This is a genomic window from Chromobacterium indicum (assembly GCF_039708975.1).
Lineage (GTDB): Bacteria > Pseudomonadota > Gammaproteobacteria > Burkholderiales > Chromobacteriaceae > Chromobacterium > Chromobacterium piscinae.
The window spans coordinates 1-55340 of the sequence record NZ_JAYFSJ010000001.1 but is presented as its reverse complement, the minus strand read 5'-3'; the positions used below and the strand labels follow the sequence as shown (position 1 = coordinate 55340).

The 55340-nt window shown below is 61.4% G+C and carries 59 protein-coding genes and 1 other RNA gene (1 of these 60 running past the window's edge); 21 read left to right on the top strand and 39 right to left on the bottom strand.

Going from position 1 to position 55340, the window contains the following annotated elements; translation table 11 throughout:
* The 19 genes from VA599_RS00300 to VA599_RS00210 form a co-directional block, all read left to right on the top strand.
* On the top strand, positions 1–251 hold the 3' portion of the coding sequence (locus tag VA599_RS00300; protein WP_346787279.1) for an HK97 gp10 family phage protein. It extends 205 nt beyond the left edge of the window; 251 of the gene's 456 nt are visible here — the last part of the coding sequence; its start codon lies off the left edge, out of view; it ends in the stop codon at positions 249–251.
* A gap of 2 nt (positions 252–253) precedes the next feature.
* Positions 254–601: a DUF3168 domain-containing protein gene (locus tag VA599_RS00295; RefSeq protein ID WP_346787278.1), complete on the top strand. Its 348-nt coding sequence runs from the start codon at positions 254–256 to the stop codon at positions 599–601.
* Entirely contained in the window at positions 601–1038 is a 438-nt protein-coding gene (locus tag VA599_RS00290) for a hypothetical protein (RefSeq protein ID WP_346787277.1), read from the top strand. Before VA599_RS00295 ends, VA599_RS00290 begins: the two co-directional genes overlap by 1 nt.
* Positions 1039–1085: 47 nt before the next feature.
* The gene (locus VA599_RS00285) at positions 1086–1730 is read left to right on the top strand and encodes a phage tail protein (RefSeq protein ID WP_346787276.1); all 645 of its coding nucleotides are present in this window, start codon (positions 1086–1088) and stop codon (positions 1728–1730) included.
* Between the two features lie 26 nt (positions 1731–1756).
* Positions 1757–2068 (top strand): phage tail assembly chaperone, encoded by a 312-nt coding sequence (locus tag VA599_RS00280; RefSeq protein WP_346787275.1) that lies wholly within the window; start codon positions 1757–1759, stop codon positions 2066–2068.
* A 17-nt stretch (positions 2069–2085) separates the two neighbouring features.
* On the top strand, positions 2086–2385 hold the full coding sequence (locus tag VA599_RS00275) for a DUF1799 domain-containing protein (protein ID WP_346787274.1): 300 nt from the start codon (positions 2086–2088) through the stop codon (positions 2383–2385).
* A gap of 32 nt (positions 2386–2417) precedes the next feature.
* On the top strand, positions 2418–2888 hold the full coding sequence (locus tag VA599_RS00270; RefSeq protein ID WP_346787273.1) for a hypothetical protein: 471 nt from the start codon (positions 2418–2420) through the stop codon (positions 2886–2888).
* 50 nt (positions 2889–2938) lie between these two features.
* Positions 2939–5866 (top strand): phage tail tape measure protein, encoded by a 2928-nt coding sequence (locus tag VA599_RS00265; RefSeq protein WP_346787272.1) that lies wholly within the window; start codon positions 2939–2941, stop codon positions 5864–5866.
* 9 nt (positions 5867–5875) lie between these two features.
* Positions 5876–6223, top strand: coding sequence for a hypothetical protein (locus VA599_RS00260; protein WP_346787271.1), 348 nt, complete (start codon positions 5876–5878; stop codon positions 6221–6223).
* 248 nt (positions 6224–6471) lie between these two features.
* Positions 6472–6948, top strand: coding sequence for a DUF1833 family protein (locus tag VA599_RS00255; RefSeq protein ID WP_346787270.1), 477 nt, complete (start codon positions 6472–6474; stop codon positions 6946–6948).
* Positions 6949–6963: 15 nt separating this feature from the next.
* Positions 6964–7347 (top strand): hypothetical protein, encoded by a 384-nt coding sequence (locus tag VA599_RS00250; RefSeq protein WP_346787269.1) that lies wholly within the window; start codon positions 6964–6966, stop codon positions 7345–7347.
* On the top strand, positions 7338–11402 hold the full coding sequence (locus VA599_RS00245; RefSeq protein ID WP_346787268.1) for a TipJ family phage tail tip protein: 4065 nt from the start codon (positions 7338–7340) through the stop codon (positions 11400–11402). The genes VA599_RS00250 and VA599_RS00245 overlap by 10 nt, the downstream gene beginning before the upstream one ends.
* A gap of 5 nt (positions 11403–11407) precedes the next feature.
* Positions 11408–11770, top strand: a complete 363-nt coding sequence (locus VA599_RS00240; protein ID WP_346787267.1) for a hypothetical protein — start codon at positions 11408–11410, stop codon at positions 11768–11770.
* On the top strand, positions 11767–12003 hold the full coding sequence (locus VA599_RS00235) for a hypothetical protein (RefSeq protein ID WP_346787266.1): 237 nt from the start codon (positions 11767–11769) through the stop codon (positions 12001–12003). Before VA599_RS00240 ends, VA599_RS00235 begins: the two co-directional genes overlap by 4 nt.
* Complete coding sequence (locus tag VA599_RS00230) at positions 11996–12706, top strand: hypothetical protein (RefSeq protein WP_346787265.1); 711 nt, start codon at positions 11996–11998, stop codon at positions 12704–12706. Before VA599_RS00235 ends, VA599_RS00230 begins: the two co-directional genes overlap by 8 nt.
* A gap of 7 nt (positions 12707–12713) precedes the next feature.
* Entirely contained in the window at positions 12714–13013 is a 300-nt protein-coding gene (locus VA599_RS00225; protein ID WP_346787264.1) for a hypothetical protein, read from the top strand.
* Positions 13014–13105: 92 nt separating this feature from the next.
* A complete protein-coding gene (locus VA599_RS00220; RefSeq protein WP_346787263.1) occupies positions 13106–13384 on the top strand; it encodes a phage holin family protein in 279 nt (92 codons plus the stop codon).
* Positions 13385–13666: 282 nt separating this feature from the next.
* Entirely contained in the window at positions 13667–14104 is a 438-nt protein-coding gene (locus VA599_RS00215) for a M15 family metallopeptidase (RefSeq protein WP_204086701.1), read from the top strand.
* Entirely contained in the window at positions 14101–14634 is a 534-nt protein-coding gene (locus VA599_RS00210; RefSeq protein WP_346787262.1) for a hypothetical protein, read from the top strand. The genes VA599_RS00215 and VA599_RS00210 overlap by 4 nt, the downstream gene beginning before the upstream one ends.
* Before the next feature lie 113 nt (positions 14635–14747).
* Here the strand turns inward: VA599_RS00210 and VA599_RS00205 are convergent, their stop codons facing one another.
* A complete protein-coding gene (locus tag VA599_RS00205; RefSeq protein ID WP_346787261.1) occupies positions 14748–15155 on the bottom strand; it encodes a hypothetical protein in 408 nt (135 codons plus the stop codon).
* 114 nt (positions 15156–15269) lie between these two features.
* Here VA599_RS00205 and VA599_RS00200 point away from each other — a divergent pair, with 114 nt between their 5' ends.
* Positions 15270–15923 carry an SOS response-associated peptidase gene (locus VA599_RS00200; protein WP_346787260.1) on the top strand — a complete coding sequence of 218 codons (654 nt, stop codon included), beginning with the start codon at positions 15270–15272 and terminating at the stop codon, positions 15921–15923.
* On the opposite strand, the gene VA599_RS00195 is transcribed toward VA599_RS00200, so the two are convergent.
* The 5 genes from VA599_RS00195 to VA599_RS00175 all read right to left on the bottom strand — a co-directional run bounded on the left by VA599_RS00195 (position 15897) and on the right by VA599_RS00175 (position 19646).
* Positions 15897–17171: a Y-family DNA polymerase gene (locus tag VA599_RS00195; RefSeq protein WP_346787259.1), complete on the bottom strand. Its 1275-nt coding sequence runs from the start codon at positions 17169–17171 to the stop codon at positions 15897–15899. The two genes, VA599_RS00200 and VA599_RS00195, sit on opposite strands and share 27 nt — an antisense overlap.
* Positions 17168–17596, bottom strand: a complete 429-nt coding sequence (locus VA599_RS00190) for a LexA family protein (RefSeq protein ID WP_346787258.1) — start codon at positions 17594–17596, stop codon at positions 17168–17170. The genes VA599_RS00195 and VA599_RS00190 overlap by 4 nt, the downstream gene beginning before the upstream one ends.
* Positions 17597–17811: 215 nt before the next feature.
* Positions 17812–18176, bottom strand: a transfer-messenger RNA (tmRNA) gene (ssrA, locus tag VA599_RS00185).
* A gap of 69 nt (positions 18177–18245) precedes the next feature.
* Positions 18246–18863 (bottom strand): GTP cyclohydrolase II, encoded by a 618-nt coding sequence (gene ribA, locus VA599_RS00180; protein ID WP_021478088.1) that lies wholly within the window; start codon positions 18861–18863, stop codon positions 18246–18248.
* 60 nt (positions 18864–18923) lie between these two features.
* Entirely contained in the window at positions 18924–19646 is a 723-nt protein-coding gene (locus tag VA599_RS00175) for a GAF domain-containing protein (protein WP_021478089.1), read from the bottom strand.
* Between the two features lie 103 nt (positions 19647–19749).
* Here VA599_RS00175 and VA599_RS00170 point away from each other — a divergent pair, with 103 nt between their 5' ends.
* The gene (locus VA599_RS00170; RefSeq protein WP_346787257.1) at positions 19750–20823 is read left to right on the top strand and encodes a hypothetical protein; all 1074 of its coding nucleotides are present in this window, start codon (positions 19750–19752) and stop codon (positions 20821–20823) included.
* A 70-nt stretch (positions 20824–20893) separates the two neighbouring features.
* On the opposite strand, the gene VA599_RS00165 is transcribed toward VA599_RS00170, so the two are convergent.
* The 33 genes from VA599_RS00165 to VA599_RS00005 form a co-directional block, all read right to left on the bottom strand.
* The gene (locus VA599_RS00165) at positions 20894–23515 is read right to left on the bottom strand and encodes a M9 family metallopeptidase N-terminal domain-containing protein (protein WP_346787557.1); all 2622 of its coding nucleotides are present in this window, start codon (positions 23513–23515) and stop codon (positions 20894–20896) included.
* Between the two features lie 263 nt (positions 23516–23778).
* On the bottom strand, positions 23779–24663 hold the full coding sequence (hslO, locus tag VA599_RS00160; protein WP_346787256.1) for an Hsp33 family molecular chaperone HslO: 885 nt from the start codon (positions 24661–24663) through the stop codon (positions 23779–23781).
* Positions 24660–25250 (bottom strand): Ntn hydrolase family protein, encoded by a 591-nt coding sequence (locus VA599_RS00155; RefSeq protein ID WP_104946916.1) that lies wholly within the window; start codon positions 25248–25250, stop codon positions 24660–24662. The genes hslO and VA599_RS00155 overlap by 4 nt, the downstream gene beginning before the upstream one ends.
* Before the next feature lie 228 nt (positions 25251–25478).
* Entirely contained in the window at positions 25479–26639 is a 1161-nt protein-coding gene (locus tag VA599_RS00150; protein WP_346787255.1) for a tetratricopeptide repeat protein, read from the bottom strand.
* Between the two features lie 5 nt (positions 26640–26644).
* On the bottom strand, positions 26645–27013 hold the full coding sequence (locus VA599_RS00145) for a hypothetical protein (protein WP_346787254.1): 369 nt from the start codon (positions 27011–27013) through the stop codon (positions 26645–26647).
* A gap of 28 nt (positions 27014–27041) precedes the next feature.
* Positions 27042–27617 (bottom strand): tetratricopeptide repeat protein, encoded by a 576-nt coding sequence (locus VA599_RS00140; RefSeq protein ID WP_346787253.1) that lies wholly within the window; start codon positions 27615–27617, stop codon positions 27042–27044.
* A 40-nt stretch (positions 27618–27657) separates the two neighbouring features.
* On the bottom strand, positions 27658–28338 hold the full coding sequence (locus VA599_RS00135; protein WP_231153695.1) for a flagellar basal body L-ring protein FlgH: 681 nt from the start codon (positions 28336–28338) through the stop codon (positions 27658–27660).
* Between the two features lie 150 nt (positions 28339–28488).
* Positions 28489–29214: a sigma-70 family RNA polymerase sigma factor gene (locus VA599_RS00130; RefSeq protein ID WP_346787252.1), complete on the bottom strand. Its 726-nt coding sequence runs from the start codon at positions 29212–29214 to the stop codon at positions 28489–28491.
* Positions 29215–29220: 6 nt separating this feature from the next.
* On the bottom strand, positions 29221–29943 hold the full coding sequence (gene fliP, locus VA599_RS00125) for a flagellar type III secretion system pore protein FliP (RefSeq protein WP_346787251.1): 723 nt from the start codon (positions 29941–29943) through the stop codon (positions 29221–29223).
* Entirely contained in the window at positions 29940–30347 is a 408-nt protein-coding gene (locus VA599_RS00120) for a hypothetical protein (RefSeq protein ID WP_346787250.1), read from the bottom strand. The genes fliP and VA599_RS00120 overlap by 4 nt, the downstream gene beginning before the upstream one ends.
* Before the next feature lie 25 nt (positions 30348–30372).
* Positions 30373–30690 (bottom strand): FliM/FliN family flagellar motor switch protein, encoded by a 318-nt coding sequence (locus VA599_RS00115; protein WP_052717673.1) that lies wholly within the window; start codon positions 30688–30690, stop codon positions 30373–30375.
* Complete coding sequence (locus VA599_RS00110) at positions 30687–31463, bottom strand: FliM/FliN family flagellar motor switch protein (protein WP_346787249.1); 777 nt, start codon at positions 31461–31463, stop codon at positions 30687–30689. Before VA599_RS00110 ends, VA599_RS00115 begins: the two co-directional genes overlap by 4 nt.
* Complete coding sequence (locus VA599_RS00105; RefSeq protein ID WP_346787248.1) at positions 31460–32659, bottom strand: flagellar hook protein FlgE; 1200 nt, start codon at positions 32657–32659, stop codon at positions 31460–31462. The genes VA599_RS00110 and VA599_RS00105 overlap by 4 nt, the downstream gene beginning before the upstream one ends.
* Positions 32656–33072, bottom strand: a complete 417-nt coding sequence (locus tag VA599_RS00100) for a flagellar hook assembly protein FlgD (RefSeq protein WP_046156435.1) — start codon at positions 33070–33072, stop codon at positions 32656–32658. Before VA599_RS00100 ends, VA599_RS00105 begins: the two co-directional genes overlap by 4 nt.
* Before the next feature lie 2 nt (positions 33073–33074).
* Positions 33075–33749 carry a hypothetical protein gene (locus tag VA599_RS00095; protein ID WP_346787247.1) on the bottom strand — a complete coding sequence of 225 codons (675 nt, stop codon included), beginning with the start codon at positions 33747–33749 and terminating at the stop codon, positions 33075–33077.
* Positions 33746–34186 carry a hypothetical protein gene (locus tag VA599_RS00090; protein WP_346787246.1) on the bottom strand — a complete coding sequence of 147 codons (441 nt, stop codon included), beginning with the start codon at positions 34184–34186 and terminating at the stop codon, positions 33746–33748. Before VA599_RS00090 ends, VA599_RS00095 begins: the two co-directional genes overlap by 4 nt.
* A complete protein-coding gene (locus VA599_RS00085; RefSeq protein ID WP_346787245.1) occupies positions 34186–35508 on the bottom strand; it encodes a FliI/YscN family ATPase in 1323 nt (440 codons plus the stop codon). The genes VA599_RS00090 and VA599_RS00085 overlap by 1 nt, the downstream gene beginning before the upstream one ends.
* Positions 35505–36194, bottom strand: coding sequence for a FliH/SctL family protein (locus tag VA599_RS00080; RefSeq protein ID WP_346787244.1), 690 nt, complete (start codon positions 36192–36194; stop codon positions 35505–35507). The genes VA599_RS00085 and VA599_RS00080 overlap by 4 nt, the downstream gene beginning before the upstream one ends.
* The gene (locus VA599_RS00075; RefSeq protein WP_346787243.1) at positions 36191–36742 is read right to left on the bottom strand and encodes a hypothetical protein; all 552 of its coding nucleotides are present in this window, start codon (positions 36740–36742) and stop codon (positions 36191–36193) included. Before VA599_RS00075 ends, VA599_RS00080 begins: the two co-directional genes overlap by 4 nt.
* On the bottom strand, positions 36739–38142 hold the full coding sequence (gene fliF / locus VA599_RS00070) for a flagellar basal-body MS-ring/collar protein FliF (protein ID WP_346787242.1): 1404 nt from the start codon (positions 38140–38142) through the stop codon (positions 36739–36741). The genes VA599_RS00075 and fliF overlap by 4 nt, the downstream gene beginning before the upstream one ends.
* Positions 38143–38177: 35 nt before the next feature.
* Positions 38178–38459: a flagellar hook-basal body complex protein FliE gene (gene fliE, locus VA599_RS00065; RefSeq protein WP_231153683.1), complete on the bottom strand. Its 282-nt coding sequence runs from the start codon at positions 38457–38459 to the stop codon at positions 38178–38180.
* On the bottom strand, positions 38456–38899 hold the full coding sequence (gene flgC, locus VA599_RS00060; RefSeq protein WP_346787241.1) for a flagellar basal body rod protein FlgC: 444 nt from the start codon (positions 38897–38899) through the stop codon (positions 38456–38458). Before flgC ends, fliE begins: the two co-directional genes overlap by 4 nt.
* Entirely contained in the window at positions 38900–39241 is a 342-nt protein-coding gene (locus VA599_RS00055) for a flagellar basal body rod protein FlgB (protein WP_346787240.1), read from the bottom strand.
* Between the two features lie 13 nt (positions 39242–39254).
* On the bottom strand, positions 39255–40379 hold the full coding sequence (locus tag VA599_RS00050; protein WP_346787239.1) for a flagellar basal body P-ring protein FlgI: 1125 nt from the start codon (positions 40377–40379) through the stop codon (positions 39255–39257).
* Positions 40380–40410: 31 nt separating this feature from the next.
* The gene (gene flgA / locus VA599_RS00045; RefSeq protein ID WP_346787238.1) at positions 40411–41337 is read right to left on the bottom strand and encodes a flagellar basal body P-ring formation chaperone FlgA; all 927 of its coding nucleotides are present in this window, start codon (positions 41335–41337) and stop codon (positions 40411–40413) included.
* Positions 41337–42116, bottom strand: a complete 780-nt coding sequence (flgG, locus tag VA599_RS00040; RefSeq protein ID WP_046156414.1) for a flagellar basal-body rod protein FlgG — start codon at positions 42114–42116, stop codon at positions 41337–41339. The genes flgA and flgG overlap by 1 nt, the downstream gene beginning before the upstream one ends.
* A gap of 24 nt (positions 42117–42140) precedes the next feature.
* Positions 42141–42821, bottom strand: a complete 681-nt coding sequence (locus VA599_RS00035; RefSeq protein WP_346787237.1) for a flagellar hook-basal body protein — start codon at positions 42819–42821, stop codon at positions 42141–42143.
* 12 nt (positions 42822–42833) lie between these two features.
* Positions 42834–44885 (bottom strand): flagellar biosynthesis protein FlhA, encoded by a 2052-nt coding sequence (flhA, locus tag VA599_RS00030; RefSeq protein WP_346787236.1) that lies wholly within the window; start codon positions 44883–44885, stop codon positions 42834–42836.
* Positions 44886–44922: 37 nt separating this feature from the next.
* On the bottom strand, positions 44923–45984 hold the full coding sequence (locus VA599_RS00025; protein ID WP_231163782.1) for an EscU/YscU/HrcU family type III secretion system export apparatus switch protein: 1062 nt from the start codon (positions 45982–45984) through the stop codon (positions 44923–44925).
* Positions 45985–45987: 3 nt separating this feature from the next.
* The gene (locus tag VA599_RS00020; protein WP_346787235.1) at positions 45988–46749 is read right to left on the bottom strand and encodes a flagellar biosynthetic protein FliR; all 762 of its coding nucleotides are present in this window, start codon (positions 46747–46749) and stop codon (positions 45988–45990) included.
* 10 nt (positions 46750–46759) lie between these two features.
* Positions 46760–47026, bottom strand: a complete 267-nt coding sequence (fliQ, locus tag VA599_RS00015; protein ID WP_346787234.1) for a flagellar biosynthesis protein FliQ — start codon at positions 47024–47026, stop codon at positions 46760–46762.
* 634 nt (positions 47027–47660) lie between these two features.
* Positions 47661–47951: a hypothetical protein gene (locus VA599_RS00010; RefSeq protein ID WP_346787233.1), complete on the bottom strand. Its 291-nt coding sequence runs from the start codon at positions 47949–47951 to the stop codon at positions 47661–47663.
* A 1-nt stretch (position 47952) separates the two neighbouring features.
* Positions 47953–55248 carry a LysM peptidoglycan-binding domain-containing protein gene (locus VA599_RS00005; RefSeq protein ID WP_346787232.1) on the bottom strand — a complete coding sequence of 2432 codons (7296 nt, stop codon included), beginning with the start codon at positions 55246–55248 and terminating at the stop codon, positions 47953–47955.
* Positions 55249–55340: the final 92 nt, after the last annotated feature.

Genomic DNA, 55340 nt, shown 5'->3' with positions numbered 1-55340 from the left:
GCCGGCAGGTCTACGTCATCAGCGTCCGCAAGCGCATCGCCAAGCACTGGCACCTGGTCGAGTTCGGCCACTGGCGCATCAACAAATTCGTGCAGCTGGAATCCGGAGAATGGGTGCCGACCAAGCAGCGGCTGGCCAAGCCGGTGTGGGTGCCGGCCAAGCCCTACTTGAGACCGGCCTACGACGCCAAAATCGGCGCCGCGCTGGACGCCGCACGCGACCGAATGCGCCAACGCCTGCAGGAGGACTGAGCATGCTGGAAGAGCAACTTTTCAGCCTCCTGTCGCCGCTGGTGGAAGGCAATGTGTTTCCGGATACCGCGCCGGCTGATTCGCCTCTCCCCTACATCCTGTATCAGCAGGTCGGCGGCATTCCGATGCAGTTTCTTGAGGGGGCCGGCAGCACGGTGTCGCCGCGGATGCAGATCACCATCTGGTCCGACTCTCGCCTGCAGGCCGCCCAGCTGCAGCGCGCCGCGCAGCAGATTCTGGTGGGCGCGCCGCTGTTTGGCACCATCGCCGGCGGCGCTGTCGCCCTCCACGAAGACGCGTTGGGACTGCGCGGAACCCAGCAGGACTTCTACTTCAGTGGAGACCCATGATGCCGGAGCCAGCACTCGCCGTCGGCAGCACGCTGGCCATCTCGCTTGCATTGCCGGCCACGCTGGACGCCGCCAGCTTCAGCGCACTTGCATTCACAGCAGTGCGCGGCGTGCGAACGGTGGGCGATATGGCCGAGCAGTGGCAGACCACCACCAACAACCTGGCCAACCGGGACTACCCGCTGGTCACCAAAACCTGGCGAAGCGCCATTCAGCAGGACATCGACCTGCTTCAGCTGACCGATGCTGGCCAGGCCCTGCTGATGCAGGCCTATAACCAGCCCGGCCCAGCGGCATTCCGGATGGCGCAGACCAACGGCACGTACTGGTTCACCGCGCTGGTCACCACCCGCGCCGCCGGCGGCCGGTCGCCGGACGCGTTGCTGGCGCGCCGATTCACGCTGACGCTAACCGCCCTGCCCATCACCGCAAACTGACCCACTCGCCCGCCGCGCGCGGGCTGTTTTAATTGAAAGGAAACGACATGTCCGTCTCCCTCCCCAGCGGCAGCACGCTGCAGATCGCCAGTGCCTACGGCCCGGCGAAAGCCATCTCCGCACTCAGCAACGCCAATCCGGCTGTAGCCAGCTCCGCGGCGCACGGCTTCGCCGCTAGCGACATCATCGAACTGACCAGCGGCTGGGCTCGTCTCAACAACCGCATCGTCCGCGTCGGCGCCGCTCCGGTGACGGACACTTTCAAACTCGATGGCATCGATACCAGCGACTCGAAACTGTTCGCCGCCGGCTTGGGCGTGGGCAGCGCCCGGGCGGTCACCAGCTGGTTGCAGATTCCCCAGGTGCTGGACTTCAGCACCAGCGGTGGCGACGCCAAGTTCGCCACATTCCAGTTTTTGGAATCCGACGAAGAGCAGCAGATTCCGAATGGTAGATCGGCCATGTCCATTGCCCTGAAGATCGCCGACGACCCGGCCCTGCCCTGCTACCCCGCGCTGCGCGCCGCCGATGCCAGCCGTAAACCCACTGCCATCATGCTCAGTCTGCCCAATGGCGGCAGCGTGCTCTACAACAGCTACGTCTCGTTCAACGAGACCCCAGAGCTGTCGCAGAACAATGTTATGGCGGTAAAAGTCACCCTCTCGTTGCTCGGCAAGGCCACACGCTACTAATCCGCCACCTCATATAGGAAAAAGTCATGGCAAAACTCACCCTGGGCGCCGCGCCCACTTTCTCCGCCTCCGTTTCTATCCCGCAGCCCGGCGGCGCTGGCGCCGAGGTGGTGCTCACCTTCAAACATCACACCAGAACCGAGCTGCGCGGATTGGCCGAGAAGCTGGGCTCCATGCCGGATATCGAGCTGGTCCAGCAAATCGCCACCGGCTGGGATCTGGTGGATGCGTGGACACCAGACAATGTGCGCCAGCTGTTGGAGAACCACCACGGCGCCGCGCTGGCCATCTGGAACACCTACGTTCAAGAGTTGACGGGTTTGCGCGAAAAAAACTGATAGCCGCCGCGCGCGCCATGTATGAGCGTCGGCCCGACGCCGCCCAATTGGACGCGTTCGGGCTGACCGCTGCTGATCTGGGTCAGCAGCAGGATATGGATGTCTGGCCAGACAACTGGCAGGCCGTCCAACTGCTCAATCGCATGAGCACGCAGTGGCGGGTAGGTTTTGGCGGCGCGATGGGCCTGGATTACAACGTGCTGTACCGGATGATGGACCGGCTTGGACTGGTACCTGAGGAGTTCGATCAGCTTGAGGCTGATATCCAGGTGATGGAAATGACTGTGCTGGAAATTCGACAAGAATCAGCATCATAATGGCACGATTTCATCTGCATAAAGGATGTTTCGTGATAAGAAAATTTTCATCAGTAGTTATTGCTCTTTCTGTAGCCGGTTGTATAGGCATGCCTGGTCCAGAACTTGGGAGCCCAGAGTATAAGTTCGCCTCGCAAAACTTCTCTCCGGCAATCGATGCCGAATTTGTATTTCCTGCGCAGTGGTATCCAAATACAGCAATTGGAACAAATGCCTCTCTTTACTCACCATACCATGATGGCTATTTGTTCTTAAATAAAAGTATCGGATATTTCGCCATTTACGACAAAAACAACAATCGATACTATTCAACATTCAAATTTAACAAGTTAGACATAAAGCAGACCCGCGCAGAACAGTTCGGATTGGCAAGGTTTTACAACATCGAGCTTTCTGACTCCATCCACAGCTTTAATGTAAAGCCAGGAATCTCAGCCTCGGGAAAACAGATAGGGAGAGATGAGATTTTCAAACAATTAGATGAGTGGGTTTCAAAAAAGTAAATAGTCATTCAGGCCTCGCAAATAGTGAGGCCTTTTAGTATGGAGTCGACATGTCAAATGATCAAATCGGCAAAGGCATTATCGAGCTAGAAGTACGCGAAGAAGGCGTCACCGCTTCTATTGCCAAGGTGGATCAGGCTCTTGGGGGCATAGAGAAGGCGTCCGAGAAAGCGACAAAGGCGGTCGAGTCTACCGGCAAAAGCCTGGCCAGTCTCAAGGAGGGAGCTCAGCCGGCTGAAGTAGCCGGCACCAAGGTACAGCAGATTGGCCAAGGTGGCGACGCCGCGGCGCGCAAGATGGAAGCGGCCACCCGCAACATGATCAATGCGATCCAGCGCACCACCGTCAGCATGGAAGTGGGCAGCAAGGCCAGTTCCGACTACTTCCGGATACTGGCTGGCCAGCGCGGCCTGGATGTGGCTCAGCTTGAGCCTTATCTCCAGCAGTTGGACTTGGTCGCCGCCCGTCAAAAAAATGCAGGCATCAGCGCCGGACAGCTTTCCAACGCCATGCGGATGCTGCCGGCGCAGTTCACCGACATCGCGGTTTCACTGGCCGGTGGCCAGAGTCCGATGATGGTTTTTATGCAGCAGGGCGGGCAGATCAAGGATATGTTTGGAAGTGCCGGCGAAGCAGTAAAGGCCATGGGGTCATACGTTCTCAGTCTGATAAATCCCTTCACCATTGCCACTGCAACAGTTGCCGCGTTCAGCTATGCAGCCTACGCCGGTCATAAAGAGTCTCGCCAGCTTGCCATGACCCTTGCCATGACGAGCAATGCCGCAGGCCTAACTGCCGAGTCTTTTCGCTCAATGGCAGAGTCGGTTGCCATGTCATCCAATAGTAGCTTGGGATCCAGCCGCGACACCATGATGGCGCTGATTGGCAGCGGCAAATTGGCCGGCGAGACGCTGAAAAACATTGCCACCTCCGCCCAGGTCTTCGCAGAAGTTACGGGAGAAAAAGGCGCCAAAGCAGCCAAAGACTTTGAGGATGCCATTAGCGGCGATGTAAAGAAGCTGGCCGAAATGAATGAACGATTTGGTTTCCTGACTGCTTCGCAGTTCGAACACATAGCCGCTCTGAAAGAAGCCGGCCGTGAAGAGCAAGCCAAGTACGACGCATCGGTCATAATTTCCCAGCACTTCGCTGAAGTGTCCCTGCAAAGCCTTGGTGTAATTGAAAAAGCTTGGGTATCCCTGATCAATAAAGTAGGCAGCTATTGGGACGCCGTAAAGAGCCTTGGTCGCACGCCGGAGCTGGGCGATAACCTGAAGCTCGTCAACGACGAAATCGCCCACCTGGAGGGTGAGAGCAAAGGGAACAAGTACTGGGCATCATTTAACAAAGAGAGACTACAGGAGCTGTACAACCAACGGGCCGGTTTGGAGTCCGACATCCGTAGATTGCAGGTCAATGCGGCAAAGGAGTCGGAGCAACAGTCCGTCCAAAAGGCTGGCACCCAGGCAAACATGGAGCTGGAGAAAAAGCTCGATACGCTTCGCACTGGCAAGGAAAAAATCAAGCACGAGCTGGAAGAACTGGACAGATTGGTCATTTCTGCCCGTGCTGCCGGTCTAGGCAGCAAATACGATGACACCACTGTCTCCAAAATGCGCCAAGACATCATCAAAAAATATAGCGACAAGCCCCGAAAGGAATCGCCTTATGGCAAGCAGGAGGACCGCGAGGTCGCCGACCTGCAGTCACGTATCGCTGCCGAAAACCAGATCGCCGGGGCCATGCGGCTGAGCGGTGCTGCTTACGACAAAATGACCGAAGGTGCCAAGTTGGCGCTGAAGTTCCGCTACCAGGAAGGCGTAGCTACTACCGAGGCGGCGAAGGCCAACCTGCGATTACGCGCCAGCCTGGCAGACGAGCTGGGCCAGCGGCAGGAATTGACCGCCGCGCTGAAAGATAAGATCAGCGTGCAGAAAAGCCTGGACGAAGCCGACCAGCGCCGCACCGGCGAAATGCAGCTGCAGCACGAGGACATGGCCAAACAACTGGAATTTTTGACCCTATCAGCCGGCCAGCGCGACCGCGCCCAGGCGCAATGGGCGGCGGAGCTGGAAACCAAGCGGCAGTTGCTGGATCTGCAGATCAAACTGAACCAAGCCAAGGCGGATGAGTCGGCTGCATCCACGCCTGCAGCCAAAGGCGCACGCGGGGAGATCGTCACCCGGATCGAGCAAGAAATAGAAAGCGTGAAGACCACCGGCGCTCAAAAAGCGTCAGATGCCGTCAAGGCAGTTGACGACAAGATGTCTATGGCCGGCAACTGGACGGCCGGCGCAAAATTGGCATTGGATAGCTATGCAGACCGCGCAAGAAATGTTGCGTCCCAGACCCAAGCGGCATTCAGCAATGCTTTCAATGGCATGGAAAACTCGCTCACACAGTTCGTCATGACTGGCAAATTGAATTTCACCGACTTGGCGAACAGCATCATCGAAGACATGATCCGTATCCAGATCAGGCAGAGCATGTCCTCAATGCTTTCAGGTACTTTGTCTGGCCTGTTTGGCCGATCCGGCCCTGCCGCGCCAATCGTGGATGGAACGTCTACCGGCGTCGGCCCTTTGCAAGCCAATGGAGGCGCATGGCTGTCCGGTGCGCAGTTGTTCGCCACCGGCGCAGCGTTTACCAACTCCATCGTCTCCCGGCCAACCGCATTTGCGCATGGGGCCGGATTAGGTGTAATGGGTGAGGCTGGGCCAGAGGCGATCATGCCGCTGACGCGCGACGGATCTGGCAGGTTGGGCGTGCGCTCGGCTGGAGGCAGCGCGCCATCGGTGGATGTACAGGTCAACGTAATCAACCAGAGCAGTCAGCCGCTGCAGGCCCAGCAGCAGGGGCAGCCGCGATTCGATCAGTTCGGCAATGCGATCGTCGATTTGATCGTGACCGACATGCGCCGCGGCGGGCCGATCTCATCAACCATGGAATACGCCTACGGCCTGCGCCGTGGAGGGTAAGGAGAACGTATGGCCATCTCTGCCCTGCCCTCGTTTGTGCTGATCGATCTGGACGGCTACAGCGAGAAACCGGACTACGGCCTGCAACGGTCTGCGATGGACGGCGGAATGCCGAAACAGCGGGCCCGGTGGTCGCTTCCAATCGTCGGCCGCAGCGTCACGCTGCTGATTGGAGGAGCCGGCAACCGAGAGATCTTCGACAGCTGGTATGGCGAAGACCTTCACGGCGGTGCCGACTGGTTCACGGTGAAGCTGTTCGGCAAGCCGCTGCGCGCCCGATTCACCGAGACTCTGACGTTTCGGCCGACCGGTCCGGATGCGTGGGCGGCGTCTGCCACCATCGAAACCATTGGTTAACGGAAAACCCACAAGAGGAAGATCAGCGGTGCATTCGACAATTTGATGACTCCTATTTTCTTAGGAGTACATGTTGTGAGTAATTTGATCATTTCTCTATGTGTTTTTCTACTGATTATTAATAGCGTGAGTTCTTGGGCTCGAGTGACGGCCATCACTTTGCTCATCCTCTGTTGTGTGTTTGCCTGGCTGCTAAGGCCATAAACCAAACCCCGCCTCGGCGGGTTTTTTGCTTCCTGGAGGACTGAATGGCCAGAGGCTATTCCCAACACGCACGCGAGCAGCTCAACGCCACAAGCGCGGACGACATCCTGCTGACGTTGCTGGAAATCCGCCACCCGCTGTTGGCGGTGCCGGTCCGGATCGTGGGCGACACGCAGAACATTGTAGTCGCAGGCAATGAATACACCGCCTGCGCGTTCGACCTCACGCTGCCGGACGATACCGACAACCAGCTGCCGCAGGCGCGGCTGGAAATCGACAACATCGGTCGCGAGCTGACGCAGTGGCTGGAGCAGTCAGGCGGCGGCGTTGGCGCTACCTGCCGCATCCAGCATGTGATGCGCTCGACGCCTGGCGTGATCGAATTCGACATCACGCTCGACATGAGCGGGCTGGCGATGGACCGGCAAAAGGTCAGTGCCACCCTCGGTTACGCCGACCTGTTGAATCAACCCGCTGTCACCCGCTACTACACACCGGACACCACGCCGGCGCTGTTCTGATCATCGAGGAATCCCATGCATTGGTCTGATTGCTATGTCGGCCGCGACTACGAGCCCGGCACGGCCGACTGCGCCGTGCTGGCCTGCGACGTTGCGCGCGAGGTGCTTGGCCTGGATATGCAGCTGCCGGGCGCTCGCCGCGCCGGGCCGTTTGGCCGCAATGCGCAGATCCAGCAGCACCAGGGCGAGTTTGCCCGACGCATCAATGCGCCGGCGGACGCCCAGCCGGTGCTGCTGATCGCGCGCGGGCGCGTCCAGCACATCGGCGTGATGTGCCAGCTGGCCAGCGAGTGGTGGGTGTTGCACGCCGACGAGGGCGCCGGGTTCGTGCTGCGCCAGCGTCTGCGCGACATGGCGCGCCAGGGTTACACCGTGGAGGGATTTTACGAATGGCTGTGAAACGACCGACCCTGGTGCATTCGCCGCACCCGCTGACCGCCGTCGGCCGCCAGGTGATTTACGAGGCGCATCGCCGCAATGAAACGCTCGGCGGCTACCTGCGCCGGCTGAGGATCGAGGTCGACCGCGGGCCACTGGCGGTGTGCGTCAACGGCAGGCCGCTGCCGAACTGGCAATGCTACCGTCTGCGCCGCGGCGATTTTGTCGAAGTGCGTGCCGTGGTCGCCGGCGGCGGTGGTGCCGGCAAGGTGTTGCGTTCCGTGGCCATGATCGCGGTGATGGTCGCAGCGGCCTACGTGGCCGGCCCGGCCGGCGCGGCGTTTTTCGGTTCGTCTGGCATGGCAACGGTCGCCGGCTCGGCGATAATGATCGGCGGTTCGATGCTGGTCAACGCGCTGCTGCCGCCGCCGATGCCGGACATTGCCGGCGTGGGGGGGCGCGGCGACGCCAACATCAGCCAGAACTACGCCCTGTCCGGCGCCCGCAATCGCGCCCGCACCTACGCGCCGATGCCGCTGGTGATCGGCCAGCGCCGGTTTGTGCCGGATGCCGGCGGCAACCCGTTCACCGAGTTCGCCGGACAGGATCAATATCTGTATCAAGTCTATCATTTTGGCCTGCAGCCTGACCTGCAGCTGACGGACTACCGCATCGGCAACACGCCAATCGGCGCTTACCAGGGCGTCGAATTGATCGCCGCGGGCGGTGACGGCCGGCTGCCGGGCGTGTTCGCGAACGTCGATACCGACACCGGCCGCGAGGTCAAAAATTCGGACGGCTGGGTGGTGCGCCAGCTGGCGCGCGATACCGTCGGTATCGGAATGGACCTGCAAGGCGTGGCTTACTACGCCAACGACAAAGGCGGCATGGACTGGCGCAACGTCGATAGCGAAATCCAGTTCCGGCGTGTGCCGGACGGCCCCTGGCAGCCGTATGGCGGCGACCAATACGGGAAATACCGGCTGGCCGGCAACAGCATCACACCAGTCCGCCAGACGCTACGGCAGGATTTGCCGGCGGCGCAGTACGAGATCCGCGTCCGTAAAACCAGCGGCGACATCAGCAGCTCGCGCGAGCGCAATGATTTCGCGCTGGCTGGGCTGCGCGCCTACCGGCAGGATTCGACGAACTACGTCGGCCAGCGTCGAATCGGGCTCAAGATCCGCGCCTCCAGCCAGCTGAACGGCGCTGTCGACGAACTGTCGGCGATGGCGGTGGCCAGCTGCCAGGTCTGGACCGGCAGCGGATGGGCGACGTCGGCCACGACAAACCCAGCGTGGTGGTATTTGTGGTTCGCCCTCGGTGGCTTCGATGCTCAGGGCCGCAGGACATATGGTGCGGGCCTGCCAATCTCGCGTATCGACATCGACGCGATAAAAGTGTGGGCCGCTTGGTGTGACGCAAAAAAGCTGAGCGTCGGCTTGGTGTTGGACCGCGCCTACAGCATCGCAGACGTGTTGACGATGATTGCCCGCTGCGGCCGCGCCCGCTACACATGGCAGACAGGCAAACTCGGGGTGATTTGGGACGCGGCGGACCTGCCGGTGGTGGCGGTGTTCGGCCCGGCGAACATCCGCGCTGGCTCGTTCCGGATCGAGTACACCACGGAACAGACCGCTGACGAGGTTGTTGTCAATTTCAGTAATCCAGCAAAAGGATTCGAGCTCGACCAAGTGCGGGTGGCGGTGCCGGGCGTCATCGCGCCGACAAATCCGGTGACGCTGGATTTCGTCGGCTGTTGCGACGTCAGCATGGCCGGCCGCGAGGCGAATCTTATCGCCGCCTCGCAGCTGTATCACCGCCGGCGCGTCAGCTGGGAAACCGATTTCGAGGGTCTGGTGGCCACGCGCGGCGACGTGGTGCTGCTGAGTCACGATCTGGCCAGCTGGGCCTACTCCGGCCGGCTGCTCGCCGGCAGCCGCGGCCAGCTGCAGCTGGATCGCGCCGTGCCGCTGGGCGCCAGTGGCTGGGTCGGCATCCGGTTTCCGGACGGCCGCTATGCGACCTACCGGGTCAAAACCGGCAGCGGCGACAGCGACACGCTGCAACTGCGCGATCTGATCCCGGCGTCGGATGCCGGCGGCCCGCTGCCGGTGCCGGACGAATCGGCCGACAGCGTGCCGTATGACTGGATGTGGTTCTACGACAACGGCACGCAGCCCGGCCGGCGCGTCAAAATCGTCGACGTCAAACCGAGCGGCGACGGTGTGAAATTCACGGCGATCGACGACAACCCGTCGTACTACGCCGCCGAGTCGGGCGATTTCAGCAGCGGCGGCCAGGCTCCCAGCCTGCCGCCGGCGCTTGGTTTTCTGCGGCTGTCGGAGTCCAGCCGGGTGACCGGCGACGGCCGTCGCGTGGCGGTGGTGACGGCCGTCTGGCCGCCGCTGCGCGGCGCGATCAACTACCAACTGAAATACCGGCGTGCCGGCGGCGCGTGGCAGGCGGCGGTGGTGCCGGACACGTCGTACAGCTGGGATGCCGATCCGCAGGACTTAGAGGTGTCGGTGTCGGCGGTGTTTGCCGATGGCACGATCTCGGCGCCGGCGGTGGCCTCGCTGACCATCAAAGGGCACGCCACGCCGCCGCCGGTGGCGACCGCGTTCACGGCGACCGGCGAGATGATGCAGATCACGCTGCGCTGGAGCTACCCGGACCGGGCCGACCTGCGCGGCGCGCAGTTGTTCGCCAGCACTGATGGCAATACGTGGGTCAAACTGGCCGACATTGCCTACCCTGCCGCGGTGTACACGCACCTCGGCCTGATGGCTGGCGCCGTGGTGCAGTACCAGCTGCGCATCGTCGACAGCTGGGGCAACGTCGGCGAGGCTGTCACAACGCGGGCGGAGGCCGTGCGCAATGTAGATCTGCTGCTGGAGCAGCTGAAAAACAGCCTCACCAGCGCGCAGTTGCAGGAGTCTCTGCGGACGCCCATCGAGCAGGCCGTGGGCGTCCAAGGTAGCGTCAACTCGCTGATCCAGGCGCAGATGCAGCAGATGCTGACGGCGGACGAGATCCGCAGCACGCAGGGCAACCACTACGCGTTCGCCAAGCGCCAGCTGTCGACGTTGGGTGACGCTATTTCGCAGGAAGCCAACGAACGGGTGCTATTGGCCGCCAAAGTAAAAGACAACGCCGCCGGGATCATAGAGGAGTCGAAATCTCGGGTGCGCGAGGATGGCGCTTTGTCGGAGCGGATCGGGACGATGCAGACCACGGTCGGCAACCACACGGCCTCCCTGCAGGAGGTCGGCCGGACGGTGGACGGCGTGATGGCTGAGAAGATCATCAAGCTGAACGCCTCCGGAAAAATTGCCGGCATAGGCTTGAGGACCGATCAAAACGGCAGCGCGGTGGATTTCCTGGCTGACCGGTTTGTTGTGTCGCAGCCGGACGGCAATGGCTCTCGCCAGGTGTTCATCGTGTCGTCAATCAATGGTCGCCCGGCGCTGGGCCTGGCTGGCGATCTGATCGCCGACGGCTCGCTGATTGGCCGCCGCGTGCTGGTCGACGGCTCGGTGGATGCAGGGCAGATCAACAGTCGAGGCCTGACGATCAGGGACATGGATGGCAATGTCGTGGTCGACATGTCGGGCATGGGTGCCGGTTACATCAAGGGCCTGCTTGCTGTCGGTCAGATCGACACCCGGGGACTGACGATAAGGGACTCTCAGGGGAGCGTCATCGTTAGTGCGAACGGTATCGATGGCTCGTATGTCCGCAACCTGATGGTCGATACTCTGCAGATCCGCGGCGAGGCGGTCAGCAAAAACGATACCCGCACGGTAACGCTGTCCGGCTGGCAGGCGGCCGGGTGGAGTTACTCATTCCCGTTTTACTGCTCAGATAGGGGCACGCTGCTCGTGTTCGGGGACGCGCCGTTCCCCAGCATCACGCTGCGAGCGCGAGGGCGAGCAGTGGGTATCAGTAATGGCAGCGGTGTGCTGGTGCTGGACGTTTCAGCTGGCGAAACCGTGACTGTCGGAGTTGACAGTGTTGGCGGTTACAACGCGTCCGGGCAGGTTCGCTACGGTGCAGTTCTGTATAGGAGGTAAATGGCATGGAGAAAATCAGCATCATTGAGTACGACGACGCCGGCCGCATTCTGCAAACCGGTCTCGCCTCGCTCGAGAACGTCGAGGTCGAGTTCGCGCTGGGAAAACTGCTGTTGCAGGGCGAGGCTGATCCGCTGACGCAGTATGTCCGCAGCGACGGGGTGATCGAGGCGCGGCCGCACAATCCGGCCAGGCTGGACGGCATGGTGTTGCGCGACCTGCCGGCGCCCTGCGTGCTGATGCTGGACGGCACGTCGTACGACTGTGACGACACCGAATGCGAACTGTCGTTTTCTCTGCCCGGACTGCATCACATCCAGGTCGAGGCCTGGCCGATGCAGTCCGCGGTGTTCGAGGTGGCAACATGATGCAGATCCATCATCGCGGCGATCACCGCGCCGCGCGCAAATCGCATTACCCGTCATTGGGCGATCAGTGGGACGTGCTGTGGCGCTGGGTGGCAACGTTGCCGCCGGAGTTGCTCAACGATGAGATGCGGCAGATGCTGGACCGCATCAGGGCCGTCAAAACAAATTTCCCGAAGCCCCGCCAGGATCAAACCGGCGGGGCTGATTCATTGGAGGGTACGGAAAATGGCTGATGATTGGGCGGGTCTCTCGGCCCAGCTCGGGAAAATGCAGCAGGCATGGTATGTCGCCGCGCGGAGCTACTGGAGCGTGTTCGATCAGAACTCCGACACTGCGACGATTGTTGCGGAGGACGGCAGCACTCGGCAGGTGCCATCGTGGCGCGCGATGACCAATGCCATCATCAATCGCGTGATTTCCGGGCAGATGACGTTTACGGGCAGCGGCAATGGGAGTTTGCGACAGACGGCGGATGTGGGGGCGGGATTCGCGCAGTGGAGATCATCGGGGGCGTTTCTGTCGCTGTACTGCCCTAGGAACGATTCAGCTTACACCCTCTGGCGGGCGGACTCGGCAGCACGCTACCTGGCGAACTGCATGGTTCATGCGCGCAACTACGATGGCTCGTCTGCGACCGTGCAGTATCGGGTTGCGAATGGCGCGGACGGAACGCAGGGAGATGCTGTTTTTGAAATGATGGGTGACGGCTCTTTCACGGTTGTAAGCCCTGCCGGTGGTCAAAATGTGAAGCTGAGTGGAGGTGGGCACGTTCTCGCCCGCGGGCTCATTGTCCCTGGCGCATATACCAGGGCTACGCTGCCGGCCGCAGATCTGTGGCCTGCAGCGGTCGCATATATTACCGACGGGCCAGCCGGGCCGTCGCATGTTTTCAGCAACGGCCAGAAATGGCGCATTCCAACCATGACAGACCTCTGAGGGCTATATGAGCGATCCCTATCTGTATGAATTTCTTGTGCGCGGCACGGCGGCCGGTATCGCCGGCGCGCATGTGATCTATGCCGCCGAGGCCCGAAACGCATTGACCGGCGAGACCCGAACGGAAACCGGCATGGCCCAGCCGGTGGCGCTGGTGGCCGGTGCCGCCGGCGAGCCGCTGGGCGACATCGCCGCCGCGCTCAACATCAACGCCCTGGCCGAGATCGAGACACTGATGCAGCAGCTGCAGGCCCGCGATGCGGAGATCGCAGGCCTCCGCGCTCAGCTCGTCAATGCCTCGGCCTGATGCGCATGCAGTACTCGCGGCGCTGATCAACAACGCGAGAGCAATCCATCAGGGCCGGCAAAACCGGCCCTGATTCATTTCAGGGAGGCGATATGCAGGAACACGAAAAGGGGATGCTGGCCCTGTTGGTGGTGGGCGCGGGGATCGGGTTGGGCAAACTGTTGGTGAGCAATGAGCAGATCACCACCCGACTGGCCGTCGGCCGCGCGATCCTCGGCGGCGCGACGTCGACGGTGGCTGGGGTGGCGCTGATGCAGTTTCCGAACCTGCCCCTGCCGGCGCTCGTCGGCATCGGCGCCGGCCTGGGCATACTCGGAGCTCAGTACCTTGAGGCATGGCTCAAACGCAGGGCGGACACGCTCGCGCGCTAATCCTGCATTCGGGATTGGATCTGCTGCTCAACGCAGGCCGGAGAGAATAGATCAATTTTCTGATCTGCCCGGGGCGCGCATGCAGTCGGGTCGTTTTTCTCCTCGACCCAGCCTGCGAGTAAGTATAGCCCCACTGCTATGGCCAGGCCGTACAGCACGAATGGCAGCGCTCGCATAGGAAATCCCAGCAGTAGAAATGCCTCGTTTTTGCCAGCCGGCGGCCATGCCGGCAACTGACCATTCGGCCCGCCACGTGCGGGCCATTTTTTTAGGAGTAGACAAATGTCGAGTCGAGACCCCGCAGATCTGCATGAGAGCATCCGCGCGACGGCGTTGCAGTTTCTGGCGCAAGCCAACGCCGCGCTGAAGGCGTCGTCCTCCGATTTGGAGGTGCGCTTCACCTGCACCTGGCGCCCGCAGTCCGAGCAGGACGCGCTCTACGCTCAGGGGCGTACCAAGCCCGGGCCGAAAGTGACCTGGGTGACGAACTCCGCCCACAACACCGATCTGCTGGAAACCCCACGCGGCGATGCGGAAGCGTTCGATGTTGGCGTTTTCGAGCAAGGCCGCTACCTGCCTGGCGCCAATGCGCGCGAGTTGGCGTTGTATCAGCGGCTCGGGCCGATCGGCGAAAAACTCGGACTGGTCTGGGGCGGCCGCTGGAAGAGCAGCCCGGACTACCCGCACTACGAACGCGCGAACTGGAGGACTCAACGATGAACTGGAAACAAATCGTGGGCGCTGTGGCGCCGTGGATCGGGACTGCATTGGGCGGTCCGCTGGGTGGCATGGCGGTCAGCGCGGTGGCCGACGCGATCGGCCTGCCTGAGAAAACCGAGGAGGCGGTCGCGCAAGCCCTATCCGGCGCGACGCCGGAACAGATGCTGGCCATCAAACAGGCCGACCAGCAGTTCTCGGCGAAAATGCAAGAGCTCGGATTCCGGAATCAGCAGGCCCTGGAGGCGATTGCCGCCGGCGACCGCGCGAGCGCGCGCGAACGCGAGATCAAAACCGGCGACATCACGCCGCGGCTGCTGGCCGGTGTGGTCGTCGCTGGTTTTTTCGGGATCATGGCGCTGATGATTTTCCAAGAGCTACCGCCGACCGGCCGGGACTCGCTGCTGGTGCTGGTTGGCGCGCTGGGCGCGGCGTTCGGCTCCATCATCCAGTATTACTTCGGTAGTTCGGCCGGCAGCGCCGAGAAGGCGCGCACGATCAACGCCATGAAGCTCGGGTCTGCCGCGCAGTAAGAAAACGGCGCGGCCGTGGGCCGCGCTATTGTGACACTTGCGAGTGTCTAAGAATATGGACCGATTGGCTGCCGAAAGTAGAGAAATCAAGATTTCACTTTGGCCTCATGTTTTTATTTTTTCATTAGGCCAGTTATTATAGGGTGAAGGAAGTTTGATATCTCATTCGACATCACGCCGAGGGATATATTTTTAGCTAGATGATAAAGGTTCGATAGTATTCTGACGAAGTCCAGTTCAGAGCTTGCTTCAACATCTTTTAATATTTTCATTGTGGCTGCATCAATGTCTTTGCCCTGACATATTGCGCGAAGACCTGCGATAACCTTTTCTTTTTCAGTCTCAATTTTTGCCTTAAATGCTTCTGGCGTTAGGGACTGATTTTCCGTGATGATGGCATTCTCTATTTCGGCGGATGATCCTATAGAAATAAGGGTTATTGGCGAGTCGGATACTGCAGTATTTCCAGAAACGGTGAGGCCTTTAATTTTGGCATTATCACCAATTTTTATAAAATCCATGTTGTACTCCAAAGTCAAAGTTGAGTTTTAATTTAGTATTATGAGAAGCCAATAGCAATCCCATTGTATGGCGGAAATTAGTATCCAACGATAGCGCGATGCTATGCTTAGTACATGTGCGTAAATTTCGCCCCTCCCACGGCGCAGCAGATCCGTCAGTACTTTGGCTTCGAGGCACAAGAAGGCCTCTGGAAGCCTGATTGCTGGCAGGACTACGCTGCGCCGATCATCACTCCCGACGGATTGAGGCTGGCGTCCTATGGGTTCGTGCCTAAACGCCACCTACCGCCCGGCGTCCGCCTCACCACCATGAACGCGCGCGCCGAGACGATAGGGGAGAAGCCCACCTACAAAGGCGCGTGGCGCAAAGCGCAGCTGTGCTTGGTGCCGATGCAGGCTTTTTTCGAACCCTGTTATGAGTCCGGCAAAGCGGTGCGCACGCGCATCAGCCTGGCCAGCGGCGAGCCGTTCGCGGTGGCCGGTATGTGGCGAGAGTGGCAGGAGGACGGCGGCGGCGTCTCGCATGCCTTCACGCAGATCACGATCAACGCAGACGAGCATCCGCTGATGAAGCGCATGCACAAGCCGGGTGACGAAAAGCGCTCCCTGGTCATCGTGGAGGCGGATCAATACCAAGCCTGGCTGGCATGTCACGACGCTGATGTGGCCCGTTCTTTCCTCAATCACTACCCGGCCGAGCTGATGACCGCCGCTGACGCGCTGCTGCCGCGCAAGCCATCATCACCGGACCACCAGCAACTCATCTAGCCGCGTTGTATAGCGCGGCGACCGCACGTCTTGGCGCATCTGCCAGCGCTGGCTCATATCCTCCGATGCTAACCGCACCATCCCGCGGCCGAATTGTCGTGTGATCGTGTCCATGGTTTGCATCAACCGTTGGCGCCGCGGATCCGGTGGTGCCGCGAATAGATCGGACTGCACGATTCCGCGCGGGCCGATTTCCATCAGAACGATGCCGGCCTTGTGGTACAGGTAGCCGCGCCGGTAGATGGCGCGTAGGCCGGCAAGTGCCGCGCGCGTGATCTCGATTGTGTCGTCTGAGGCCTGGACAAGCGGCACCACGATATAAGGCCGGTACTGCGCCACGTCTGAAAACGGGCTGGTGCGGATTCCGACTCCGACCAGGCGCGCCGTGCTGCCCTGTGCGCGCAGCTTCTCGGCCGCCCGCGCCGCGTGATGAGAGATCGAGGCCGTGAGCGTGTTCAGGTCTTTCACCTTCTGGCTGAATGAGCGCGACGAGATGATCTGCTGCTTGCTGGGTGTCACATCCTCCAGAGCCATGCATGACACACCGTTCAGCTCCTGCACTGTCCGCTCCACTACGACAGAGAACTGCCGCTTGATGCGCCGAGAATCAGCCCGCTTCAGGTCCAGCGCGCTGTGGATGTTCATCGCCTGCAGCTGCTCGGACAGCCGGCGCCCGATACCCCACACATCGCCGACCTCGATCTGAGCCATCATCTGGTCGGCCTCGGCCGGCGTCACGAAGTCCCACTCGAACACGCCAGCCCATTTCGGTTGCTTCTTGGCGATCCTGTTCGCCAACTTGGCCAACGTCTTCGACGTCCCCATGCCGACGCAGGTCGGGATGCCGACCCGGCGCAGCACAGCCTCGCGCATCCGATGGCCATGACTGTCCAGATCCGGCATCCCGGTCATGTCGAGGAAACATTCGTCAATTGAGTAGACCTCCTGTTCGGCGGCGAACTCCGACAGAACCCGCATCATGCGTCGGCTCATGTCGCCGTAGAGGGCGTAGTTGCTGGAGAACACGGCCACGTCATGCTGGCGGCACACGTCGGCGATCTCGAAGAAGGGGCCGAACATACGTAAGCCTGGCAGCGCCTTTGCCTCGGCGCTGGCCGCTACCACGCAGCCGTCGTTGTTACTGAGAACAACGATGGGTCGGCCGATCAAGTCTGGCCGGAACACGCGCTCGCAGCTGGCGTACATGCTGTTGCCGTCAACCAGGGCGAACAAGGTCTTGGCGCTCATCTCCGGAACTTCTTCACTGCACCGGTCACGACGCCCCATACCAGCAGTTCCTGGCCAGGCTGTAGTGAGATTGGTGCGTAGGCCGAATTCTCCGGAGCTAGGACACAGGCGCCGGCGCGGCGGTAGAGCCGCTTGACGGTGAACTCGCCATCGATCACCGCGACTACGATGTCGCCATTGATGGGCGTCAGCCCCTTGTCCACCACCAGCAGGTCGCCGTCGGCAATGCCGGCGCCGATCATCGAATCGCCGCGCACGCGGACGATGAACGTCGCGGGCGGATCATCCACCAGGTACTCATGCAGGTTGATGTTGTCGTCCAAATAATCATCCGCCGGCGATGGGAAGCCCGCGCGAACCGGTGCCAGCACGAGCGGTGAAAGTCCACCCCCCTCTCGAGGGATCAGGCAAGGAAAAGATGTCATAAGGATAGCAATTTGAATTTGTACGATTTCAAATTACGCGATAGACGCGCCGCCGGCAACAAGCATTCGACGAGCGGTAGAGAAATGACGGATTGATTGGATAGGGAGAAAAAAAGCAGACCAAAAAGCTGACCAAGCCACCTCAATCAGCCCAAAAAAAAGCCCCGCAGAAGCAGGGCTATTTTTTGTAAGCAATTGATTTTGCTAAGAATTGGTGGTGGAGGCGGCGGGAATCGAACCCGCGTCCGAAAGTCCTCTACAGTGAGTTCTACATACTTAGTCGTGTCATTTGGATTTAACCTCCGCCACGCCGACGGACAGGCTGGACTTTGGCGAGTTACCTATTATTTCGCACTGAACCAAGTAACCCGGAACAGCACTAGCAGATGTAGAGTGACACTACAGGGTTTTGACGCCCCCGGCCCATCTGCGAACCGTTGTAGTGTCTAGCCGGCCGTTAGGCTGCTAGAGCGTAAGTTTCGTCGTTTGCGACTAAAAAAATTCAGTGTTTTACGGGGTGACTGAAATCCCGGTATGCCCCCATCTGCTTCGCAACCCCCGTCGAAACCAGGTCGCCCCCAGATAAGAATGTTCATTATATTACAACTATCATCGCTTGGCGAGCCCAGGCATCGCCGCCAAACGCCGCTTACTTGAACAGCATATGCCCCAGCTTGGCGGCCTTGGTGTCAAGGTAGCGGTCGTTGTACGGATTGCGGCCCACTTGCAGCGGCACCCGCTCCACCACCTTGATGCCGGCAGTCTCCAGCGTGGCCAGCTTGCGGGGATTGTTGGTCATCACCTTGACGCTGCCTATGCCCAGATGCTCCAGCATGTGGCGGGCGATGCGAAAATCGCGCATATCGGCCGGAAAGCCCAGCCGCTCGTTGGCTTCCACCGTATCGGCGCCGCCATCCTGCAGCTTGTAGGCGCGGATCTTGTTGATCAGTCCTATTCCCCGGCCTTCCTGGCGCAGATACAGCAGCGCGCCGCGGCCAGCCTTGCTGATCGCCTCCATAGCGGCCTCCAGCTGGAAACCGCAATCGCAACGCAAGGAGAACAGCGCATCGCCGGTCAGGCATTCCGAGTGCAGCCGCGCCAGCACCGGCTGGCCGTCGCCCACGTCGCCCAGCGTCAGCGCCACGTGCTCCTGCCCGCTTTCCTCCTCGAAGCCATGCATGGCGAACTCTCCCCACGGCGTGGGCAGCTTGCAGCTGGCGATATACTGGATGATGGGTTCGGGAGCGGGTTGCGGGTGCGGCGACATGACTTCTCCAACGCTGAGGAATGCAATGCGAAAAGGCCGCGCGGCGGCCTGTGATGATGCTTAGTTGGGGAGGCTTTCCCCGTTTTCAAGCGGCGGCAGATTGACAAGGATCTGCGGCAGCACGATGGCCAGCGCCGCCAGCCATGCCTGGCGCTCCGGCGTGAAATGGCCTGCGGTGAACGATTCGGCGTCGATGATGCCCAGCACGTTGTCGTCGCTGCGCAAAACCGGCAGGCAGATCTCGCTTTTCACCTTGGGGTCGCACTCGTAGTAGCCGCCGCCGTCGGCGCGCCACTTTTCCACGTCATCCACCACCACCGCCCAGCCGGTGAGGCCGACGCGGCTGTTATTGCTGAACTCGGCGAATTCCTCGGTCAGCGGGAACTCGGCGCGGCTCTCCACGCCCTTGTACGCCAGCTTGACCAGCACCGCGCTCTTGCCGACGCCGATCTTGCGATAGATGCCAAGCCAGTCGGCGCCGATCTTGGCGTTGACCGAGTCCAGCAAGGCGTTCAGGTTGACCAGCCCGGCAGTGGTTTCCGGCGTCTCCACACCCAGCACCACGCGCAGGTCGTACGGAGTTTCGTCCAGCTCGTCGAACAGCGAGCAGCTGCCGCCCTCGCCGAGCTTGGGCACCTTGTAACGGTACACATCGCGCTGCGGAATCGGTTTGTCCACAGCGATGACGGCCTGCAGCGTCATCACGGCGATCTGCACATCGGTCAGGTCCAGGTTCAGCGCCTGCTCTCGCAGATAGTCGGTCAGATGGCTTGCGGGTATCATGGGGGAGCTCCTGAGCTGCCGCGCGTCGCGGCGCGCTTGAATTCGAAACGCAACAGGATATCAAACCCGGCCACGCTTCGCCATTTCGCCACTTTATATCGTAATGACCGCCATTCATATCCGCCAAGCCCCGCTCGTGATCAAGGCCGGCGCCCGCGCGCGCCGATTGCTGCAACAGGGACTCCACCCGGCCCAGGTGGGCATTCTTCCCGGCGCCGCCGGCGGCCCCAAAGCCGTGGGCCTCACCGGGCTGGACCAGGCTGTGTTCGGCTGGCTGGCCGGCGCGCCGCGGGAGCGCGAGCTGGTGGGCGCGTCGATAGGCGGTTGGCGCTTCGCCTGCGCGATGCAGGCCGACCCGGCCCAGGCGCTGGCGCGGCTGGCCGAGCGCTACACCGCCGAGCATTACCATCCCGGCGTCACCGTCGCCCAGATCACCGCGCAGACGCGGCGGATGCTGCATGACATCCTGGGCCCGAATGGCTTCGAGCACATCCTGGCGCATCCTCATCACCGGCTGAGCCTGCTGCTGGTGCAATCGCGCGGACTGGCAAACCGCGAGGCCAAGTCCTCGCTGCTGCCAGGCCTGGCGCTGGCGGCGGCGCTGAACGCCGTCTCCCGCCCGCTGATCCGCCATAGCTTCAGCCGAGTGATCTGCCACGATCCGCGCAGCGCGCTGCGCTTCCAGCCGGCCGACGCCATTCCCACCCGGCTCTATCCGCTGGCCGCCGGCAATCTGGAACAGGCGCTGATGGGAACGGTGGCGATACCCGGCGTGCTGCACGGCGTGCAGTTGCCGGACGCGCCGGCGGCGATCTACCGCGACGGCGGGCTTACCGACTACCACATCGATTTCCCCTTCGCCCACGGCGACGACATCGCGCTGTATCCGCACTTCACCGACCGCATCGTGCCCGGCTGGTTCGACAAGCCGCTGCCCTGGCGCAAGCCCGGCGCCGCCAACCACGCCAATACCATGCTGCTGGCGCCGTCGCGCGATTACCTGGCCTCCCTCCCCGGCCGCCATCTGCCGGACCGCAAGGACTTTCGCCGCTACCTTGGCCGCGACGAGCTGCGCCGCCAGCACTGGCGGGCCGCCACCGCGGAAAGCCAGCGTCTGGGCGATGCCTTTCTGGAGTGGCTGGAGAAGCCGAGCTCCATCATCGTGCAGCCGCTGTAAGCCGCGCAGGCTAGCAAAAGAAAAAGCCGGGCATGCCCGGCTTTTCCAACCTTCTAACTAGCGAGAATCATCAACCCGCCTGCGCCCAGCACTGCTCTTCAGGCATGTCGCGCGGCGTGGCGTTCAGCTCCACCACCACGTCGCGGGATTGCGCGCCCTTGCTGAGGCGAACGGTCATCTTATCGGCCACGCCCGGCTGGTCGAGGTCGCGGCGATACGTGAACGAACCCCAGTCGGACATCGCCGCGCGGCCCAGCTGCGGCGCTTGCACCAGCTGGTAGCGTTCCACGCCGCCCACGCCCTCAAGCTGGCCGCGCAGGCAGCGTGCCGGGCCGCCATAGCTCAGCTTGGCCAAGTTCAGCTCGCCGGTTTGCGGCGGCTGCGGCTTGGCGTTGCCAGCCGGGCCCAACGGGCCTTCGCAGCGCAGCACCGCGGTCTTGCGCTTGAAGTCGTAGTCGGTGGCCGAGCAGTTGGTCGCCATCAGGTTGTTGACGCCCCCGGTCTTGACCAGGCTCTGCAGCGCGCCGTCCAGCAGCTTGTCCAGCTCCTGGCGCGCGCGGGTGTTGTCGCTGGCGGACAACGGCAGGGTGCCGCCGCACTCGAAGCGGCGCAGCGCGCTGGTTTCGCCATCGGCCCACACCTGGCAGCCCACCGGCAGCGAGCGGCGCAGCGCGGCCTCCACCACCGAAGCGTCGCCGGCCTGCCACTTGTCCTTGGCCACCCAGTCCACGCCTTCGGCGGTGGAGGTGTTGCCCAGCTGGCCGGACTTGGCCAACTGCACCTGCTGATCCACGTACTGGCGGAAGCCCGACACCAACGCGGCGTCGCCGCCCATGCTGCTCACCAGCGCGTCGAAACGCTTGACGTCGTCGGCGCGCAGCGAGGCCAGGATATCGGCGATCTTGCCCGGCTGCTGCTGGTTCAGATAATAGAACCACAGCGCGGAGTGGCTGTAGAAGTCCCAGCCGTCGCTATAGCTGGAGCGCATGATGCGGGACGGCTCCAGGAAGCTGTTCGGCCAGCCGTTCGCCACCACGTCCACCACGTGGCCGCGCACCTTGATGCCGTCGCGCGAAGTGCTCCAGGCCATGAATTCGGCGAAGCCCTCGTCGTACCATGGCATGCGGCGGTCGTCGCGGTAGAACTCGGACGTGCCCCACATGCCCGGCTGGATGTACCGGCCGGACAGATAATGCACATACTCGTGGCGCACCAGCTCTTCCAGAGTCAGATAGCTTTCGCGCGGCACTTCGCGCTGGAAGGTGTAGAAGGTGCCGTCCTTCTCGATGTAGATGCCGCCGTTGTCGGTGGACAGCTCATTGAGCAGGCCCTGGAAACGCTGATAGGCGGTTTTGGTGCCATAGATCACCATCTTCAGCTTTTCATTGGGATCGTTCGCCACCGCCTCCTTGGTGCCGGCCACGCGGAACAGCTGGGTCTGCACCTGCTTCATCGCATAGTACAGCGGCTCCACCTCGGCCAGGCTCAGCGGGGTTTCGAACACCAGCTTGCCGTTGTCGAAGCTCCAGCGATTGGGGAACAGGCTGGCGCGCAGCTCCTGCTCGGCCTGGCAGATGCCGTAGCGTTCGCACGGCACCTTGCCCATTTTCTTCAGCGCGTACACGGCCTCGGCCCAGGCGGCGCCGAACTTCTCGCCCTTCAGGTGCAGGGCGACGGCGGATTCAGCTTGCGGCGCGGTGCGCGGGTATTGCATGAAGCGGCCGGTTTCGCGCAGGGTGTTGAGGAACATCTGCTCGTCGGCGAAGGCCGGCTGGCCGGCGCGGGTCAGCCCTGCCAGGCTAGCCACCAGGCTGTCCAGCTGACCCTTCTCCACTTTCTGGGCGAACTCGGGCTGGTAATGCATATTGAACAGCAGCGTCTGCATCGGATGCAGCGCGAAGCGCGCCCAATTATCCTTGGCCGCGGCGTTGTAGCGGCTGAAGAAGCGGTTCAGCAGCGGCAGCGCGTAGTCGGCCTTGCGCACCGAATCGGCCAGGATCAACGTTTCCGCCACACTCTGCCGGGCGTCGCGCTCGCGGAACCAGGCGTCGTGGTCGCCGCGGCTATCGATGGCTTTGACATTCCACAGCGCCGGATTGGCCGCCAACGCCTCCACCACCTGCATCACCGGCTGATCCACCGCCGGGCCGTAGTCGCCCACTTCCTTGGCGTGGCTGTACTGCAGGAAGTAACCCGCCTTCAGGAACACCGCCAGCGGCCACAGGCCGTTGGCGTTCTGCCCATCCCAGGCGGTCGCGCGCTGGCGCGCTTCGGCCGCCACCAGCTGCATATTGGCCGGCGACACCACCCGGTAGCTGAAGTTGTCCGCCTGGAACAGGCGGTTCATGCAAGTGCCGTCCACGCTAGCCACGTAACGCACCAGCGCCTGGCCGGACAGCTGGCCGAGCTTGGCCTCATCGCAGTCGGCATAGGCCGGCGCAGCGGCATCCGCCCGGGCCGCCTTGCGCGCGATCTGGCCTTGCTGGCCCTGAGGCTTGGCCGGCGGCTGCGCGCCGCCATTATCCGGCGCCGCCGGCGGCAGGCCGTGCGGGTAATCCGGTTTTTCCGACAAGGCCGGGGAGTGGGAGGAATAGCGCGCGCTGGGCTGATTGACCTGAGGCGCGGGTTGCTGCGAGCCGGCTTGCTCGCCGCCTGTCGTCGTCAGGCAAGCGGACAAGGCCAGCGGCACCATCACGGAAAGTCCCCACGCCCGATACCGACGCGGTAGTGTTGTTGTATTCATTCAGTCATCCAATGGCTTGTTCAAATGACGCTAGGCTAATTAGCCAAGCGTCGCGAAGCATAATGGATATCACTGATATTGAATATTGTGTTTAAGGCCAGATCGTGATCTTAAACAACAAAACAGGCCAGTTAATTTTCACGCCCAATTTCCGCTTAAGAAAATACAAAAAAAGCCGCATACGCGGCTTTTTTAAACGGAAGTTGCGGATATTAATGGCGCGCTTCACGCGCCGCCGCCACCACGTCGTAGTCGAACAGCTGGTTGGCGTCTTCCTCATCGAACACATAGCGCTGGTTGCAGTAATCGCAGACGATCTCCACGCTGCCCTGCTCTAGCAGCACATCGCCCACTTCCTGGCCGCCCAGCATGGTCAGCATATTGCTGACGCGCTCACGCGAGCAGTTGCAGTTGAAGCTGACGGTTTCCTGCTCGAACACCCGCACCTGCTCCTCATGGAACAGACGATGCAGAATGTCCTCGGCGCCCAGCTCCAGCAGCTCTTCCGCCTTCAGCGTGCGGCCCAGCATCTGGACGCGATCCCAGCCCTCGGCCTCGCCATGGCCTTCCGGCAGACGCTGCAGCAGCATGCCGGCGGCGGTATTGTCGCCGCTGGCCAGGATCAGCGCGGTATCCAGCTGCTCGGAGCGCAGCATGTAGTTTTCCAGCATCCGGGCGACTGAATCTCCCTCCAGCGCCACGATGCCTTGCCAGGTCTGGTTCTTGTCCAGGCGCGGCTCCAACGTCAGCACGAATTTGCCGCCCTCGCCCAGCAGCTCGGCCAGCGGCTTGTCATCCAGCTCGCCGTCCCACTTGGCGGTGGCGCGCACGGTGCGGTCGTTGTTGCACTCGACCACCGCCAGCTTCAACGCGCCGGTGCCGTGGATCTGCAGGATCAGCGAACCGTCGAACTTCAGATTGGCCGCCATCAGCACCGAGGCCGCCATCATCTCGCCCAGCACGGTCTTGAGCACCTGCGGGTAGGCGCGCCGCGCCAGCACCTGCTGCCAGGCGCCATCCAGGCGAACCAGCGCGCCGCGCGCCGGCGCGCCGTCGAACAGGAATCGTTGCAGTTTATCGTGGTGGTTCATATTCATGCTTCCTTGGCCGCCCCGGCGGCCGCTTCAACGGTATAGACAGACATCGGCAGCGAGGAGCTGACGTCGAATTCGCAGCCGGCGCGCACGCCGATCTCGGCGATCTCCCGGGCCGACAGATCCTGGTCGTAGACCGCGTGCATCGCACCCATCGCGAACTTGCGGCCCGAGCCTATCGCCCAGATGCGGGAGAATTCGTAGATCTCGCGCATCGGATAGACGCCGAAAATGCCGTGGGCGTTGGCGATCACCACCATCATCTGGCTGGATTCGTACGGATCTTCCTCATCTTCCTCCGGACGCAGATAGAACGCGTCTTTCAGCTTGGGGTGAAGCTTGCGGAAGGTGTCGAAGATGCCCTGGCGGCTGCTCAGATCCTTTTTCTTCAGCTCTTTCAACGCGCCCTGCAGCACCAGGTCGTGAGCGGCGGAGCCGGACACGGCCAGATAGTTGTCGCCATGGCGGAAAATCTTGTTGTGGAAACAGTCGTACGGCGCGAGAAGCTTCTGATCGTCGCCGAAAGTGGTCTGGCTGTCGGCGGCGATGGCGATCTGGTCGCCCTTGCGCACGGCCACGATGGTTGTCATGCGGCTACCTTGTCATATTCTTGAAAACAGTCCTTCAAGATGGGACCGAAGCCGGCATTTTGCAATCCCGGCGCAAAGCGAAACTGGTGATTCTACCATAAGCTGCCCTACAAGCCGTGACGCGCCCTAAAAGCCCGCCCAATGCCTGCTGCGCATTAGAGAAAAATTACATCAATAAAAAACCGCCCCATGCATGCATAGGGCGGCTACTGTTTTTGCAAAGCGACCTTAACCGGCAGGCGTATCTTTTCCAAATGGCGACAGCGCCACAGCTCGGGCAACGGCCTGCTGCAGACTGGTTCCATCCGGCAAAACGGCGCTTTCCATCAATTTTCCATGGATGGCTTGTGCCTGTGCCGGTTGGCCCGCAGCCTGAAGCAAAAGACTCTGCGCATACAGCCCCGGGAAGCTGTTGGGGTTCAAACCCAGAGCGCGCTTCACAGACTGCTGCGCCTCTATTGTCTTGCCTTCCATAATCGCGACAATAGCCAGGCCGCCGTGCGTGTCGGCAAAATTCCGATCGAGCCTTAATGCCTCCAGCAATGCTTCTTTGGCGACGCCCGGTTTTTGCTGCAAAATCCGGCACCAAGCAAGCACATGCCAGCTTCCCACATGCCCAGGCATATGCCGCAGGGCTTCGCCTACCCGGTCCGCGGCCTGCTCCAAATCGCCCTGCAACATGGACACCAGCCCCTGCCCCATCCAGGCGCGGCCGGAGTTCGGCCTTCCGGCGCACGCCTGATCCAACATGGGAATGGCCACGTCGAGGTCCTGCTTGCTGATCGCCAGCATGCCCATCACGGTTGCCGCGTCCGGATCCTTCGGCGACGCATCCAGCACCTGCCGCGCGACGATCTCCGCCGCCGCCAGGTTTTCCTGATCCAGATACAGGGTTGCCAGCAGGCCGTACATCGGCAACAGCTCCGGATGCTCGCGCAAGGCTTGCTCGCAAGCCGCGACAGCTTCATCCACCTTGCCCAAGAAATGCAGCGCGCGCGCGTACAGCGGTCCGGCCTGCGGCAGAACATCCAGCCGCGACGCTGCTCTGGCCGCGTTAACCTCCGCTTCGGCATAACGGCCCTGCAACATCAATGCATATGCCAAGTTGTAAAACAGCGCAGGTTCTTCCCATCCCTCGCCGCGCAAATCATCAAAGGCCGCGATGGCATCATCCAAACGGTTCTGCCTCATCAGGCAGACCCCGACGAGAGAGCGTCCCCCGAAATGCACGGGGTCCGCCGCGAGCAAGCGGCTCAAAATCTCTTCACATGCCTGCGTCTGCCCAGACTGCAAATAGAGGTCCGCGAGTTCGAACAATAAATGGGTGTTGGCCGGATCGGCCTCCAGATAGGCATGCAGCAGGCGCTGCCGCTGAGTAGATTCGGTCATGATGATTATTTATGAGCTTGTTGCAATTGCTGCCGCAGATAGGCGGCCAGCGTTTCAAACCTGGGATGCTGCCGTATGGTTTCCGCCACATCCGCCACCAAGCCGCCGAAGGCGGGATCCGATGCGGCGCCGGCGCCCAGTTCCTGCGCAAGCAATGCGCGCACATGCACCTCTAGCGCGCGCTGCTCCGCGTCGGGCCATGCGGGATCGATGGATCGCAATTGGCCGGCGATTTGCTTACGCAGGACAACCGCGGCGTCGGGCGCTTTGCCGCCATCAGGTGCCTTGCGCCCCGACGCCGATTTACGGCTGCCGGCTGCCGGCTTTCCACCCAGCAGCCTCTGTAAAATGCCAGCCTTGTCTATCGGCTCCATCTATTCCCCTTCGGTCCTACGGACGGGATCAATGCAGCTGCTCGTCCCCGGATGCCGCGTATCCACGCAGGAACAGGCTGTTTGCAGAGCCTGAAGACGCCTCGTCTTGGCTGGCCGTCTGGGCGGCTTCCGCATCATGGGAAGCAATCTGTTGGAGAATGCGCTCCATATCGGCATTAAGCGCCGGGACTTCCTGATTCGCCGCGATGCCCTCCGTCAGCAGCGCGCGGCATTCGGCGAATTCATCCCGGATCAGGTGCTCCAGCCCCAGACGGAACAACTGCAGCGCGGCATCCTTCGGCAGGATGTCCAGCCCCAGCCATGCTCGCCTGGCGTCGTCCGGCCGGCCCTGGGTCAGGTAGAGCAGGCCCAGCTGAAACACCGCCATGACCAGATTGGGCTGCAAGGCCACCGCCTGCTCCATGGAAGCCGCCGCGCGGTCCGGCATGCCTATCTGCGCGTATTCGGCTCCGAGCAGGTAATGCAGGCGGGAGTCCTGCCCGTCGTTCGCGACGCCTTGCTTCAGCAGAACGACCGCTTCGGCATGCCGCTGACTTTCCATGGCGTTGACAGCCAATCGAAACAACTCTTCCTGATCCAGCATTGCGTAATCCATTACGACTCCAATTCAACAAATTATCACGTCAAAACGGCAGCACGCTCATGAAGAAACGAGTCAGCCAGCCTGGGTTGGTGAACAGGCGCTGATTGCCGGCGGTCTGCTGCTCCAGGCGCACGTCGGTCAGCTTGGTAGACGATACAAGGCTGCCCGGTTGGATATCGCGGGGGTTGACCGTCCCGGACAAGCGGATCTGCTCGTTGTCGTCATTGATCTGCACCTGTTTTTCGCCGCTGACCCTGAGATAACCATTTGCCAGCACATCCACCACGGTGACCGAGATGGAGCTGGTAAAGCTGCTATTGTTACTGCGGCTGCCGCGACCATCCACCTTTTCGCCGCCGGAAGCACCCAACTTGCCGGACACGGTTTTCTTGCCCGGCGCCCAACCAAACATGCGGTTGATGACCGGCGCGTCCAGGCCTACATCCAGTCCATTCTCGATATCGGTATTGCGGCTGCCCTTGGACTCTTCCGACAGGCTGGAACTGGCCCTCTCCTGAATCACCACAGTCAGATTGTCGCCGATCCGGGACGGCACATCGTCGCGAAAATAAGAGCGATACCTTGCTGGCTGGTACAAACTGCCCGGAGTCGGCGGCAACTGCGGCGCAGTCTGGGGAGACGCGGTGGTCGGCCCAGACACCAGCGGCTTGGGCGGCACGCTGCCGCACGCGGCCAATACCAACGCCAGCAATGGCGCCATTCTGGCATAACAAGACATAATCGGTCTTTCTATTGCATGAGGACGCCGCGGCGATACCGCCGGCTCCCCACTCGTTTCAAAATCATCCGCCATCCTGACAACAGTCTTATCCTGCTTTCAGCGGAAAAGTTTAGCCGCACGCCGTCAAAATTATCCTTCCCTGTCCTTGCCGGCCGCCAAATGACCACGCAAAGCCGCCAGCCCTTCCTTGTGCAACTGAGAGATCCTGCCCTTGCTCACCTCCAGAATGCCTGCGATCTCGGCAAACGGCACACCCTGCAAATAATGCAGGCGCAGCACTTTCTGCTGTGCTGGGGGTGTGGCTTGCAAATGAGTCAGCAAGCTGCGCCTCATCTGTTTGAGCTCCAAAGACTGGTATGCCAGATCCTGTCCTTCCGGCTCAACCTCCGTCTGAAACATGCCGCTGTCCTCCAGCATGAAGCCGATTGCGAAGCCAATGGACAAGGATTTCAACATCTCGAACGGATCAGACGCGTCTGTTTCCACATCAAGATTCTGCGCCCGCTCCCGCAAGGCTTTCTTGCGGGCCGACATCTGGCTGGCTACTTCCGACGTGCTGGCGAGATGGTCCAATATCTCCCCCCGAATCCGATACTCGGCATAGGTCTTGAATCCCACTCCGCTATCGGGACGGTATCGGTTTATCGCCTCCAGCAGACCTATCACGCCCCACTGAAACAGATCGTGGAATTCGAAGCTGTCTCCTATCCGTTTCGCGAAGATCTGAGCCGCCAAAATGCGCACCAGGGGCAAATGGCTCTCGATCAGGGCCTCGCGCCACGACCGGCCGCCAACCTCCACCGAGCCAGGCTCCCAAGCAGCGTCTTCAGCCCATGGAGGATCTAGGATAGGCATCGCCGATCACATGCTGTCCGACAAGACCGCGCGGGCCACCAGAGTCCAACCGTCTATCAACACAAACATCAAGATCTTGATCGGCAGGGCGATGGACACCGGCGGCACCATCATCATGCCCATCGCCATCAGCACGCTGGAAACGATGATGTCCACCAACAGGAACGGCAGAAAAATCACGAAACCTATCTGGAACGCCAGCCTCAGCTCGCTCAACAGAAAAGCCGGCACCACATGTACCAGGCTGATGGATTCGGCATCGTCGGGCATGTCCTTGCCGCCAATGCCGAGCACAAAGCTCATATCCTGCTCTCGCGTCCGGCTGACCATGTATTCCTTCATGATGGCGCCGCCCTGCTTGAGCGCCGCCGATGCAGGCATATGCTGCGCGTACAGCGGCGTCACCACTTGCTGATCCAGCTTTTCGAAAGTGGAGCCCATCGACAGCAGCGTCAGGAACGCCGCCAACATGATCAGCACCACATTGGGAGGCGTCTCCTGCATGCCGATGGCGTGCCGCAGCATGGACAACACGATGATGATGCGCGTGAAGGAAGTCATCACCACCAGCATGCCCGGCAATAACGCAACCAAGGTCAGCGCGAGGACGATGTTGACCGCCTGGCTCACGCCAGCGCCATTCAAGGCCACGTCCACCATCTGCCCCTTGGCATCAGCGACCGCCGGCAGGCAGGCAAGCAGCCACATCAGTTTCTGCAATCTATTCATGAATTCGAATCGTCCCGGATGACCGTGATGCCGCGCTCGCTTTCAGCCAGCATGATTTCCCTTCCCCCATGCTCAATCACGTAAAGCGACGATTTCGCCGACAGCCTGCGCTTGGCAAGCAAACGGATCTCCTCCGCGCCTGCTGCCCGCGGCCCTTTCATGTAACGCTGCCGCCACCAGCATGCAGCCGCGCCGATCAGGGCGAGCCCGCCGAGAATCTCATAAGGGCCGAGCAAGGCCGCGGGGCCGGCGGCCGGCTCCTTGCGAAAACGCAGCGGCGCGTGCGCGGGCTCCGATGAGGAAACCGCGCACGCTGGCGTAGAGGCCCCCTGCGCGCAGGGCATTCCGGCGGCGCTCGCGCTCAATACGGCCACGCTGAACGACAAGGCCAGCAGCAACTGCATCGGATATCTCATTTCAATCTGCCATTCACGCGGAAAGCTGCGCGACCTGCTCGATGCGGACGCCGAAATGGTCGCCAGCCACCACCAGGCTGCCGCGCGCCACCACTTGGCCGCCCAGCAAAATCTCCACTGCGTCGCCGGGCGCTTTATCCAGAGCCAACACCTCGCCCTCCTTCAAGGCGTCCAGCTCCGCGATGCTCAGGCGGCAGCGCCCGATTCGGGTTTCCAGCTGCACCTGCACTTCTTTCAACAACTCCATCCGGCCTTGCAGCAAGCCTGCCGCGCCAGCCTCGGTTTTCCCGTCCAGTTGCGGGGGGCTGAAGATTTCCACTTCCTTGCTCATGCTTTTCCACTCTTGTTGATTGCTTTGTCGGCCCGGCGGACCTTGACCGACGGTTGACCTTGACTCAACCCGTATTGCGCCCGCCCAAGCAGCTCGCCGCTGGCCAGACGCAGATCGAACGGCGTCCCCGCCTTCTGATCCAAACGGATCACATCGCCTGGGCGCAGGGAGCCCAGGTCCTCGATGGAGAACTGCGCGGGAGATGCCCGCACTTCCAATTCGACTTGACCATCCAGCGACAACGAGCGCAGCGATATCGGCCCAGGCGCTGCCGGCAAGCCCGGCTTAGGCAGCCAGCGGGCTGCCTGCTCCGCGGACAACAACACGGTCAAAACCTGATCGCCATGCCGCAGCTCCGCCCGCAACGCGCCCGTTGCGGAGAACACCGGATCCAGTAGGCCGCCCTCCTTCAAGCCCGCATAGGCAGGCGCGGCGTCCTCGCCGGAGATTGCCGCGGCCAGCGCATCCCGCGCCGCGCGCGTTGTCGACGCAGCAAGCTCCGATGACTCGATAGCGGCGCGGCTCTTGTCCGCCCCCAGGCAAACGCGGGCGAAGAAGCCCGGCTGATCCGACATGGCGGGCCAGCCGACACCCGCCGTCAGCCATTTCGCAGCGGAGATATCCGCCAGCGACACCGGGCAAGCAGACGCCTGCGCCTCTCCATCCGCCAAGCCCCAATCGCGCAGCCAGGCCGCGCAGCGCTCGCCGACGGCCGCTTCGACAATATCCAGCTCCTTCCGCGTATAAAGCCGGAACGGCAACGCGCCGCTCATCGCGACCCTTTCATCTGCAGCGCTTGCTGCATCATTTCGTTCGCAGCTGAAATGAGCTGCGAGGCCGCCTGATAACCGCGCTGAGTGATCATCATGTCGCTGAATTCCGCCGACAGCTCGACATTGGACAACTCCAGCTTGCCGCCGGCCACCTTGCCGAATACGCCGCCCCCGGCCACGCCATACTCCGGATTCTGGCCGGCCAGAGCGCGGTAATATCCAGAGCCCGCGCGCTCCAGTTGATGGTCAGGCTGGGAGAACCAGGCTAGTGCCAGACGCCCGGCAACTGCGGTCTGTCCGTTGGAATAACTGATCTGGCCCTTGCCCTCGCCGTCGAAGGTCAGCTTGGTCAGCGCTCCGGCGCCATAACCATCCTGGCTGGCCACCCGAATAGTCGAGGAAGTGCCGCCGGACAGGCTGGTGGTATCGGAAATGGAGCCCGGCTGGCCGAAAAACAGCTTCAAGTCGGACTCGCCGCCGGTGGCGCTTTTCAGCTTCATCGTCAACTGGTTGTACGCAAACGATGGCGAGCCATCGGGATCGAAGCGGATCTCGCCGCTGCCCACCGTACTCTGCGCCACTTTGTCCTGCACCTCCACTTTCCAGCTGCGCGGCGTCGTGGAGGCATTGCTGGTGAAGCTGATCTTCAGTTGCCGCGGAGCGCCGTCCTTGTCGTAAACGGTGGTTTCCGCGCTGCTGTTGGTCGCGCCGGTAGATAGGTTGTCGGCGAATTTGACGGTGCTCGTCGGTTTGGCCATCTGGCTGCGCAGCGTCCCGACGGCGAAATCGGACAAGCCACTAGCCGAATCGAACATCTGGATGCGCGACTTGTCCTGCCGGCTGATCAGCACGCCATCGGCATCGAGCTCAAACTGTCCGACGCGGCTGTAATTGATCTGTTGGCCGTTCTTGGAAACGAAGAAGCCGCCGCCATCCACCGCCACATCCAGCGGATTGGTCGACGACTGCAGCTCGCCCGCGGAAAAGTCCGTCGAGGAAACCCCGATTTTCACGCCTTCGCCGTGCTGTCCGCCTTGCCCGCCTTGCGCATCGTACTGATACATCATGTCGGTGAACTGCAGAGAGGTCCGCTTGAAGCCTGGGGTGTTCAGGTTAGCCACATTGTTGCCGATGTTGGACAGCCCCTTCTGGAAGGTGCGCAAGCCGCTCAGGCCGACAAACATGGTGTCTATCATGTCGCGCTCCCCCTCACCAAAGCCACCTGGGTCAACGCGACATCGGTCATCAGCTCGCCGCTGGCCGCCTTCACCGTCAACATCGGCTGACCGCTGGAGAAGGATATGGTGGTCACCTGCCCCGCGACATTGCCATTGGCCGTCTGCACTTCCACGGTCTTGCCGATCAGGCCGATAGACTGGTTCGCAGCTTGCTGCGCCAACAGGGTATCCAGCTTCTCGTTGGACATCCGCGTCTGCTCCAGGGACGAGAACTGGGCCATCTGCGCCATGAATTGCTGGTTGTCGATCGGTTTCAGCGGGTCTTGGAAGGTCAGCTGCGTCGAGAGGATGCGCAGGAAGTCCTGCTGGGTGATGCCCCGCGTCTGCGCGATGCTGTCGCTGCCGGAAATGCCCAAACCTGTTGTCGCCATGTTCACCTCTGTTTCAAAACATTCAAGCCGGCGGCGGCGTTGCTGTAGACCACCGCGCCATTGACGGCCAGCATCGCCAGCCGCCCACCTTTTTCCCTGATATGCCGCTCCAGCCGCTGACCGAGGGCCTCAGCTTCGCCCGCATCCATGCGCGCGTCGCGCACCCACACCCTAAGCTGCCCTTGGTCGGCGAATACCGTGATCTTGCAGGGTTTGAGCCAGGAGCGGAGCATGGCTTCGTCATCGCAGGCCAAGGCCGCGCGCGCAGCTGTGCCGGACTCCCCCTCCCGCCCCGCCTGTTCCATGGGAGCAAGGGATAAACCATAAGCGGCGGCCGGCGCTCCGCCATCAGCGGCCACAGGACCACTCGGCGTCAAAACCGCTTTGGCCGGCGCATCCGCGCCGATATCGGCCGCATGTGCATCACTGCCCGGGGGAAACGGCGCCGCACCGCCGCTTGCCGTTTCGGCCACAGCCGCTCCGCCGCGTTCTTCAGCTGGCGTCTCCACGATGGGGAGCCCCTCGCCGTCAAACTGGATCGCCCGACAAACGCTGTGGCTCGCCAGCTCGGCATCCAACTGCTTTTGCCATTGCCTGCCCGATTGCTCGTCAGGGAGTTCCCGGCCCGGATTCTGCGCCGCGCCGCGCCGTTCCGAGTCTATCCATCCAATGTTCATGCGAGTCCTCCCGCCGCGCGGCGCTGCAGCCACGCGTCATCCTGTTCCCGGTACTCGCCGCGCTGCGCCTCAGCCCTCCAAGACCCATACTGCCTTTCCTTGTGCTTCTCGAGCTGGCGCAAACGGGCTTGCGCCTCCGTTAAACCTGCCATCGCCCGGTCCCGCAGCGCTTCCGAATCCTCAACCACATGCTCCAACTGCCGGCAACGCAGACGCAGCTCCCGGATAAAATTCAGCGCGGACAGGTATAGCGCCTGGTTGCCCACCAGAGACGGCAAGGCGCGTTCACAGCTGACAACCTCGGCTTCCGCAGCATGCAAGGCTGCGCGGTCGGACTCCAGTCTGTGCTCAGCCTCTTGCAACGCCTGCCTCAGCGGCTGCAACGACGACTCCTGAAACCTCATCAAGGCCGCGAGCTGATACCGGAATTTCCGCATCAGCGCCCCCCCAGCATTGCGGCAAGCTGAGCCAGCGCAGCCTTGCGTTCGCTGCGCTCATGCGTACTTTGCCGCAGAAAACGCTCCAAATCCGGCTTGCGCCCCAGCGCTTCATCCAGCTCCGGATTGCCGCCCGGCTTGTATACGCCGAGCTCCAGCAAATCCTTGCTGCCCGACAGCAAGCCCATGGTTTTCCGGCACGCGCGCATCAGCGCCTGCTCATCCTCGGTCGCCAAAGCGGAGGCCAGGCGGCTGACGCTGCCCAGCACGTCTATCGCCGGGAAATGGCCGATATTGGCCAGATCGCGCGACAGCACGATGTGGCCATCGACAATGCCTCGCACGCTGTCAGCCACCGGATCGTGAATGTCGTCTCCCTCCACCAGCACGGTGAACAGCCCGGTGATGGAGCCGCCCTCTTTGCGAGTGCCGCAGCGCTCCAGCATGCCGGCCAGCTCGGAGAACACCGATGGGGTATAACCGCGCGAGGTGGCCGGCTCGCCGGTGGCCAGGCCGACTTCCCGCCGCGCCATCGCGTAGCGGGTCAGCGAATCCACGATCAGCAGCACCGATTTGCCCTGGTCGCGGAAATGCTCGGCGATGGTGACCGCGCTCAACGCCGCGGCCTCACGCACCAACGCCGGCTCATCCGCCGTCGCCACCACCACCACGGAGCGGGCCAGGCCCGACTCGCCCAGGTTTTCCTCGAGGAACTCCAGCACTTCCCGGCCGCGCTCGCCGATCAGGCCCACCACCACGATGTCCGCGGCGCAGTTGCGCACCAGCATGCCCAGCAAAGTGCTTTTGCCGACGCCGCTGCCCGCCATGATGGAAAGGCGCTGGCCGTAGCCTATCGTCAGCATGGAGTCGATGGCTCTGACGCCGGTCTCCATCACTTGGTCGATGCGGCTGCGCCGCAGCGCGGGAATCGGCGCGCTGCGCACTGGCCGCTGCGCCGCCCCAGAAATCGATCCCATTTCGTCCAGCGGCCGGCAGAACGCGTCCACCACCCGTCCCAACAAGGCGTCGCCCACCGGAATGGAAAACGCCCTCCCGGCCGACACCACCCGGCCGCCCAGCAGCAGCCCATCCACCGGGCCGTACGGCAACAGCAGCAGGCGGTCGCTGTCCAATCCCGCCACCTCGGCCAACACATCGGGACGTCCGTCCGACATCTCGATATGGCACAAGTCGCCCAGCCCGACGCCAGCGGGGCCTCTGGACTCCACCAGCAGGCCGACCTTGCGGCTCACGTGGCCGACTTTCTCCACCAGCTCCGCAGTTCTGACCGCATCGCGCAGCTGCTCAAGCCTAGGCCTCATGCCCGTGCCGCCTGCCGCAACGCCCGGTGCAAACGCTCCAGCTGGGTAGACCAGCGGGCATCGATATCGCCATGAGCGGTTTCCACCACGCAACCGCCCCTCGCCAACGAATCATCAGCTACGAGATGGATCTGCCGACCGGTGTCGCACAGCGCCTCGCCGCCCAGCAACGCGGCGTCGGCTGGATGCAGACGGACGCGCACCGGCTCCCTGCCGACCACCTCCAGCATCGCCCGCCGCACGCCGGCCCGGACCAGTTCCGCGGAGTGCGGGATGTCACCGACCACGCGGATCAGCGCTTCGAACACCACCGGCGCGAGCATATCTTCCATTTCGCCCAGCATTTGCGCGCGGCCCTGCGCCAACGAGGCGAGCATGTCCTTGGCCTGCTGCGCGGCCTGCCCCAGCTGATCGCGAATTTCCTTCTCCGCTTTCGCCATGCCGGCCCGGTAGCCCTCGTCGCCGGCGCTGGCGCGCATCGCGTTGCACTCGGCCTTGGCCTTGGCGCGCATCGTTTCTATTTCGGCCATCGCCCGGGCGCGCATCGCGCGGATTTCCGCCTCAGCATCCACCTGACGAGCCGCTTCGGCTGGCGGCCGCGTCTGCGACGCGGCCATCTGCGCGGCGCCGGTGGATTGCGACTCTTCCCGGGCGCGGACCAGAGGGTTGCGGATGATATCGCTCATGCCATTGCTTTCTTCAGCCAGGCGCGCAAGCCGGTCCACGCGGAAGGGGGCTCGCTCGCATGCGGCGGAGCGAAGGCTTCGGCTGTCGAGGAGAACGCGCTCGACTCGGCCAAGCCGGTCAGCAGCGCCGCGCTCAACGCCGGTGCCTGGCGTGCCGAACCTGCGGCCCAATTGCGGCGCAGTTCCGCCGCTTTAGCACCCCATGCCTCGCTGTTGTCCATGAAGCTCAAGACACGGCCGCGCAGCTCTGCGCCCAGTGCATGTCCGATCGCGGCCTGCAGCCACGCCGGTTCCGCCGCGACCGCGGCCGCCAGCGCGCCGATGCGGCCGGCGAGTTGTTGCTGTCCAGCCTGCAAGGCGATGCCTGACAGGCTGCCCATGGCCTCGGCCTGCTCCGCCAACGGCCGCTCGTCCAACTGCGACAAAGCCAACCCCAGCCGGCCGCGCTCATCTTCCGACAAGCGGGACTCCAGCCAACGGCGGTCGTCGGCGCTCAATGCGGACACCGCCAGCGCCGCGCGCAGGCTATCCTGTTCCGCAGCCATCATTTGCCGCCCTCCGGCTGCTCCACCAGCCAGCGCCGCACTTGACGCAGCAAGCGCTCGCGTTCCGTTTCGTCCAGCGTCTTCCTGGCCATGCGGCGGCGCAGCGACCAACCTCCCGCAGCCCCCAGGATCAACAGCGCGGCCACCGCCGCCCACCAGATGGCCGGGCCGGCGTCCAGCTCAGCCTTGCCACCCGCGATCTCAGCCGGCTTCTTGGCGTCGCCTTGCGGCGCGGCCACCGCCTGCACATTGTCCATCACCGAAAACGCGATGCCGTCGCCGCGACCGCTGTCCAGGCCGATAGCCATCGCGATCACCTCGCGCAAGCGCTCGACCGCGCTGTCAGACAGGCTGGCGTTGGTGATGATGCCGACGCTGATATGTTTGACCGAGCCCCCGGCCATATTGGTCTGTTTCAGCTCGCGGCCCACCTGGTATTCGGAATCGAGCGATTTGTTGCCGCCCGCGCCGCCCATCGCCGGCATGGTCTGGGATGCGTGGCCCGCATCGGCGCCGTCGCCCTGCCATTGCTCGCGCCGGCGCACCAGCACGCCCTTGTCGCCGCTGTCGCCCACCACCGACTCGCGCGTCAACTTCTGCGAGGACAGGTCCAACGCCACGTCCACGCTGACCGCCGCCTGGTTCGGGCCCAAGGCGGTGTCCAGAATCCGCGTCACCTTGTCCGCGAGATAGGTCTCGGTTTCCTTCTTCAGCTGCAAACCGGCGTCTCCGCCGGTCACGCCATCTTCGCCGGCTTCGCGCGCGGATAGCGCCACGCCGCGCTGGTCCAGCACGGTGACCGCGGCGGCGTCCATTTCCGGAACGGAGGCGGCCACCAGGCGCTGCACCCCGGCCACTTGCTCCTGCTGCAGGCTCTTGCCGCCCTTCAGAGTGACCCAGACCGAAGCCTTGGCCTTGGCGCCGCGCTTGCGCAGCATGCCGCCCTCAGGCAACACCAGGTGGACACGCGCGTTCTGCACCTCATCGAAGCCCATGATGGTGCGCGCCAGCTCGCCCTGCAGCGCGCGCTGGTAATTGATCTTCTGCGCGAACTCGGTCACGCCGAACTCGGCGTTGTTGAACAATTCGAAACCGACCGAGCCCTTCAAGTCCAGGCCGCTGCCCAACAGCTTCATCCGCGTCTTGTACAACGCGTCCTTTTCAACCTGGATGGTCTTGCCCTCATCGGACAGAACATAAGGCGTCTTCTGCTTTTCCAGCGCGGCCGCGATGCTGGCCGCGTCCCGAGCGTCCAGGTCGGAGAACAACACCTGGTAATCCGCCTTGCTCATCCACCAATACGCGCCGACCGGCACGGCCACCGCCGCGACCGCGCCCGCCACCAGAAATGCCCGGCCTGCCCCTGAAGAGCGCTGCCAAAGCGCCTTGATAAAATCCACCATCGTCTGCCTATCCAATCAAAATTTCCGCCTGGGCGTCACACCTGCATCCGCATGACTTCCTGATAGGCTTCGAGAACCTTGTTCCGCGCCTGCATGAACAGTTCGAACTGCATGCGGGTTTCTTCCATCTTCAACATCACCTGATGCAGGCTGCCCGCCTGCCCGGTCGCAACATCGTTAAGCAAGGTTCCCAGCGAGTTTTCCGACTTCTCCAGCTGGGTCAGCACGTTTTCGAAACCGCTGGCCGGCCCCGGCTTGACCACTCCGGCCGAGGACAGCGAATCAGCGAACGCGCTGCCTGCGATAGCCTCTATCATTGCTTGCCTCCAATATCCAAGGCCTTCTGCATCATCGAGCGGGCGGCGTTGAAAGCCGTCACGTTAGCCTCGTACGAGCGCACGGCCATTGTCATCGCGAACATCTCTTCCAGCGTGTTCACGCCGGCGTACTGCACATAGCCCTGCGCGTCCGCCAGCGGGCTGGATGGATCGAGCACCTTGCGTGCCGGCGCGTCGGACTCCACCACCGCGGCGCGCACGCCGCCCGGCGGCGGCTGGTCGGACTCGGCGCGCAACAGCGCCTGGCCGAAACCCGCGCCCACCGGCTGCACCACCACCCGCAGCGGTTTGGCCAGAGCCGCGCCCGGCGCCGCGGCCACATTGGCGTTGGCGATATTGCGCGCGGCCACTTCCGCCCGAAGCTGCTCCACATCCATGCCGCTTTGGCTAATGGCCAGCGATTGCCAGATCCCGGCCATTTAACGCCTCCCGTCCGACACCACCAGCTGCATGATGGCCAGTTGCTTGTTGATGCCCTTGATCAGGGTCTGGTAACGCAGCGCGGTGTCCGCCAGCTGCGAAACCTGGCGGCTAAGCTCCGCCGCCGCGCCGGACGGGCTGCCCGTCGGAGTCATCCGCGTATCGGGCAGGATGAGGGGGCCTGCGCCCTCCATGCCTTGCAATGCGGATTCGAAGTCCACGCGCAGCGGGGTGTAGCCCGGCGTATTGAGATTGGCGATATTCTGGGCGATCACCTGCTGGCGCAGCGTCAGGCCATCCAGCGCCTGGGTCACCACATTGCTTACCGAACCGATTTGCATATCCCGTCCTAACTTATTGAATGACCAGTTCCGCATGCAGCGCGCCGGCGGAGCGCACTGCTTGCAGCACCGCGATCACGTCGCGCGGCGTGGCGCGGATGCGGTTCAATGCCGCCACCAAATCCGCGATGGTAGAGCTGCCCTTCAGGCTGATGCCCGGCAGCGGTTTTTCCTGGGCGGTGATCCGCGTCTGCGGCACCACTGCCGTCCTCACCTCGCGTCCGCCCCCCACCACCAGCGGCGGCTGCGACACCAGATAGTCGGTTTCGACGGAGATCTTCAAATCTCCATGCACCACCGTCACCGCCGACAGCATCACATTGCCGCCTGCCACTACCGTGCCGGTGCGCTCGTTCACCACCACGCGGGCGCGCTCGTCCGGCGTCACTTCGATGGCCTCGATCCGGCTGAGGAGCGCCGTCACGCCGGCGGCGGATTCGCCGCCCACCCGAATGCCCACCTTGCCCGCGCCCAGCGGGCTGGCGACACTGCGGCCCAGCTTGCGGTTGATCGCCTGCGCGACGCGCTCGGCGGTGGTGAAGTCCGGGGAGGACAACAGGAACTCCGCCGTGTTGTTGCGAACGAAATTGGTGGCGACCGCCTGTTCCACGATGCCTCCAGCCGGGATCTGGCCCACCGTCGGGTGGTTTTTCTGCACCATATTGCCGTTGCTGTCATAGCGGTAGCCACCCACAGACAGCGCGCCCTGCGCCAACACATACACTTGGCCGTCGCTGCCTTTCAGCGGCGTTTGCAGCAAGCTGCCGCCCAGCAGGCTGCGGGCGTCGCCGACTGAAGTAACCGTCACGTCCACCCGCGCGCCCGGCTCCAGCAAGGGCGGCATATTCGCCGTCACCATCACCGCCGCCACATTGCGGCTGTTCAGTTGATCCGGCCCGAGATTCACCTCGAACTGCTTCAACATATTGGCCAGCGACTGCTGGGTCATCTGGCTGCGCGGGCTGTCGCCGCTGCCGGCCAGACCCGTCACCAGGCCATAGCCGATCAGCTGGTTATCCCGCCAACCGCCGAAACGGCCCAGATCCTTGATGCGCTCGCCGGCCTGAGCCAGCGATACGGCCAAGACCATCAGGGCGCCGCCTTGCAGCATCCGGACCCACCACTTGTTCTTGTTCATGTCCACTCCGGCCCTATCACACAGCCTGTTTTCACAACACATCCACCATGCCGGCCCCGGCTACCCGGGTTTTGAAAACCGCCTGCTCCTTGGGACGCCTGGCGTACACCACCTCGCCCAGCGCAGCGTCTTCCATCGCCACGGCCTCCAGCTCCAGCCGGACCGGGCCGCTGCTCAGACGGGCCATGACTCTTCCTCCCTTGCGCACCATCGGCGCGGCAGCCGCATCCGTCTCCCGCAGCACGCCGCCGGCCGCCAACGCCCGCGCGGCGATCTTGTCCTCGAAGCCGGACAACAACCGCCCATCGGCAACGTCGGCGATAGTTCGCTCCACATTGCCCGCGCCCAGCGCCTCGCCCTTGGCGATATCCCGCCGCGCCCGCACCACGTCCCGCTCGCACGACACCTCGAACCAGACCGGCCAGCTGCCATACAACTGCCGCCCCTCGAACACATCCAGCCACACCGCCATCCGTCGCGCCAATCCAGGCTGCGGGGACAAGCGGGCGACGATGCTGGCGCCCTGCCGCGGCAGCATGGCCGCCGCCGGCAACGCCTCCGGACGCAGCGCGGTTTTGGCGCAGAAGCTGTCCAACCGCGCCCGCAATGCCGTTTCACCTTCCTTCACCAGCCGCTCAGCCGCGGGTTCGCCGGCTTTTCGCGTCACGCTCACCCGCTCGGGAGCCTGCAAGGTCCAGCGCGCGGCGCCTGCGCCCAGCGCCAGCTTCCAGGCCGCCTGCAAGCGCGCGCCGGGGATGTCCCGCGTTTCGCCCGCCCGCAAATCGACTATCAACACCTTGGCGGCGGCTGGAACGCGCCAGTCCTCGTCTGCAGGCCCGCTTACCATTTGCGCCAGGCTGACAGACCGCCCCTCCACCTCGACCGAGGCCGGAACGACCAGTGTCTCCGCCGCGGCGGCGCCCATCCATGCGGCCAGCAACAGCGGCAGCGCGCGCATCAACCGCGGCGCAAATTGTTGGTGATGGACTGCATTTCGTCCGCGGCCTGGATGATGCGGGAACTCGCCTCAAAGGCCCGCTGGGCCAGCATCATGTTGACCAGCTCGTCCGCCATCTTCACGTTGGAGCCTTCCAGATATTTCTGCGCCAGCTTGCCGCGGCCGTCTTCAGCCGCCCGGCCCATCTGCGCCGCGCCGGATTGCTCGGTCGGCAGATAAAGGCCCTCGCCCACCGGCTTCAATCCAGCCGGATTGCTGAACATGGCCAGTTCGATCTTGCCGAGCTCCAAGGTCTGTCCATCTGCGGTCACCGCGGAAACCAGGCCGTCTTCGCCGACCTTCAGCGTACGGGTATCCTTCGGCAGCGTGATGGCTGGGTCCAGCGTCTGGCCGCCGCGCAGCTGCAACAGGCCATCCTCGCTGACGCGCAGCGAACCCAGCCGGCTATAGGCCAGCGAGCCGTCCGGATTGCTGACGGCGACGAAACCGTCGCCGTTGATCGCCACGTCGAAGTCCGATTCGGACGGGCGCAGGTCGCCCTGGCTGAAAACCTTCTCCACCGCGCTCAAGCGGGTGCCCAGACCCTGCCTGACAACGCCGGGCGCTTCGCCCTGGGCCGCCGCCTGCTGCGCCGCCTCGCGGTACATCAGGTCGTCGAACACCGCCTGCGAACGCTTGTATGCCGGCGTGTTCATATTCGCCAGATTGTTGGCCACCGCTTCCAGGCTGCCTTGCTGGGCCGCCATGCCGGTGGCGCCCACGTACAGTGCGTCAATCACGATTCCATCCTTGCTTCAATGCCTTCAAAATTCGCCCAGAGTCTTCAATGCCTTGTCCCAGACGGCATCCATGCCCTGCACCGCTTTTTGCACCGACTCGAAATGCCGCGTCGCCTCCATCATCTCCACCATTTCCCGAGTAGAGTTGACGTTGGACATCTCCAAAAAACCTTGCCGCAGCCGTCCGGCGCCGCCCAGATCCTTGGGATCGGCCATCGCACCGCGCACCCGGTACAAGCCGTTGCCCGTCGCCTCCAGCAGCGCGTCCTTGGCCGGGTAAACCAGCTTGATGCGGGCGACGTTCTGCTCGCCCTGGAACACCTGACCGCGGTCATCCACCCGGAACGCGCCAGGTTTCAGAAATATCTCGCCTTGCTCGCCTTCAAGCGGCAAGCCGGACTGCGTCAGCACCAGCCGTCCACGGCTGTCCAGCCGCAGCGCGCCGCCCCGGCTGACATAGTTGTTGCCGTTTTCCGAGGCGGAGAAGTAGCCGGCGCCTTCTATCGCCAGATCCATGTCCGAACCGGTGCGGCTCAGCGCGCCCTGACGCGTATCGGCCAGCGGACCAGACTGCAAATCCCCGCCCAGCGTGAACTGGCGCTTGAAGCCTGCGGTGTTGCTGTTGGCCATGTTGTGCGCCACGGTGTTCACCCGGTTCACATCGGCCTGCATCGACGCCGCCATCACGCTCATCAATTCGCTCATCTCGCCATCCCGTCAAAACGTTACCGCGGCAAAAGATTTCAACCCGACGCCCGGCGGCACCTCGCTCAGCGCCAGCACATGCAGATGGGGGATCATGCGCTCGGTCAGCTTGCGCAGATTGGCGCGCACCTCCGGCGCGCACAGCACCACCGGCATGCGGTTGGCGCCCGCCATCTTCTCCGATTCGGCCAGCATCTTCTTCAACAGCTGCTCGGCGAAGCGCGGGTCCAGCGCCAGCGACGACGCGCCGCTTTCGCTGCGGCGCAAGCCGTCGTACAAGGTCTGCTCGATGCCGCCGTCCAGCGTGATCACATGCAGCGCGCCATCGCCGTCCACCAGCGGCGCGCAAATCACATTGCCCAGCCGCTGGCGCACCCGAGAGGTGAGCTCGTCCACATCCTTGCCGGCACGCCCCGCGTCCACCAGCACTTCCAAAATGGTGTCCAGCCGGCGAATGGAAACCTTCTCTTGCAACAGCGCCTGCAACACCTTCTGGATGTCGCTCAGCGTCATCACGTTCGGCACCAGCTCGTCCACCAGGCTTTCCTGGCTTTGCCGCAGATGCTGGACCAGCCGCTCCACTTCATCCCGGGTCAGCAACGCGGCCGACTGGCGTTTGACGATTTCCGAGAAATGGGTCATGAACACGGTCGCGGCGTCCACCACCGTGTAGCCGGATTCGCGCGCCCGGCTGCGCTGGGCGTCTTGAATCCATATCGCCGGCAGGTTGTAGGCGGGATCGGTGGTGGGTTTGCCTTCCAGCTTGGCGCGCTCGCCGCCTGGGTGGATGGCCAGCCAGCATCCGGGCTCCAAGCGTCCCTCGCCCACCTTTCCGCCTTGCAGATGAATCTGGTAGGCGCCGTCATGCAGCGTCTTGCTTTCTCTTACCTTCACCTTGGGCAGCACCAGGCCTGAATCCAACATGTACTGCTTGCGGAACAGGGAAATCCGCTCAAGCAGGATGCTGCCGTCCTGCCCCATCAAGGGCGCCAGTTCAGGCGACAGCTCGATAGACAGCAGGTCCACTTTCAATTCGTCATATAGAGACGCATCCCCTGCCGCCTCTTCCGCCTTTTCGGCAGACGCGTCCTCGTCATCGCTTTCCGGCTTGCGAACCTTGCGCAGCAGCAAGCCGCCGGCCAGGAACATTGCCGCCAGCAGCAAAGCGGGCAAAGCCGGCAGGCCCGGCAGCAGCGCGATAAGGAAAAACGCGCCGGCCAGCATCAACAGAATATTGGGATAAGCGGTGAACTGGCCGAGCACTTCGCTGCTCAGCCGGCCGTCGGATGCGGAACGGGTGATAATGATGCCGGTGCCCACCGAGATGACCAGCGCCGGCACCTGGGTGACGATGCCGTCGCCTATGGTCAGCAGGGTGTAGGTTTGCAGCGCCTCCTGCCAGGGCAGGCCGTGCTGCGCCACGCCCACCGCGAAGCCGCCTATCACGTTGATCAGCATGATGATGATGCCGGCGACGGCGTCGCCCTTGACGAACTTGCTGGCGCCGTCCATCGCGCCATAGAAGCCGGCTTCCTTTTCCAGCTCCTTGCGGCGGCGCTGCGCTTCGGCCTGGTCGATGAAGCCCATGTTCAGATCGGCGTCGATGCTCATCTGCTGGCCCGGCATGCTGTCCAGCGTGAAGCGGGCGGCCACCTCGGCCACGCGCTGCGCGCCGCTGGTCACCACCACGTACTGGACCACCACCAGGATCAGGAACACGATCACGCCGATCACGTAGTTGCCGCCCACCACGTAGGAGCCGATGGCGCCGATCACGCGGCCGGCCTCGCCGTCGGACAGGATCAAACGCGTGGCGGACACGTTCAGCGACAGGCGGAACAGCGTCGCGATCAGCAATACCGAGGGGAAGGTGGAGAAATCCACCGGCTTGCGCACATAAAAGGTAAGCAGCAGCACGAACAGCGCCAGGCTGAAATTGCCCAGCAGCAACGCGTCCAGCACCCTTGCCGAAACCGGCGTGAAAAGGACGAACAGAATGCCGACCATCAACAGAATGATCGAGACATTCGCCCCTTCCTTGAACAACTTGACCAGACTACTCATCTAACCGCCATTGCGACGCCGCTCCCAATCGAGCGGCTCAACCCTTCTTCACCCGAAACGCCCAGACCAGCGCCTTTGCCACTGCGCCGAAATAAGCGTCGGGAATCCACTCGTCCACATCCACATCGCGAAACAGTCCACGCGCCAGCGGCTTGTTTTCCAAGATCGGCACGCCATGCCGCCTGGCTGTTTCTTTCATTTTCAACGCCATCTCGCCGGCGCCTTTCGCCAGCAGCATGGGCGCGGCCATCTCGCCGCGCTTGTACTGGATGGCCAAAGCCAGATGCCTAGGATTCACCACCAGCACGTCCGCCTCTTTCACCCGCGACGCGGAACGCGTCTTCTGCAGGAACTGCTGGCGGATCTCCTTCAGCTTGGACTTGATCCGCGGATCACCCTCGCGCCGCTTGTATTCTTCCTTCACCTCGCGCTTGGACATCTTCAGCTTCTTGCTCAGCGTCCGCTTCACAAACAACCAGTCCGCGGCGGCCACCACCAGCATGGCCAACGCCATGTAACGCAACACCTGCAGCAGCGCCGCGCCAGTGGCGTCCGCCACCCGCCCCGCGCCCGCTCCGGTCAGCAGCATCCAGTCCGGCAGCATGCCGCGGATGATCCAGTACAAGGCCAGCGAGAATGCCAGGAACTTGACGCTGGACTTGGCCGCCTCAAACAGCGAGCGCAGCGTGAACAAACGCTTGAAGCCTTCCAACGGGTTCAGCTTTTCCCAATCCGGCTTCAACGGCGCGGCGGAAAACACCAGACCCACCTGGGCCGCCCCCGCCAACGCCGCGGTCAATGCCAGCAGGAACCACAAGGGCGCCAAGGTCCGGAACAGTTCAACACCCAGATTCCGCATCCAGACCGACAGCGCGTCCTGCGAAAACGACCACTCCCCGGCATGCGACAACAGCGACGCGAAAATGCCGAGACAATGCCGCGCCATGCCAGGCCCCAAGGTCATCAGCGCCAGCAGCAACGTCAGCGCCGACACCGCGCCCAGCACATCCTGGCTGCGCGCGACCGACCCTTTTTTGCGGGCCTCCTCGCGCTTATGCGGCGTCGCCTCTTCCGACCGGTCCTGTTCCTGCTCCGCCACCGCCTAGCCTCCGAAAGCCGCCAGATAATCCAGCATCGAGGCCAGCCAGCGCTCGAAAAAACCGCCCAGCCGCGGCAGCATCACCGCCAGCAGGGACAAACCCACGCCCACCTTCACCGGCATCGCCATCACAAAAGCGTTGAACTGCGGCATCGAACGGGACATCAGCGCCACGCCCACATCAATGGCGAACAACGCGATCAACAATGGCGCCGCCAATGACAGCGCTAACAAAAACAAGACGCCAAACTGCCCCACCGCCCGCTCGGCCAGCATCAGGCTGAGCGGCTGCCCCACCGGCAGGCTCTCCAATAGAAACGCCATCGCCTGCAACAACATGTGATGGCCATTCACCGCGTACACATAAGCCACGGCCAGCAGCTCAAACGCCAAACCCATAGACGAGCTGGATTGCTTCGTCATCGGATTGATCACGCTGGACAGTCCAAAGCCGATCTGGGTATCCAGCAAGCGCCCCGCGAACGCCAGCGCGCCGAATGCGCACTGCACGCCAAACCCGAGCAACGCGCCGATGAACAACTCCGTCAGCGCCTGCCCGGCCAATACCCACCCGCTCGTCGGCACCGCCAGCCGCAGCTCAAGGCCATAAGCCATCAGCGCCGCCAGGCTCAAACCCAACAAGCCGCGCACCACGCCGGGCACATTGGCGGCGGCCAGCACCGGCGTCAGCAGCAGCACTGGTGCCAATCGCACCGACAACAGGAAAGCCGCGTACAGCCAGCCGATATCCAGCGGAAAAGACATGGGAAGGGCTTCAGAACAGCGACGGAATGCTGCCGATCACGCTGGACGCGTAATTCACCAACGACTTCAACATCCACGGGCCAAACAGCAGCAAGGCTGCGAACACGGCCAGCAACTTGGGCACAAAGGCCAGCGACGCGTCCTGAATCTGAGTCACCACCTGGATCACGCTCACCAAAATGCCCACCACCAAGCTGAACAGCAGCACCGGCGCGGCAATGGCTAGCGCCATCCACATCATCTGCGACATCAACTGCAGCGACTGATCGCCCGTCATCCCCATCCGTCCTTACACAACCCGCCCAGCCCACGGCGGCACCAAAAACCATGCCCCCGTCAAGCCAAGAAACAAGAAAAGTCCGAATATTAACAATATTCACACTTATTCACAATATCGAAATGTAATATTTTCTCAACAAATGATATTCATCAAGGGATGACATTGATTTACAAAGTAATTTTGTTACATTTCAATGTGGCAAACCTGCCACCTCAAAAGACCGCTCCCGCCCCACCCAAGCAGCAGGCAATGCGCCCCAGTCCCCCGCCCAAGTTCCCGCTCGCAACAGTCGCTCATCCCCCACGCACGCCATCACCGTCGACACGCCTTACTCCTGGCTTGCCACAAAGTTTATTAAGGGATGCATGACCCAAAAGAAAACGGCGCATCGCCGTTAAGGGGATGCGCCGCTTATGTGATGGGTCATGCCAGCGCCATAGCGCCGATGGCGTTGCGCCAGAACCGTAGCTTGGACTGAATGAAATGAAGCCTAATGTTTACCGAAAAATCCAAGACCCATAAATATTAATCGTCCTATATCACGGTGAGCGTTGGGCTTCGCAAACTTAGCCAAACTACGGCCTTGTCTGAAACAACAAACTCCCCCTTATTGGGTAACGCATCGATCCAATCAAATAAGGCCCCTATCCTCTAACCAAATTTTTACTCGAAGCATTTCTTTTTTCGCATCTCGGGCATTAGTCCGGCCAAAAGTCACAATATCATCATCATCCGAAAAATCTCTAAGCTGATTAATTAGAACACTCTTAACATGCTCAGGCATTGCCTCCCAAACTTGACCGCATGGATTTCTCCCCATTATTTCCAAGCACAAAGATGTAAGTTCGCCATCAGTATAAAATCCATCTCTATGCTGGATTAGTAACTCTTCAAGCTCAATCAATATTGAATCGCGATCCATTTCAGTCTCCATTTCTCATTTTGTAAACCAGCTTATCTGCGACGTCCCAGGCCTGCTCGTGAAGGTTCCCCTCAAATCCACCTTGGAGCCGAGGCGCAATAAGTTGATTAAGGCGTTTTGCCTGCAATTCGCCGCCATTGACCTCAAATATATCTCGAAGAGAATTAAGCTCGTGCATCTCGTGCGACAAGTGTGCAACTAGCGCCTCATCACTATTTAGCAGCGCCGAATTTATACGAACAGGGATTTTCCCAGTTCCAGCGTGATAAAATTCATCCCACGAGATCCAGTCATTTGGTTTGTAACTTCTACCTTGCGAAAAATACTCTGCATCGGCATCTGCGCGCGTCCATTTGCTCATGAAGCCGATATTAATATCGTCAGGAATGTGGACTCCATGCAAGCGTGCCAAGTCCATAGCCTCTGCAGGGGTTCTGACCAAGCCGTCTGCGTTAACTGCATATGGTGCCATTCTCGGATTGGCGGCAGTTCCGGTAAATTCCAGCGTGTTTGGAACCGCAAGCCTCGTCACCCCCATTCCCAACTCCGCCGCACCGGCAGCAAAAGGAATGGCCTGATCCACAACTTGCGCCACATATGGTGAACCAGTTGCCCCTAGAACAGAGCGGTAAGTCAATGTACGACCATCACCATCCAAGAATGCTCGACGCAAACCTGTTTCAATATTATCCGCGCCATGGAAAGCTAGCGGTACCGCAATCACAGAACCCGCCCCACTTGATGCCAAAGGCACGGCAGCCCCCACCTCCATGGCACCACCACTAGCCTGCACTAAGCCCTGTGCTAAATTGGAATTACGGTAGGAGTAGCCAACACTACCCCAAGCCCAAGACAGTTTCTGCCCCAGCGGCAAATCACTTCTCAGCGTATTGCCAACCGACTCCAACACGCCAGGCGCTTCGCGAAGTTGATCAGACCTGGAACTACCACTTGCCGTCAATTGCGCAGCCGTGCCAAACGTCATCAGCAACGCATCCGACACTCTCTCCGGCGTAACCCACGACTTCAGCGACAGCAAAGGTACGCCTGCGCGGATTTTCTCTGTCAATGCCTGCTGACGCGCCGCATTCTGCACGGCGATGCGTTGGCGGTTCTGCTTGTCCATGAACGCGCTTGCCGCGGCCAGGTCATCATCGCTATAGCTACCGGCTCCCGGAATGACCAGAGATTGTCCAGGTCGCAAGCGGAACTGATTGACCTTGCCATTTGCCAGCGCGATCTCCGCCGCCGTGCGGCCCATATTGCGCGCAATGCTGGTGAAAGTATCGCCTTTTCGCACGACATAGCGGGTTGGCCCCTCATCCCCGCGTTCCGGCATCAAGGCCCAATCGTTCGCTCCCCTGAAGCCCAAGGCCCGGGCAGTGGCATCATCGGCAACCGGCGGTTTCAGATCATAGGCTGCGTTGTAGGGGAACAATCCTCTTGCGGCATTCGCACTCACCATACGGTCATCTTCCACAACCTGCCAACTGCCCGCTACCGGATTACCCGCTACCTGATAGCCCACCGCGCTGCCGAACGAACTGGCCGCCAGGTTACCCCAATCCGGCCGATGGTCCTCGCCAATAACAGATTGAATCGTGCCGTTCAGCATGCCGCGCATCGTGCCATAGCCTATCCGCTCAAATGCATCCGTGCCTTTGCCTGCCTGCAAACCAACGCTGTTGGCCGCCCACGCTGCCACGCCAGAGGCCGCCACCGAGGTCCAGCTGAAGGACTTCTGCAAACCCACTGCCATCGACACGCCCTGGCTAATGACGCTGCTTGCCATGCCCTGCACTACAATATTGCTATTATTCAAAGCTTGGCCAAAGGCGCCCGCTTGCATGCCACCCGTTACGGCACCGCCAATCGCTCCGACTCCGACCTGGCTCCACGAGAACTTGCTCTGCATGCCTAAAGTCATCGCCATAGCCTGACCCGCAATAGAACCGACCGCCCCACCAAGTGCGCCAGCAAGTACAGGTCCCAGTGCCGCTGCCGCTGCGCCAGCGGTAACAACAGTCGCCACCACCGCCACGATGGCAACCAAAACCATCCCGAAACCACCACAACCGCCTCCCGGCGGCGGCGGCGGCGGCGGCGGTTCCGGCAAGGTCGGCGTCACGTCGCCGATCGCCTCGCCCGGGCTATACACCCGATACGTGCTGCTGTTGTTGTGGAAGTTGGTGACCTTGTTCGGCACCCGCAGCACTTGGCCGGCCTTCAGCGTTTCCGTGCCTTGCAGGCCGTTGGCGTCGGCCAGCAGATACCACAGCGACTTGTCGCCCCACAGGTTGGCGGCGATCACTTGCAGCGTGTCGCCTTCGCGCACGGTGACGCTGCCTGGCGTTTGTCCCGGGTAATTGGGGCCGATCGGTTCGTAGTTCTGATCAAAATCAGCGCTACTCACTGCTACACCAAAACGATACTGGTCCTTTTTATTTCCAAGTCCAATCTGCGCAAGTTGCTTGGCATAATCCACTCTCGCCGGCCCATCATTGCCTACCGCGCCAACCTGCTTGCCATCCAGATAGTAATAGCTCTGACTCTTGAAGACCCCGCTATCACTGGATTCATCCCGCTGCAATACCAAGCCTTGAGCATTATTGATGTAGCTCAAGCTTCTATGCTTCTCTTCGTCAATAGCCATTTTCAAATGGCCATTAACGTCATAAGTCAGATGGGAAATACCAGAACGCCAGCCTGGCGCATCTTTATTGTACGGCTGAGCAGTGATGGTGGACTGCTTGGCTTCGTCCCACCATTCATAACCGTAATAAGTAGTCGTGGTGGTGCCTTTGCTGACCTGCGTAGTCGTCTTCACCGTACCATCGGCCATCAGATCATAATCGGTGGTGGCATCATCAACGACTTGATGTTTGATCTTATTGTCAGCATCATAAATTGTCGTCGTCTTGCTATTTTGCCCACCATCGCCGTCCCAACGATAACTGGTGTACTCGGCAGTACGACCCAACAAGTCATTTACCCGCTGCGCTGCCGACTTATCATTGATCGTGACATCAGTCAGGAAACCATTATCGGTATACGAGTACTTCTCGGAGGTGCCATCCTTGGCATTAATCACGACTCGACGCTGCCCTGCCGCGTCATACTGTACCTCCACACCGTCGCTACCTACGCCACCACGCGTAATCTGGCCATTTTCCAACTTGCCCATGCTGATGGTGAAGCGATTCATCTGGTCATAGCGATACCAATTATCCTGCACCTGCTTGCTGCCATTCACCCCATCAGAATATTCGGCGTAAACACGACGCCGATTACCTACCGCATCATACTCATAACGGGTAAGAAACTTGGCATCCTTTATCTGGATCACTCGTCCCAACTCGTCATAAGTGGTATCAGCGTACTGGAACACCCTAGGGCTTTGATTGCTCAGGGTGGTGTAACCCTCAAAGATTTTGCGACCATCTTTATCGTATTCATAGAGCGTATTGCTGTTAGTAGCGCTGTCTTCCAGGCTCTTTAAATAGCCATTGCCGTAATAACGATAAACAATATTCTGCCCAGTGCTCCCGCTCTGGCTGCTGATTTGTCCCGCAGCGTTGTACTGATAAGTAAAACTGTGATTGCCAAGGTCGACATGCGCCACCTTCAGGCCAAACAAGTTGACGGCGTCCTGCTGCGTCTGATTGTTGGCATTGGTGGTGACGGTACGCCACCCCCCCACCACAGTGCCGCCCGCGCCCAACAATGAAGCATCCCACTGATAGCTATAACGAGTATGGCGCTGCGCCGCGCTTATGGTTTCAAGTACGCGTCCCAAACTGTCATAGCTGGTTGTATCCTGCAGTACATCGCTGCCGGTGCTGGTCGTGCGATGCGCAATACGCTGGCCCGCGCTGTCATAGTCATATTCGTCATACCCACCGCCCGCGCGATTGATCCGCTTGAGATGTCCCAGCCGATCATAACTGTAGCTGGTGGTACGACTAAGCTCATCGCTGCTGCTGCGCAAATTGCCCAGAGCATCGTATGACATCGCCTTGTGGCTGCCCGTCTGCTTGTCGCCGCCATCCGCATGCCATTCGTCAGATACCTTGCCCTGGCCATCCTGGCTGCCAGCCAACCAACGCTGCCGGTTCTGGTGGCCATTGGCATCGATGACGGCCACGGTATTACCCATTGCGTCGTAACGGTACTGGGTCAGTGGCGATGCTGTCTGCTTTTGCCCATTTTCCAATGTGACGCTGACTAGCGGGTCTTGCTTGCTCAGCAGTTTGCCCGCGGTACTATAGCTGTAGCGTGTCGTGTTCTGTTCGCCATCGGTTTCGCTATCGACTTCGCCAAATGCGTTGTAATGCTGACGACGGGTAACAGATGCCTCCTTATCCGACACCCCCAGCAATACCCAATGCAGGTTGTCAGCCGAGGTTTCCTCCTGCGCCCCACCTCGATGCAGATAACCCGACATATTGATCACACCGCCGTCGGCATCACGCAGCACATTGCCGCTGCCATCACGCAGCTGGTAACTATACTCGTAATCGCCTACCGCCAAGTTGTCGACATTAAAGAAGAACGCCCCTTGCGAAGTACGCGGCAATATCGCTTGTTGCCATTCCGCATTACTGCCCTTTACGCGGTACGATAAGCTCAGTTGAGCAGCGTCCTTCCGGTCAGAAGCAAAGGTCACACCCAAGGGCAAAGGTAGAGAATCATTGCGGATAATTCGGTTTCCACCGCCAAACGTGGCAATGCCGCTGTATGTCCCATAAGATGTGCGTGTAGTAACAAATGGATACTTCGTAAGATCTACTTTATCCGTAAAGGCCTCATACTTGTATTCATACTTACTCACTACACCATCTTGAAAAGATGCATCAATTGGACCCAGCCAAGCATTAGTAGCCCAACCTTTGACAAACGGACCATTATCCCCAAGCTTCCTATACGAAAAATCCACACCCTCCGCACGCGGGTCTCGAGGAAGCGGCACACTGCTTACTGGAATAGAAAGCGCTACCTCACCACTACCTCTTGAAATAGCCAGTCCCTGTTCGCTCAAAAGCTCATATTGATACTCATAATGCGCAGGATCACCCATAGGCAACAACAGTTCACCTGCAGCATTCCAATAAAATCCACCTCGATCGTCTCTCACCAACAAGGAAGTGGCATAACTATCCGTCCCTTTTATCCGATAACGAACGACCCCTTTAACCGCCTGACCTGTCGGCTCCAAAAAATGTAATTGCTGAGTCGAATTCTTTAACAAACACGGCTGAGTAAATACCCTACCCGCAGGAGAAAGCTCACCGATATATGTATCCTGGACACCCCCTCCACTATTCAATGAGTCTATTTGATATTGATACTCCCCTCCTACTGGCAAGGCTATTTTATCCAGACCAAACTTGTACACTCCATTGATCTCGGACATGGAAACATTTTGATAATCACCCCAACCACTATCACTTGTTCTAAATCTAATTCGAGCACCACTGGATGGAACACCAAATCCAAAATATACTGAATCAGGCCCAGGGGCCCGACCAGGCGTTCCACTGCCAAAATTTGGCAACCTAGGAATTCCTAAATCATACAAGTAGAACGAGTATGCCGTGCGATACCCTCCCTTACTTACCTGATCAAACTGTCTAAAACCCGCCTGCCCAGGTTTTAATGTGCCATATGACGACGCCAAAGAATTACCACCAGCATCTAGGGCCACATAAAAAAATTCCTGAACCCCCATATAAAGACCAAATCCGTCTATCGCTCCCGCAAGAAATGTTTTTCCATCGTCGCTACGCTCGATATGCCCAGAGCTACTCCAAGCCCCAGATTTATCAGAAGGAAAGGCCACCCCAGTTTTGGAAAAGAAAACTACTTGAGCAGTATTATCTGGTAAACCTTCGATACCGTAGACGTTTTCAACTCCTGTAAATGGCCATGGTTGCGGGCGAGTCGCAATACGAGTCAGCGTACCAGCAGACAACGGATTGGAATCCGGCGGCAACTGCTTGCCAATCGGCCCCATCGTCACCACTGCTCCGTTATTCGCTTGAGGCTTGACGCTGATCCAGCGCTCCACCTGCACGCTGGACTGTTGACGCGCATTAGTCATCAACGGTTGATACGTGGCAACCTGCTTGTTGCGCGCATCGTAGTCGGTCACCGTCAAACGCAAGTTATCCATCGGCGTCTGATGGTCGATACGCTTCTCAACCACTGCCATGACTTGATCCAGGCTTATGCCTCGCAGCTCGTCGCAGCCACCACCTCCGGACTCAACCGTCAATGTCGCATTGCCGCTGGCATCGTAACCATACAGCTTGGTCACGCCGCCGGCGTTGCCGCGGGTCAGTCGGCCAGCGCCGTCGTATTCGCTGAACTCCTGCCAGTCGCCCTGGCGGTTGAGGCTGGTGCGCTTGCCGGTGATCTGGCCCCAGGCGTTGTAACGGGTTTCGGTATACAGGCCGTTGCCCGCGTCCTGCTTGACGCTCTGCTGCTTGGCGGCGGTGTAAGCGTAGAGCGTCACATCCTGGCCGCCGGCCGCTTCCTTGCGGTCGCGACGGGTGCGGCTCATGTTGCCGACGGCGTCGTAGTCGTACCAGGTGACGTTGCCTTCGGCATCCTTGCTCCACTCCACTCGACCGCCGGCGCCGTAATGGGTCTCGCTGAACACGCCGTCGACGCCTGCCCGGCGCACCTGCGTCGCCTGGCCGAGGCCGTTGTAGCCGGTATCGGTGGTCGGCCGTACCATCTGGCCGGCTTGATTGGCGAAGGCAGCTTCTTCGCGATGAATCTCGCGGCCCAGCTTGTCATAGCCGATGTCGGTGACACCATTCTTGGCATCGGTCTTCTGGTCGATCAAGCCCATCTGGTTGTAGTGGTATTGGGTGCGCACCGTGCCGCGGGCGTCGCTGACGCCATCGTCGGCGGAGATTTGCACGTTCAACCGGCGCTCTTCCGCCACCCGTCCCATTCGGTCGTAGTCAAACTCGCTGATCCGGTCGTCACCGGCATTCGGCTTCAACAGCGCCTGCATCTGCTCCAGCGTGGCAGCGTCGCCCGGCACGCTCACCGCATTGGCGTAATGCGTTTCCCGCGCTGGTTTGCCCGCGCTGTTGTAGGTCCAAACCACCGCGTAGCCGGCGGCGTCCACTTGCAGCAGCTTGCGACCGGCACGGTCGAACCAGCGATACACACTGTTGCCGCGGGCGTCGGTCTCCTTCACCACGTTGCCGTTGGCGTCATACTGCCTACCCGCTACAAGGTCTTGAGTTTTGATTTTGTATTTGCCGTCCCCCGCATCACGCATACCCACTGTTTGACTAGGCACGATGGTGCGCTTGAGCCGGTTGTTGTTGTCGTACTCGAACCGGGTGACGCGGCAGTTGCCGTCCGCCGGCT

What these genes read in the sequence shown, in the direction of transcription:
- VA599_RS00295 (WP_346787278.1), top strand. Translation starts at nt 254, where the DNA reads ATGCTGGAAGAGCAACTTTTCAGCCTCCTGTCGCCGCTGGTGGAAGGC.
- VA599_RS00290 (WP_346787277.1), top strand. Translation starts at nt 601, where the DNA reads ATGCCGGAGCCAGCACTCGCCGTCGGCAGCACGCTGGCCATCTCGCTT.
- VA599_RS00285 (WP_346787276.1), top strand. Translation starts at nt 1,086, where the DNA reads ATGTCCGTCTCCCTCCCCAGCGGCAGCACGCTGCAGATCGCCAGTGCC.
- VA599_RS00280 (WP_346787275.1), top strand. Translation starts at nt 1,757, where the DNA reads ATGGCAAAACTCACCCTGGGCGCCGCGCCCACTTTCTCCGCCTCCGTT.
- VA599_RS00275 (WP_346787274.1), top strand. Translation starts at nt 2,086, where the DNA reads ATGTATGAGCGTCGGCCCGACGCCGCCCAATTGGACGCGTTCGGGCTG.
- VA599_RS00265 (WP_346787272.1), top strand. Translation starts at nt 2,939, where the DNA reads ATGTCAAATGATCAAATCGGCAAAGGCATTATCGAGCTAGAAGTACGC.
- VA599_RS00260 (WP_346787271.1), top strand. Translation starts at nt 5,876, where the DNA reads ATGGCCATCTCTGCCCTGCCCTCGTTTGTGCTGATCGATCTGGACGGC.
- VA599_RS00255 (WP_346787270.1), top strand. Translation starts at nt 6,472, where the DNA reads ATGGCCAGAGGCTATTCCCAACACGCACGCGAGCAGCTCAACGCCACA.
- VA599_RS00250 (WP_346787269.1), top strand. Translation starts at nt 6,964, where the DNA reads ATGCATTGGTCTGATTGCTATGTCGGCCGCGACTACGAGCCCGGCACG.
- VA599_RS00245 (WP_346787268.1), top strand. Translation starts at nt 7,338, where the DNA reads ATGGCTGTGAAACGACCGACCCTGGTGCATTCGCCGCACCCGCTGACC.
- VA599_RS00240 (WP_346787267.1), top strand. Translation starts at nt 11,408, where the DNA reads ATGGAGAAAATCAGCATCATTGAGTACGACGACGCCGGCCGCATTCTG.
- VA599_RS00235 (WP_346787266.1), top strand. Translation starts at nt 11,767, where the DNA reads ATGATGCAGATCCATCATCGCGGCGATCACCGCGCCGCGCGCAAATCG.
- VA599_RS00230 (WP_346787265.1), top strand. Translation starts at nt 11,996, where the DNA reads ATGGCTGATGATTGGGCGGGTCTCTCGGCCCAGCTCGGGAAAATGCAG.
- VA599_RS00225 (WP_346787264.1), top strand. Translation starts at nt 12,714, where the DNA reads ATGAGCGATCCCTATCTGTATGAATTTCTTGTGCGCGGCACGGCGGCC.
- VA599_RS00220 (WP_346787263.1), top strand. Translation starts at nt 13,106, where the DNA reads ATGCAGGAACACGAAAAGGGGATGCTGGCCCTGTTGGTGGTGGGCGCG.
- VA599_RS00215 (WP_204086701.1), top strand. Translation starts at nt 13,667, where the DNA reads ATGTCGAGTCGAGACCCCGCAGATCTGCATGAGAGCATCCGCGCGACG.
- VA599_RS00210 (WP_346787262.1), top strand. Translation starts at nt 14,101, where the DNA reads ATGAACTGGAAACAAATCGTGGGCGCTGTGGCGCCGTGGATCGGGACT.
- VA599_RS00205 (WP_346787261.1), bottom strand. Translation starts at nt 15,155, where the DNA reads ATGGATTTTATAAAAATTGGTGATAATGCCAAAATTAAAGGCCTCACC.
- VA599_RS00200 (WP_346787260.1), top strand. Translation starts at nt 15,270, where the DNA reads ATGTGCGTAAATTTCGCCCCTCCCACGGCGCAGCAGATCCGTCAGTAC.
- VA599_RS00195 (WP_346787259.1), bottom strand. Translation starts at nt 17,171, where the DNA reads ATGAGCGCCAAGACCTTGTTCGCCCTGGTTGACGGCAACAGCATGTAC.
- VA599_RS00190 (WP_346787258.1), bottom strand. Translation starts at nt 17,596, where the DNA reads ATGACATCTTTTCCTTGCCTGATCCCTCGAGAGGGGGGTGGACTTTCA.
- ribA (WP_021478088.1), bottom strand. Translation starts at nt 18,863, where the DNA reads ATGTCGCCGCACCCGCAACCCGCTCCCGAACCCATCATCCAGTATATC.
- VA599_RS00175 (WP_021478089.1), bottom strand. Translation starts at nt 19,646, where the DNA reads ATGATACCCGCAAGCCATCTGACCGACTATCTGCGAGAGCAGGCGCTG.
- VA599_RS00170 (WP_346787257.1), top strand. Translation starts at nt 19,750, where the DNA reads ATGACCGCCATTCATATCCGCCAAGCCCCGCTCGTGATCAAGGCCGGC.
- VA599_RS00165 (WP_346787557.1), bottom strand. Translation starts at nt 23,515, where the DNA reads ATGGTGCCGCTGGCCTTGTCCGCTTGCCTGACGACGACAGGCGGCGAG.
- hslO (WP_346787256.1), bottom strand. Translation starts at nt 24,663, where the DNA reads ATGAATATGAACCACCACGATAAACTGCAACGATTCCTGTTCGACGGC.
- VA599_RS00155 (WP_104946916.1), bottom strand. Translation starts at nt 25,250, where the DNA reads ATGACAACCATCGTGGCCGTGCGCAAGGGCGACCAGATCGCCATCGCC.
- VA599_RS00150 (WP_346787255.1), bottom strand. Translation starts at nt 26,639, where the DNA reads ATGACCGAATCTACTCAGCGGCAGCGCCTGCTGCATGCCTATCTGGAG.
- VA599_RS00145 (WP_346787254.1), bottom strand. Translation starts at nt 27,013, where the DNA reads ATGGAGCCGATAGACAAGGCTGGCATTTTACAGAGGCTGCTGGGTGGA.
- VA599_RS00140 (WP_346787253.1), bottom strand. Translation starts at nt 27,617, where the DNA reads ATGCTGGATCAGGAAGAGTTGTTTCGATTGGCTGTCAACGCCATGGAA.
- VA599_RS00135 (WP_231153695.1), bottom strand. Translation starts at nt 28,338, where the DNA reads ATGGCGCCATTGCTGGCGTTGGTATTGGCCGCGTGCGGCAGCGTGCCG.
- VA599_RS00130 (WP_346787252.1), bottom strand. Translation starts at nt 29,214, where the DNA reads ATGCCTATCCTAGATCCTCCATGGGCTGAAGACGCTGCTTGGGAGCCT.
- fliP (WP_346787251.1), bottom strand. Translation starts at nt 29,943, where the DNA reads ATGAATAGATTGCAGAAACTGATGTGGCTGCTTGCCTGCCTGCCGGCG.
- VA599_RS00120 (WP_346787250.1), bottom strand. Translation starts at nt 30,347, where the DNA reads ATGCAGTTGCTGCTGGCCTTGTCGTTCAGCGTGGCCGTATTGAGCGCG.
- VA599_RS00115 (WP_052717673.1), bottom strand. Translation starts at nt 30,690, where the DNA reads ATGAGCAAGGAAGTGGAAATCTTCAGCCCCCCGCAACTGGACGGGAAA.
- VA599_RS00110 (WP_346787249.1), bottom strand. Translation starts at nt 31,463, where the DNA reads ATGAGCGGCGCGTTGCCGTTCCGGCTTTATACGCGGAAGGAGCTGGAT.
- VA599_RS00105 (WP_346787248.1), bottom strand. Translation starts at nt 32,659, where the DNA reads ATGATAGACACCATGTTTGTCGGCCTGAGCGGCTTGCGCACCTTCCAG.
- VA599_RS00100 (WP_046156435.1), bottom strand. Translation starts at nt 33,072, where the DNA reads ATGGCGACAACAGGTTTGGGCATTTCCGGCAGCGACAGCATCGCGCAG.
- VA599_RS00095 (WP_346787247.1), bottom strand. Translation starts at nt 33,749, where the DNA reads ATGAACATTGGATGGATAGACTCGGAACGGCGCGGCGCGGCGCAGAAT.
- VA599_RS00090 (WP_346787246.1), bottom strand. Translation starts at nt 34,186, where the DNA reads ATGCGGAAATTCCGGTATCAGCTCGCGGCCTTGATGAGGTTTCAGGAG.
- VA599_RS00085 (WP_346787245.1), bottom strand. Translation starts at nt 35,508, where the DNA reads ATGAGGCCTAGGCTTGAGCAGCTGCGCGATGCGGTCAGAACTGCGGAG.
- VA599_RS00080 (WP_346787244.1), bottom strand. Translation starts at nt 36,194, where the DNA reads ATGAGCGATATCATCCGCAACCCTCTGGTCCGCGCCCGGGAAGAGTCG.
- VA599_RS00075 (WP_346787243.1), bottom strand. Translation starts at nt 36,742, where the DNA reads ATGATGGCTGCGGAACAGGATAGCCTGCGCGCGGCGCTGGCGGTGTCC.
- fliF (WP_346787242.1), bottom strand. Translation starts at nt 38,142, where the DNA reads ATGGTGGATTTTATCAAGGCGCTTTGGCAGCGCTCTTCAGGGGCAGGC.
- fliE (WP_231153683.1), bottom strand. Translation starts at nt 38,459, where the DNA reads ATGATAGAGGCTATCGCAGGCAGCGCGTTCGCTGATTCGCTGTCCTCG.
- flgC (WP_346787241.1), bottom strand. Translation starts at nt 38,899, where the DNA reads ATGGCCGGGATCTGGCAATCGCTGGCCATTAGCCAAAGCGGCATGGAT.
- VA599_RS00055 (WP_346787240.1), bottom strand. Translation starts at nt 39,241, where the DNA reads ATGCAAATCGGTTCGGTAAGCAATGTGGTGACCCAGGCGCTGGATGGC.
- VA599_RS00050 (WP_346787239.1), bottom strand. Translation starts at nt 40,379, where the DNA reads ATGAACAAGAACAAGTGGTGGGTCCGGATGCTGCAAGGCGGCGCCCTG.
- flgA (WP_346787238.1), bottom strand. Translation starts at nt 41,337, where the DNA reads ATGCGCGCGCTGCCGCTGTTGCTGGCCGCATGGATGGGCGCCGCCGCG.
- VA599_RS00035 (WP_346787237.1), bottom strand. Translation starts at nt 42,821, where the DNA reads ATGAGCGAATTGATGAGCGTGATGGCGGCGTCGATGCAGGCCGATGTG.
- flhA (WP_346787236.1), bottom strand. Translation starts at nt 44,885, where the DNA reads ATGAGTAGTCTGGTCAAGTTGTTCAAGGAAGGGGCGAATGTCTCGATC.
- VA599_RS00020 (WP_346787235.1), bottom strand. Translation starts at nt 46,749, where the DNA reads ATGTCTTTTCCGCTGGATATCGGCTGGCTGTACGCGGCTTTCCTGTTG.
- fliQ (WP_346787234.1), bottom strand. Translation starts at nt 47,026, where the DNA reads ATGACGGGCGATCAGTCGCTGCAGTTGATGTCGCAGATGATGTGGATG.
- VA599_RS00010 (WP_346787233.1), bottom strand. Translation starts at nt 47,951, where the DNA reads ATGGATCGCGATTCAATATTGATTGAGCTTGAAGAGTTACTAATCCAG.
- VA599_RS00005 (WP_346787232.1), bottom strand. Translation starts at nt 55,248, where the DNA reads ATGCGTGATGCGGGGGACGGCAAATACAAAATCAAAACTCAAGACCTT.